Below are 55,941 nucleotides of genomic sequence, written 5' to 3' on the forward strand. Positions count from 1 at the left end.
CGGTCGGCTACCAGGGCGGCTTCACCAAGAACCCGACGTACGAGGAGACCTGCTCGGGCCAGACCGGCCACACCGAGGCCGTGCAGGTCGTCTACGACCCGGCCAAGGTCTCGTACGAGACGCTGCTGAAGGCGTTCTGGGAGAACCACGACCCGACCCAGGGCATGCGCCAGGGCAACGACGTGGGCACCCAGTACCGCTCGGCGATCTACACCACCACCCCGCCCCAGGCGAACGCGGCGGCGGGCTCGCGCGACGCGTTCGCCCCCGTGGTGCGCGCGGCGGGCCGCGGCGAGATCACGACCGAGATCGCGCCGGCCGGGCCGTTCTACTACGCGGAGGACTACCACCAGCAGTACCTCTCGGACGCCAAGAACCCGGGCGGCTACTGCAACCACGGCCCGAACGGCATGACCTGCCCGATCGGCGTCGGCACCCTGCCGGCCTGATCCCCTGTCAACGTTCCGAGCGGGCGCCTTCCGGGGCGCCCGCTCGCATTTGCAGCGTCGCCCGGCGGGCTCGCTCCTCGCCCGGATACTGCTCGCCGAACAGCCCCGGGATGACGCCCAGCCCGAAGCCGACCGCCAGCGGCAGAAGCACGAGGACCACCGGCCCGACGACGAAGCCTCCGCGCCCGGCATCGCGCTCATGGGTGGGGGCGTGGCGCAGCCAGTGCCGCCCCCAGAACACGCCGGGGACAACGAGCGCCGCGTACAGGTAACCGACCACATCCTCGCCGCGCGATGAACTGTGCGCGGCGGCGCCGCTGAGCACCCACACCACGGCCGCCGCGCCACCGATCGTGCCCAGCACGGCCCCGATCGCGACCAGGGCCCGGCGGCGGCGGTACTGGGGGCCGCGCGCCAGCCAGGTGGTACCGATCCACCGGAGCGTCACCGCCGGCCCGTCCGGCGCGTCCCGGACGTGGAAGACCCGCTCGACCGCCATGCGCCGCCCTCCGTTCCCGCCATGACGTTATAGCGTGCGCGCGTGGGTTCCACGTTCGAGGTCGTCGTCGATGTCGAGGCCACGCCCGGTGAGGCGCCTGCGCTCGCCGACGCGGTGCTGCGGTGGCTGGCGGCCGAGGGCGTCGCCGAGGCGGACGGTCTCGAAACCGAGCTCGGCCGGACAGTCTTCTGGCCGCCGCTGGACCCGGGCTTCGTGCGGGAGCTCGGCCACCGCCTCGGCCATCGCGTCGTCGTCACCCGCGGCAAGGTGTAGACCGCGGCCGAGCGCCACAGGGGAAAGCCCGTTCGCATTGCGTAACAGGGAACACGAGCCCGACTCGCGAATTGTGAGTTTTGAGGTTCTTTCGGGTATCTCGCTGCTACTTTGAGTGACGTTCCGGATGCTGAGCGCTACCTCTCCAGGAAACGCGCCCGCCGAGCACTCCCAACCCGTGGATTCAACGGAGGAGACACTCAAGTGCAAGTCAGAAAACGACTTCCCGGCGGCAGGGTCGCCGCGCGTGTGGGCGTCGCCCTGGGCATCGTCGCGGCCGGTCTGGTCGCGACCGCCTCTCCCAGCTTCGCGGCCGTCGAGACCATTGTGGCGAAGCCGTCGCACGGCCCGAGCGGTGGAACCTACGACACGGTCCTCACGAGCACCGGCACGTGGAGCGGCAGCAACTACGTCCAGTGGTCGCAGGCCGCCTGCAACGCCAAGTACCAGGCGCAGGTGCCGATCGCCTCCACGGCCGGTGCGGTCACCGCGGGTATCGTCTCGGCGGCCGCGGCGGGCACGGGAAGCACCGCCGACCTGACCGTCACGGTGCCGAGCACGCTCGCGCTGCCGACTGACGTCACCGCGCCGGCCGGCTTCTATGTCTGCGCCTACGACGGGACCACGGTCGGCACGTCCGATCTGGTCGCCAACACGGCCGCCGCGAGCTTCAAGGTCGACCCGCTGCTCACGCCGAACCCCACCAAGGGGGCCAGCGGCGGCGGGTACTCGGTCGAGCTCAACTCGCCGAACCCGGCCTTCACCGCGTTCTCGCCGAGCACGTACACCGTGCAGTTCCAGGCGATCACCGCGACCACGACCGTATGTGCGGCGACCCCCGCCGGCGCGACCGCGCCGAGTGCCTCGGGTGGCGCGCTGACCGGCGGCGCCGTCATCGTGCCGGCGGCCAACGTGCAGGTGCCGACCTCGCGCCAGATCAAGGTGCAGGTGCCGGCGGCGCTGGCCCAGCCGACCAGCCCGATGCTGTTCACGGCCAACTTCAACGTCTGCGTGTACGCGGGTGGCAACATCCTCGCCGAGACGATGTCGACGGCGCCGTTCAACCTCAACGGCAACGTGGCGCTGAGCGCGCAGAACGGCTCGACGGCGGGTGGCAACGCGCTGACGCTGACCGCGGCCAGCGCGATCTTCACCAGCGGGTCGACCTACGCGCAGCTGCAGGACGCGACCGCCGGTGGCGGCCACCCCAACTGTGACGCGACCTACCAGTCGAGCGGTTCGCCGATCAACCTGACGGCCGCGCAGACGCGGTTCATCTCGACGAGCAAGATCGCGCTGACGCTGCCGGCGCCGCTGGCGGCGAACACGTACAACGTCTGCGTCTACAGCGCGACGACGGGTAGCACGCTGGTCGCCCAGGGCTTCGGCACCTACACCGCGGGTACCGTCCCGGCGGTCGTCTCCGTCAGCCCGGCCACCGGCCCGGCGCAGGGTGGCACCACGATCACCGTGACCGGTGCGAACTTCGACACCACGGGCGCCATGACGGCCACCGTCGGCGGCACGCCGATGACGATCCTGACCGTCGCGTCGGGCACGTTCACCGCGCAGACCCCGCCGCACGCCGCGGCGTCGGGTCTGCCGATCGCCGTCTCCGTCAACGGGCAGACGTTCGAGACCAAGAACCTGTTCACGTACACCAACGGCATCACGGTGACGCCGAACACCGCTCCGAACTCGAAGCCCGCCGGCACCGACCTCGACATCCAGGGCGTCGGCTTCCAGGACCTGACCTTCGCCGCGACGGGCGTGTACGACGCCAACAGCACCAAGGCGCACGTGTACCTGGTCAAGGGCGCGTACAACCCGGTCGGCTCCGGTACGACCAAGACCAACGGCCAGACCGCGGAGTGCGCGGACGTGCTCGTGGTCACGGACACCAACCTGATCTGCACGGTGTACCTCATGGGCAACGGCCCGCTCCCGAGCACGGTGGCGCGCAGCATGACCGGCTGCGCCGGCACCTCCGGGCAGTCGGTGCTCACCATCGGCGCCGCCTGCACCTTCAGCTCGACCGACGTCGGCCTGACCATCTCCGGCACCGGCTTCGCGGCGGCCACCACGATCACCGCGGTGAACGCGAGCACCGGCGTGCCGACGCTCAGCAAGGCACTGACGGCCAACATCACCGGCGCCGGGGTCATCAACGTGTACTCGCTGACGGCGGGCAAGACGCTGACCGACGCGGCCGGCGCGAACAACAGCAAGACGCTGACCACCACCACGGCGATGTTCGCCTCGACGGACGTCGGCAAGGCCGTGTACGGCGCGAACGTTCCGGCCGGCACCGTCATCAGCGCGTTCACCGACACCAAGACCGTGACGCTGTCCAACGCGCTCAGCAGTGCGCAGACCGCGTCCGCCAGCGCCGCCCAGCCGATCTTCGTGTACGGCACCGGTCCGGTCCCGAACGGGACGTACACCGTGACCGTGGTGAGCAGCGGTGCCGTGAACGCGGCCACCGTGTCGACCAGCAACCCGAACGCCGCGAACTACATGCAGTCGATCATCTCGAGCGGCTCGACGTTCACCGTGGCGGACTACAACTGAGCTGTGGCGGACTACAACTGAGCGAATCGCAGTACAACTGAATGCTTTGAAGAAATCACGAACGGCCCGGAGTCGCGGGACTCCGGGCCGTTCGCTGTGCGGGCAAGCCGTGAGCAATGAGGGTTTTGGCAGGCGAGGGCACCAATTCGCGATATATGCGGGGGAACCACAAAGTAGTGCCCTCGCCTGCCGGGTAAGACCCGCCCGATCCCTGGGGAGGACGCCTGGCCGGAGGCGTTCGGAGCCGACGGAGGCATGTCGGCAACCGCGTCCGGGCGGGTCTTTTGTGTCGCGGGACTGCGTTGCACTGGCGGGGCGCGCCGGAGTCTCCGCTTGGTACAACGATCAGCTCAGAGGAAGGTTCCTCGATTTCCGCCGGCGCGATGCCAGCCGCCGCGGGATTCGCGCGGGCGGCCGAGGTCGATGCGCCAGTCGGGCATCGTGCGCAGGCTGTACAGGTCGTGCCGGGCGGTCCAGGCCTCGTTCCACGGGCGCCGGGACGCCTCCGCGGCGTTCTCGGCGAGGCGGCGCGGGGCGCACGGCCACTCGCGCCCGCACCAGAGGCACTGGCCGTCGCCGTCGGACTCGCTGTGCCGACTCAGGATCTGCGTGGCGTCCCGCCACAGCAGTCGATCGACGACGTCTGTTGGCTCGGACTGGTCAACACTGACCAACTTCCCTACCCCCAGTCTCATGAGGTGGCCTGAGCACCTCCGGACGAAACGTTAAACAGTCGAGCCGTCCGGATGAGCGGACAAGCAGTGCGACATTCTCCCGACCACACGAAAGGGGACGGCGTGGCGCCTGCCATGATGGCCGCCATGGAGAACCCCCTCTTGCAGCGGATACGTGCCGGCGTGATCGGCGACGACCAGGTGATGTGGGGGCCCTTCGGGGCGCGCCGGGTGACCTACGCCGACTACACCGCGTCGGGCCGGGCGCTGGACTTCATCGAGCGGTTCATCCGTGACGAGGTCCTTCCGCGGTACGCCAACACGCACACGGAATCGTCCGGCACCGGGCTGCAGACGACCCGGCTGCGGGAGGACGCGCGCCAGATCGTCAACGACGCGGTGGGCGGCGACGCCGACACCGTCGTGATCTTCACCGGGTCCGGGTCGACGGCGGCGATCGACAGGATCGTGCACATCCTCGGGCTGCGGGTGCCGGCCGGGCTGGAGGACCGCTACCAGCTCTCGGAGCGCATCCCGGCCGCGGATCGCCCGGTCGTGTTCATCGGGCCGTTCGAGCATCACTCCAACGAGTTGCCGTGGCGCGAGTCCATCGCGGACGTCGTCGTCATCCCCGAGGATCACAACGGGCACATCGATCTGGACCGGCTGCGCGCGGAACTCGTGCGCCACGCCGATCGGCCGCTGAAGATCGGATCGTTCTCGGCGGCCTCCAACGTGACCGGGATCGTCACCGACACCCACGCGATCTCGGCGCTGCTGCACGAGCACGGGGCGCTGTCGTTCTGGGACTTCGCCGCGGCCGCGCCGTACGTCGACATCGAGATGTACGACAAGGACGCGGTCTTCATCTCGCCGCACAAGTTCGTCGGCGGGCCGGGCACCCCGGGCGTGCTCGTCGTGCGCCGCGCGCTGCTCACCAACCGGGTGCCGACCGTGCCCGGCGGCGGGACGGTGGACTACGTCAACCCGACCGACCACCACTACATCGCCGACCCGGCCCACCGCGAGGAGGGCGGCACCCCGGCCATCGTCGAGTCGATCCGGGCCGGCCTGGTGTTCCAGCTCAAGCAGGCGGTCGGCACGGACGCCATCCGCGGCCTGGAGGAGGGCTTCCTGCGCGAGGCCATCGCCTCGTGGCAGACCAACCCCAACATCGAGATCCTGGGCAACCTGGACGCGCCCCGGCTGTCCATCGTGTCGTTCGTCATCAAACGACCCGGCGGCCGGTACCTCCACCACAACTTCGTCGTCTCGCTCCTCAACGACCTGTTCGGGATCCAGTCGCGGGGCGGCTGCTCGTGCGCGGGCCCCTACGGCCACCGGCTGCTCGGCATCGACATCGAGCGCTCGCACCGCTTCGAGCAGGAGATCATCGCCGGCTGCGAGGGGATCAAGCCGGGCTGGGTGCGGGTCAGCTTCAACTACTTCATCTCGGAGGCGGTGTTCCGCTACATCGTCGACGCCGTGCACCTCGTGGCCACGCACGGGTGGGCGCTGCTGCCCCAGTACCGGTTCGACCCCTACACGGGCCTCTGGAAGCACCGCGACGGGGTCGTGGAGCCGCCGCTGCGCCTGTCGGAGCTGCGCTACGCGGAGGACGGCGAGCTGACCTGGCCCGCGCGGCACGAGCGGGCCCCGGAGTCGGACCTGTCCGGATATCTGCGCCATGCGCGCGAACTGGTGGAGGCGTTGCCCAAGACCCAAGAGCCGGAGGGCGTGGTCTCCGCGAACTTCGAGGCCCTGCGCTGGTTCGACCTCCCGGCGAAATCGCTGTTGGCGTAATTCGGAGCGGCATGCGGTACCGGCGCGGCTTTGTTCTGGTGTCCATGGATGCCTACAGCGAGGTCGTCTCCACCGTGGCGGCCACCCTGCTGCCGAGCGTGGCCAGCCTGACCGTGCGCAGCCGCCGCGGCGAGGGGGCCGGCTCGGCGGTCGTCTACACCCCGGACGGCTTCACCCTGACCTCCGCCCACGTCGTCGAGGGCGCGGACGGGGGCGTCGCCGAGTTCACCAACGGCGTCGAGATCCGCTTCGACGTGGTCGGCGCCGACCCGCTCTCGGACCTGGCGGTGCTGCGCATCCGCGAGGCCGAGGTGCCGCCGGCCACCCTGGGCAACGCCGACGACCTGCGCATCGGCCAGCTCGTGGTGGCCGTCGGCAACCCGCTGGGCCTGGCCGGCTCGGTCACGGCGGGCGTGGTCTCGGCGCTGGGCCGCTCGCTGCCGGTCCGCGACGGGCGGCACACCCGCCTGGTCGACGACGTGATCCAGACCGACGCCGCGCTCAACCCCGGCAACTCGGGCGGCGCGCTGTCCGACTCGGCGTCGCGGGTGGTCGGGATCAACACCGCCGTGGCCGGGATCGGGCTGGGTCTGGCCGTGCCCATCAACGGTACGACCAGGCTGATCCTCGCCGAGCTGATGTCCACCGGCCGCGTGCGTCGCGCGTGGCTCGGGGTCGCGGGCGCCACGGTGCCGCTCCCTCAGCCGGTGGCCGAGCGCCTGGGGCAGTCCAAGGCGCTGCGGCTGGCCGAGGTGGTGCCCGGGAGCCCGGCGGGGCAGGCCGGGCTCTACGTGGGCGATGTGGTGCTCAGCGCGGGCGGGAAGGCCATCACGGGTGTACAGGACGTGCTCCGGCTGATGCTCGGCCCGGCCATCGGCACGCGGCTGTCCATCACCGTCCTGCGCAAGGGAGCGCTGGTCGACGTCGTGGCGGTGCCGGCGCCGCTGGACTGAAAACGATATGTCCGGCGCTGGCGCGCCGGACATATCGGACTTATCAGCATATGGCGGTCAGCTCAAGCGCTCGATCACCATCGCCATGCCCTGGCCGCCGCCGACGCACATGGTCTCGAGGCCGATCGACTTGTCGTGCCAGTTCAGCGAGTTGATCAGCGTGCCGGTGATCCGGGCGCCGGTCATGCCGAACGGGTGCCCGACCGCGATCGCGCCGCCGTTGACGTTGAGCTTCTCGAGCGGGATGCCGAGGTTGCGGTACGACGGGATGACCTGCGCGGCGAAGGCCTCGTTGATCTCGACCAGGTCCACGTCGTCGATGGTCATGCCGGCCCGCTTGAGCGCGCTGCGGGAGGCCTCGACCGGGCCGATGCCCATGATCTCCGGGGACATCGCGGTCACGCCGGTGGAGATGATCCGGGCGAGCGGCGTGATGCCCAGCTCGCGGGCCTTGGTGTCGCTCATGATGACCACCGCGGCGGCGCCGTCGTTGAGCGGGCAGCAGTTGCCGGCGGTGACCGTGCCGTCGGGGCGGAAGACCGGCTTGAGCCCGGCCACGCCCTCCAACGTCACGCCGGCGCGGGGGCCGTCGTCGGTCGCCACGACGGTGCCGTCCGGCGTGGTGACGGGCGTGATCTCGCGGGCCCAGAAGCCGTTCTTGATGGCCGCCTCGGCGAGGTTCTGCGACCGTACGCCGAACTCGTCCATGTCCTGCCGCGTCACGCCCTCGATCTCGGCGAGGTTCTCCGCGGTCTGCCCCATCGCGACGTAGATGTCGGGCAGCTCCCCGTCCTCGCGCGGGTCGTGCCAGGTTTCGGCGCCACCCTCGGCCCGCTTGTTCGTGCGCTGGTAGGCGTTGAGGAAGGCCGGGTTCTGCCACGGGCCGCCGACCGCCGCCTGCGCGTCGGGCGGGAGGGCGTCGGAGTTGCCGCGGGCGTACCGCGAGACGCACTCGACCCCGGCCGAGATGAACACGTCGCCCTCGCCGGCCTTGATGGCGTGGAAGGCCATGCGCGTCGTCTGCAGTGACGAGGCGCAGTAGCGCGTGGTCGTCGCGCCGGGCAGGTGGTCGAAGCCGAGCAGCGTGCTCACCACCCGGGCCATGTTGAAGCCCTGCTCGCCGCCGGGCAGGCCGCACCCCAGGTACAGGTCCTCGATGGCGCGCGGGTCGAGCTGCGGCACCTTGTCGAGCGCGGCGCGGACGATGGTGGCGGCAAGATCGTCGGGGCGGAGGTCGCGCAGCGATCCCTTGACGGCACGGCCGATCGGGGACCGGGCGGTGGCAACGATGACAGCTTCCGGCATAGCTCGATGCTACTTGGAGGTAACCCGGCGGGGATCGCGCTTGGTGAGCGCAAATTGTCACACGAAGTGCGCAATGTGGAAGGCTAGGCGGCCTTGCGCAGGGCTGCCGCCTCCTCCACCGCGGGCAGGAGGGCGTGGGCCCAGATCCGGTAGCCGTCGGCCGAGGGGTGGAAGCCGTCGTGACAGAGGGTGCCCTGGTCGGCCCGGAAGACCGCGCCTGTGCGCGCACCCAGGTCGACCACGACCGCGCCCGCGGCTCCGGCGGCGGCGGACTGGAGGCGGGCCACGCGGCGGCTGCGCAGGCCCAGGAGCTGGCGCAGGGGTGGGGCGAAGGCGCGCAGGGCGCCGAAGTCCGGGCAGGTGCCCACGACGACCGGGATGCCGGCGTCGTGCAGGCGGCGGCAGGCGGCGCCGAGGTGCTCGGCGGCCTCGACCGCGCGGCCGGGGTGGGTGACGTCGTTGCCGCCGACGAGGACCAGGGCCACGTCGGGCATCGGGCCGACCAGGGCGCGGGCGACCTGGGTGGCCAGGTCGAAGGAGCGGGAGCCGGCCACGGCCACGCTGGAGAGCTCGACCCGGCGGCCGGTGGCGCCCTCCGCCAGCAGCGCCGCCAGCTGGCCGCCCACGGTGTCGGCCACCCGTTCGACGCCCACGCCGAGGGCGGTCGCGTCGCCGAGCAGGACGAGGCGCATGGGCGGCTTGCCGAGGCCGCCGATCGAGGATCGCATGGCCAGGCGCATGTCGGGCTTGGCGTAGTTGCGGGTGCGCGCGGCCACCGCTTGTGCGGCCAGCACAGCGGCCCCGCCGACCGTGCCCGCGATCGCCGTCACGGTCGCGAGTTTGGCGAGGCGTTTGACGACAGTCATGCCGCCACCTCCGTTCCGGGCGAGTCCATCGAATCACGCTCCGGGTGACCCGAACAAGGGGCAAATCCGGACGAATCCCGAACCGCGTCCCAACGCCGGGGAAACGGCGGGCGTCCCGAAGTCCGCCGAAAGGGCTTCATGCCGGCTCCGCCGTCCGGTCCGGGGTGCGCTCGGCCTGCTGCGGCAGCCGGTGCCAGACCCGCCGGCGCAGCTGGGCCCAGCGGCCCGCCGGTCCGCGGTCGCGCCCGGCCACCTGGGCCGCGCTGACCTCGGTGCCCGGGGTGTGCACGGCCTCCGCCGCGGCCTGCGCCAGGGACCGGACGCCCTCGCCGGCCGCGAGGGCCGGGGCCGCCGGAGCGCCCGCGGGCTGGACCGGCTCGGTGAGCGCGGCCACGACCGTGGGCAGGACGGCCTGGGCGGCCGCGAGGTACCCGGCGCCGGAGGGGTGGAAGCGGTCGAAGCTGAACATCCGGTCGGGCTCGGCGTAGAAGAGCTCGCCCAGCAGGTCACCCAGGGAGACGGTCCGGCCGCCGGCCTCGACCACCGCGATGGTCTGCGCGGTGGCCATCTGGCGGCTCCAGTGCCGGGCCAGCCAGCGCAGGGGCGGCTGGATCGGGCGGATGGTGCCCAGGTCGGGGCAGGTCCCGACGATGACCTCGACGCCCGCCTCGCGCAGCGTGCGCACCGAGTCCACCAGGTGGCCGATCGCCGTCGGGATCCGCACCCGGTGGGTGACGTCGTTGCCGCCGATGCAGATCACGGCCACGTCCGGGCGCTGCCGCAGGGCCACCTCGACCTGCGGCGGGAGGCCCTTGGACTCGGCGCCGACGACCGCGAAGCAGCGCATGCGCACCGGGCGGTGCAGCTGCTCGGCCAGCCCGGCCGCCACCGCGGCGGCGAACGTCTCGCTGGGGCTCTCCGCGCCGTACCCGGCGGCCGAGGAGTCCCCGAGCACCACCAGGCGCAGCGGCTCGCCCTCGAACTGGGAGCCGTAGACCCCGTCCGCGCGCGGCGGCGGGCTGACCACCTGCGGGATGGTCTTGCGCGCCAGCAGCGCCTGGCCCAGCACCACCCCGTAGAACAACGCGCCCGCCCCGGCCACGCCACCGCCACCGACCACCGCCGCTGTGGCTATCCGCTTCGCCCGCTCCGACTGCAGTTTCACCGCCCCCGCCCTTTCCTCCCCCGGGTCCTCGCAGTCCCCGAGGTTAACCCCCGCCCTCCAAGTAAAACGTCGCTCATCCGGACCGGTCCGGCCCCGCTCGGTCGAGGGTGATCCGAATCAGCACCCGCTGTTCCTCGATCATCGCCGCGCGGTACTCGTCCCAGTTGTCATGTTCCTGTCCGGTTGCCCGCCGGTAGTAGTCGACCAAACCTTCAACGCTCTGCGGCGGCGGAACGATCTCAGCCTCGCCCTCGACCTGAATCCAGCGGCCGAAGAACCCGTTGGGCAGCACGCAGACCGCGGCGCGGGGGTCGCGGCGCAGGTTGCGCACCTTGTACGCCGGCATCCGGCTGCTGACCAGCACCCGGCCCTCGGCGTCGACGGCCACCACGACCGGCGACATCTGCACGCCGCCGTCGGTGCGGCGGGTGGCCAGCACGGCCTGGTGCTGCTCGGCGAGCACGGCACGAGCCTCATCGAGATCCATGTCGCCATTCTTACTCCGGCGCGGAGTGACAGGCACCGTTACATTCGATTCACGGCAGAGAGGGCGATCACCATGGCGGACAGTGGGCTGCGACGGCGAATGGCGTGGACCGCGCTCGCGCGCGTCTTCCGCTCGGACACCCCCGGGATCGGACGGCGGCTGGCCGCGATCCCGCGGATGATCAAGGCGACGATGAAGGGCCAGTACGACGGCGGCTCGCGGCTGGCGATGCTGGCGGTCGCCGGGGTGTACATCGTCTCCCCCATCGACGCCGTCCCCGAGGCGTTCCTGCTGGTCTTCGGGCTGGTCGACGACCTGGCCGTGGCCGGGTACTTCGCCGGCGCCCTGATGGACGAGCTGGAGCGCTTCCTGGAGTGGGAGAAGCGGCGGGAGACCGTGATTCCCGGACACGTCGTCCGGTAGCCCGCGCGGGCCCGATACGCTGGCGGCGTGCGCTACTACGACAACGTCGTCGAGTTGGTGGGCAACACCCCCCTCGTCCGGCTCCGCAACGTCACCGCCGGCATCTCCGCCACCGTGCTGGCCAAGGTCGAGTACCTCAATCCCGGCGGCAGCGTGAAGGACCGCATCGCGCTGCGCATGGTCGAGGAGGCCGAGCAGGCCGGCCTCCTCAAGCCCGGCGGCACGATCGTCGAGCCCACGTCCGGCAACACCGGCGTCGGGCTGGCGCTGGTCGCGCAGCTCAAGGGGTACCGCTGCGTCTTCGTCTGTCCGGACAAGGTCAGCGAGGACAAGCAGAACGTCCTGCGCGCCTATGGGGCCGAGGTCGTGGTCTGCCCGACGGCCGTCGCGCCGGAGGACCCCCGCTCGTACTACAACGTCTCCGACCGCCTCGCCCGCGAGATTCCGGGCGCGTGGAAGCCCGACCAGTACGCGAACCCGGCCAACCCCCGCTCGCACTACGAGACCACGGGTCCCGAGGTGTGGCAGCAGACCGAGGGCCGGGTCACGCACTTCGTGGCGGGCGTCGGCACCGGCGGGACGATCTCGGGCGCGGGCCGCTTCCTCAAGGAGGCCTCCGAGGGCCGCGTGCGCGTGGTCGGGGCCGACCCGGAGGGCTCCGTGTACTCCGGCGGGACCGGCCGCCCCTACCTGGTCGAGGGCGTCGGCGAGGACTTCTGGCCCACGACCTACGACCGGACCATCTGCGACGAGATCGTCGAGGTCTCCGACAAGGACTCGTTCGACCTCACCCGGCGCCTGGCCCGCGAGGAGGGCCTGCTCGTGGGCGGCTCCTGCGGGATGGCCGTGGCGGCGGCGCTCAAGGTGGCCCGCGAGGCCGGCCCGGACGACGTCGTCGTGGTGCTGCTCCCGGACGGCGGCCGCGGCTACCTCTCCAAGATCTTCAATGACGACTGGATGGCCCGGTACGGCTTCCTCCGTACCGCCGACGAGCACCCCACCGTCGCCGACGTCCTGGTCGGCAAGGACGGCCGGGTGCCCGGGATGGTGCACATCCACCCCAACGAGACGGTGCGCGACGCGATCGACTACATGCGCGAGTACGGCGTCTCGCAGCTCCCGGTGCTCAAGGCCGAGCCGCCGGTCGTCACCGGCGAGGTGGCCGGCGCGATCGCCGAGCGCGACCTGCTCGACGCGCTCTTCTCAGGCCAGGCGCACCTGCACGACATGGTCGAACGGCACATGGCCGACCCGCTGCCGATGATCGGCGGCGGCCAGCCGGTCGCCGAGGCCGTGGCGCTGCTGGAGAAGGCGGACGCCGCGGTCGTGCTGATCGACGGCAAGCCGGCCGGCGTGATCACGCGCCAGGACCTGCTGACCCACCTGACCTAGGCGAACGCGCCGCGCAGGCCGTTGACGCGCGCTGCCGCCTCGTCCTGGACGGGCGGCGGCGCGAAGCGGTGCAGGTCGGCCGCGACCACCTGGAGCTGGTCGGGCAGGGCGAGGTCGTTCTCCAGCCGCGGGACGGGCAGCGCCGGGCGGCCCTCGGCCTCGGCGCAGCGGTCGGCCATCCACTGGACCAGGTCGTGCATGAGGTCGGCCCGGCTGGCCCCAGACAGACCGGACGCCGCCCATCGGGGCGGCGTCCAGTGTGAGACCTGGCCGACCAGCTTGCGCACGGCGGCGCTCAGCTGATCGTCGGTGGACATCAGCGGCGCAGGTAGCTCAGCAGGCGCAGGATCTCGTAGTACAGGAAGATCAGGCCGACCAGGATGCCGAAGGCGCAGTACCACGCGTACTTCTCCGGCAGGCCGTAGCGGGTGCCCTGCTCGATGGCGTCGAAGTCGAGGATGAAGGTCAGCGCCCCGACGCCGATGATCACCAGGCTGAACACGATCGGCAGCCAGCCGACCTGGCCGTTCTGGGTGTACTCGCGCAGGCCCAGGTTCACGCCGAACAGGTAGAACAGCCAGTTGGCGAAGGCCAGCACCATGACGCCGATCAGGGCGCCGATGACGAACTTGGTGAAGCGCGGGGTGGCGCGCAGCACCTTGAGCTTGTAGAGCAGCGCCATCACGGCGAAGATGCCGAACGTGCCGACGACGGCCTGCAGGACGATGCCCGAGTACCAGCTCTCGAAGGCGCGGCTGAAGACGCCGAGCGCGACGCCCTGGAGCACCGCGTAGGGGATGATCACGGCGGGGCTGGTGACCCGGCGGAACGAGATGACGAGGCCCAGGACCAGTCCGGCGATGCTGGACATGAAGGCCGCGAAGTAGGTCAGGCCGCTGCTCGGGGGAAGCAGGATCCACGCGCCGGCCCCGACCACACCGGTCACGGCGAGCAGCGCGATGGTCCGGACGACGACGTCGTCCATGGTCATTGAGCGCGCGGGCGCGCCCGGGTAACCGGGCTGGACCCCGGTCTCGTAACGGGAAGCCCGCGCCGCCTCGCCAAGGCGGGTGAGCACCGGGTTGGAACTCTGCACGATCGGCCTCCATGGGCGTCTCATTCACGTGTACGACCAGGGTACCGCGAAAGAGCACAGGAGAAACCGGCACCATACAGCGCGGCTGTATGTTCACAGCAGACTCAGTGTTTCGTCCCGCAAAGCGGCAAAAAAGAAGTGCCCGGGGCGGGGTTCGAACCCGCACGCCTCGCGGCAGCCGCTTTTAAGGCGGCCGTGTCTGCCGTTCCACCACCCGGGCCTTGAACGCGATCTCACCGTAGCCCGTCCGGTGAACTGTCAACACCGACAACGGGTTGGCCGTTACTGTCGACCGGGTGACCAGCGCCCCACAGACCGACGAGGCGGGCACTGCTCCGGTTGACCATGACAAACCGGCCGCGCAGCCATTGCGCATTCGTCGCTCATGGATTAGCGACGCCGCCGCGTGCGCCTTCATGGTGCTCGCCGCCGCCCTCGTCACCAAGGGTTTCTGGGCCGGTCCGGCGGGCCGCGCGCTCGCCCTGAACGCCAATGACCAGGCGCTCGACGAGTGGTTCCTCGCCTATGCCACGCGGGCGTACCGCGGCGACTTCGGCCTCGTGACCGCCGCGCTCAACGCGCCGGAGGGCATCAACGTCCTCGGCAACGCCTCGCTGGTCGGCCTCGGCGTGCTGCTGGCCCCGCTGACCCTCGCGTTCGGCGCGCCGGTGACGTTCGCGGTCGCGATCGCGCTCAATCTGGCCGCGAACGGGGCCGGCTGGTACCTCCTGTTCGCCCGCGGCGCCCGCCTGCACCGCCTCGCCGCGCTCATCGGCGGCGCCTTCTGCGGCTTCGCCCCGGGCATGGTGAGCCAGTCCAACGGCCACCTGCACATGACCGCCGCCTGGCTGGTGCCGCCGATCGCGTGGTGCGTGTTCCACCTCGCCGAAAGGACGCGCAACGGGCTGCTGCTGGGCCTGTTGATCGCGGGGCAGTTCTTCCTCGGCGAGGAGGTGCTGCTGCTGGCCGCCGTCGCGCTGACGCTGTTCTGCCTCGCGTACGCGGCGACCACCCGGCCGGTCCCGCGCCACGCCCTGCCCGGCCTGGCCCGCGGGCTGGCGGTCGCCGGGGCGGTGGCCGGGGCGCTGCTGGCGTACCCGATCTGGACGCAGTTCCGCGGCCCGCAGAGCGCGCACGGGGGCGTGTTCCAGCCGGAGTTCTACTCGGCCGACCTCAGGAGCTTCGCCGCCATCTCGCCGCTGTCCCTGGCCGGCGGCGACGGGGCGGCGCGGCTGGCGAGCGGGCCGGCGGAGTACACCGCCTTCTTCGGCGCCCCGTTGCTCATCGTGGTGCTGGGCGCGACGCTGTGGCTGTGGCGCCGCCCGGCCGTGGTGGCCTGCACGGTGGTGTCGCTCGTGCTGTGCGCGCTGGCCCTCGGCCCGCGGATCGTGGCCGGGCACGAGCGGACGGACCAGTGGGCGCCGTACTCCCTGCTCTCCGGCCTGCCGGTGCTGGAGTGGGCGCTGCCGACCCGGTTCGCGCTGGCCGCCGCCCCGCTGCTCGCGTTCGTGCTGGCGAGCGTGGTGCACACGGCGCTGACCCAGACCGAGACGCTGAAGCTGCTCGTGCCGGTCGCGGTGACCGCGGCGCTCGTGCCGCTGGCCCCGATGCCGCTGCCGACCGTCGAGCGGGCGCCCGTGCCGCGGTTCTTCACCGAGGGCTACTGGCGCGGCTTCGCCCCCAGGGACGGCACGATCGTTCCGGTACCGCTCCCCGACTGGCGCGACCCGCAGGCCATGCGCTGGGCCGCCGCGACCGACGTGGCCTTCGCGACCCCGCAGGGCTGGTTCATCGGCCCGTACGGCGACGGCGGCAACTCGGCGGTCGGCGTGTTCCCGCGGCCGACGTCGCAGCTGCTGCACCGTACCGTCGCCAACGACAGCGCGCCGATCCTGACCGACCGCGACCGCGTCGACCTGCGGCGGGACATCGCCTTCTGGCACGCGTCGTGTTTCGTGCTCGCGGACGGCCAGAAGGGCGCCGGGGCGCTGAAAAGCACCCTCGACGCCCTGCTCGGACCCGGCGAACGCGTCGCCGACGTGTGGGTCTGGCGCGCCCGGAACTAGGCGGCCTTTTTGAAGAGGGGAATCGGTACCGCGACCGCGACCTCGGTGAAGGCCTCGCGCGGCTCGTGCAGGGAGCCCAGCGCCACGACCTCGCGGCGCAGGACGAGCTGCAGGGTCCAGTCGACCAGCACGCGGATCTTGCGGTTCAGCGTGGGGATGCGGCTGAGGTGGTACGTGCGGTGCATGAACCACGCCGGCACGCCGCGGACCTTGACGCCGTACACCCGCGCGGCGCCCTTGTAGAGCCCGAGCCCGGCCACCGAGCCGACGTGCTTGTGCCGGTAGGCGACCGGCTCGCGGCCGCGGACCACCGCGGCGATGTTGTCGGCGAGCTGGGACGCCTGCCGCACCGCGTGCTGGGCGCTGGGCGAGCACAGGGCGTTCGGGTCGGCGGCGGTCAGGTCCGGCACCGCGGCGCAGTCGCCCGCGCTCCAGGCGCCCTCGACCACGTTGCCCTCGGCGTCGACCACCTGCAGCGTCGGCTTGCAGGTGATCGCCCCGCGCTGGGTGCGCGGCAGGTCGGTGTCCTCGAGCATCGGGTGCGGCTTCACGCCGGCCGTCCACACGATGGTGTCGGCCTCGAACGCGTCGCCGTCGGAGAGCTTCACGAGGCCGTCGACGCACGACTCCAGCCGCGTGCCGAGGCGGATGTCGATGCCGCGCCGCGTCAGCTGTACCGCCGTGTAGGCCCCCATCTCCGCACCCACCTCGGGCAGGATCCGGTTGGCCGCCTCCACGAGCATGAAGCGCACCTCGTGCTGCGGGATCTCCGGGTAGTACCGCAGCGCGCCGCGGACCATGTCCTCCATCTCGGCGAGCGCCTCGACGCCCGCGTAGCCGCCGCCGACGAACACGAAGGCGAGCGCGCGCCGGCGGGTGGCCTCGTCGTCGGTCGTCGCGGCCACGTCGAGCCGGTCGAGCACGCTGTTGCGCAGGAACACCGCCTCGCCGATGGTCTTGAAGCCGACCGCCTGCTCGCGCAGGCCCGGGATGGGCAGCGTGCGCGAGACCGAGCCGGGCGCCACGACGATGTGGTCGTAGGCGACCTCGCGGGCCGGGCCGATGATCGGCTGGACGATCGCCACCTTGCGCGCGTGCTCGATGCTGGTCACCGTGCCGGAGAGCACGTGGCAGCGCTTGAGCTCGCGGCGCAGCGGGACGACGCTGTGCCGGGGCGAGATGTTGCCGGCCGCCGACTCGGGCAGGAACGGCTGGTACGTCATGTGGGGCTGGGGGTCGACGACCGTGACCTCAGCCTCGTGCAGGTTGAGCTTCTTGGACAGGCGCAGGGCGGCATAGAGCCCGACGTGCCCGGCGCCGACGATGAGGATTCGCTTCGCAGCCACGTCCTCAACGCTAGGAGCGGGCCGGGCCGATCCTCTGCCCGGTGACCGACAATGTAATGCCCGTTACGGCGGGTGTAACCCCGACCACAGGCGTCAATTGCCGGCCCGGCGGGCGACCAGGTAGGCCAGGGCGCCGGCGGCCAGCACGCCGACCAGCGAGGCCACCAGGTACACCGGGCCGAGGGTGACCTTGACCAGGAACAGCATCGCGACGCTGACGATCGCGCTCACCGCGACCACGGCCCCGGCGCGCAGCAGCCAGCCGCTGATCACGCCGGGCGACACGACGGCGTCGTAGGGCAGCACGGCGGCGAGCGCGGCCAGGGAGTGCATGAGGTACAGCGCCGCGGACAGCGCGATCAGGCGCGGGACGGCGACGTCCTCGCCGTAGAAGAGCGTGCCCAGGACCCATCCGAACGCGCAGGCGAAGACGGCCAGGCCGACGAGCCGGCTGCGCGGGAACGCGGCCGGCAGCAGCGCCACGATCGCGGCCAGCACGATCGCGGCGATGTTGCGCATCACGTCGCCCGGGAACGCCAGCACCAGGCTCAGCGCGGCGAAGACGGCGATCCCGGCCCGGATCAGCAGCGGCCCGGCCGAGGCCCGCGCGGCCATGTCCCGCCAGCGGCCGATCCGCCCGGAGATGTACTCGCTCAGCTCCTGCAGCACTACGCCGTCACCGTCCGCCCGACCGCCACCCGCGCCACGCCCTGCAGGACCTCGTCCAGGCTGCCGGCCCCGCCCCAGGCCACCACCGGCACGCCGTGCTCGCGCAGCTGCCCGATGATCGCCTCGCGCTCCAGCCGCCACATCCGCCAGGCCACGTCGCCCCACTTGCCCGTCGCGCGGACCCGCAGCACCGAGTCGGCCAGGGTGTCGACCGCGACCACGAACCGCCCGGCCCGCGCCAGGTTGGCCAGCATCGCCGCGCTGCGCAGGTCCAGCAGCGGGGTGAGCACCATGACCAGCGCGTTGCCCTGGATCATGTGCGGCCCGAACGACGACGGCGGGGGCTCGTCGGCCTCCTCGCTCGCCGCCACGTCGAGCAGGAACTCCATCGTGGTCATGTAGTGCCGCCGGCCGCTCGCCGCGCGCAGATGGCGGACCGTCCCGCCGTACTGCAGCAGCGCCACCCGGTCGCCCCGGTGCAGGTAGTGCTCGGCGATGCCGGCCGCCGCCCGCACCGTGATGTCGAGCACGGAGTTGCGCCCGTCGATGCCGCCCGAGCGCCCGGCCTCGTGCAGCGCGTCGAGCAGCACGACCACCTCGGCGTCGCGGTCGGACAGGGTGCTCACCACGTGGATCTCGCGGGTGCGCAGCGAGACCCGCCAGTCGATGCGGCGCAGCCGGTCGCCGGGGCCGAAGCGGCGCACGCCCGCGAGCTCGCCGCCCTCGCCGGGGCGGCGGGAGCGGTGCCCGCCGACGTGCCCGGCCGCGCGCGGCATGGCCTCGGCCGCGTCGAAGTGCTCGGTCGCCGGGTACGCCTTGAGCGGCAGCGGCGGGGTCTGCACGGCCCGGCCGACGAGCAGCCCGTCGGAGGCGATCGCGTGCGCGGTCACCGGCCCGAGCGGGTGGCGGCCCCAGCGCAGGACCCGGCCCTCCAGATCGACGCCGGAGATCGTGCCGCCGTCGACGTTCACCGCGTACGGGCGGTCGCTGTGCTTGAGCTTGACCCAGCGCGGCACCACGGAGCGGACCACGACCAGGTCGAAGTTGGCCGGGTTGGGGTTGCCGATGTTGACCGTGACGCCGAGGTCGGCCCCCTCGACCAGGAACGGCTCGGCGGCGACGGCCTCGACCGTGGGGCCCCGGCGCGGCCGGCGGACCAGCGACACCGCGGTGCCGATGGCGAACGGGGTGGCGATGACCACGAGGTCGAACCGGCCGGTGAGCACGGCGACGAGCACGAGCGCCCCGGCGACCAGCACGGCCCTGCCCAGGGCCCGGGTCGGCTCGAACGCCCGCGCGTGCGAGCGCGGTGCCCCGTCAGCCATGTCGCTCAGCCATGCCGCTCAGCCACGCCTTCCGCCGTACGTCGGCAGCGCCCCGCTGGCCGGCGCCGGCGTCTGCCCCAGCACCTCGGTCACCACCGAGCGCGGGTCGATGCGCTTGAGCCACATCTCCGGGCGCAGCGAGATCCGGTGGGCCAGCGCCGGGATGGCGACCGCCTTCACGTCCTCGGGCACCACGTAGTCCCGCCCGCTCAGGGCGGCGGAGGCGCGGGAGAGCAGCAGCAGCGCGAGGGAGCCGCGGGGCGAGGCGCCGACCAGCACGTGCGGGTGGACGCGGGTGGCGGCGGTCAGGCTCACGATGTACCGCCCGATCGAGTCCTCCACCACGACGTCCTCGAGCGCCGCCTGCATGGCCAGCAGCGTCTCCGAGTCGACGACCGGTTCGAGGACGGCCTCCTCCTGCCGGCGCGACATCCGCCGCCGCAGCACGTCCCACTCCTCGTCGGCCTCCGGGTAGCCGAACGACACCCGCAGCAGGAACCGGTCCAGCTGGGCCTCGGGCAGCGGGTAGGTGCCCTCGTACTCGATCGGGTTGGCCGTGGCGAGCACGTGGAAGGGGGCATCGAGGCGGTACGTCGCGCCCTCGACCGACACCTGCCGCTCCTGCATCGCCTCCAGCAGCGCCGACTGGGTCTTCGGGGGCGTCCGGTTGATCTCGTCGGCGAGCAGCAGGTTGGTGAAGACCGGGCCGGCGCGGAACGAGAACTCGTGGTTGCGCTGGTCGTAGAGGAACGAGCCGGTGACGTCGGCGGGCAGCAGGTCGGGGGTGAACTGCAGGCGCCGGAAGCCGATGCCGAGCGCCTGGGCGAACGAGCGCGCGGTCAGCGTCTTGCCCAGGCCGGGCAGGTCCTCCAGCAGCACGTGGCCGCCGGCCAGGATCCCGGCCAGGACCAGTTCCAGCGAGTCGCGCTTGCCGACGACCACCGTGCCGACCTGGTCCAGGACCACTTTGGCGATCCGGCCCACCTCGCCCGGAGCGAGCGTCTTCATAGCGCCTCCACCTTTGCGACGATCGATGCTATGTCCTGCGGGCTGGGCACGCGGGACGGCGTGTAGTGCAGCAGCTGCCAGAGTTCCTCGCCGACCAGCTTCCGGGCCTGCTCGGGCTGGCCGGCCAGGGTGATGCCGTGGCGCTGGCGCAGCCGGGCGTCGACGAGGTCGGTGAACCGGGGCACGACCACGGCGGCGAACCGGTTCGGGTCGCGCTCGCCCCACACGAACCGGTCGTCCCACTTGGCCACGGCCAGCAGGATGCCGTCGCGGGCGGGCATCCCGTCGCGGCGGAACGCGGGCCGGTCGCCGCCCGGGCGATCCTCGGGGCGGGCCGCCGGCTCCAGGCCGCGGCCGGTGACGGTGGCCGGCAGCTCGTCCGCGCGGACCTGCACCAGCATCTCGCGCATCACCTGGACCGCCACGATCGTGAGCAGGACCAGCGGGTAGGAGACCTGGTAGCCGACGAAGTACAGGATGCCGAAGCCGACCGTGGTCAGCGCGACGGCGACGAAGAGCCGGCGGACCCACCAGCGCCAGTCGAACGGGCGGGACGGGCGGCGGGACGGGCGCGGCGGCTGCTCGCGGCGCGGGACGGCCGGGCCGCTGTCGAACAGCTCGTCGAGGCCGACCACCTGCTCCTCACGGGGCACCGCGACCACCTCCCGGTGCGCTCGCGCCGACGCCGGAGAGCTCGGCCCGGATCTGCCGGAGGGCCCCGATCGCGTCCTGGCGGGAGCGCTCGCCGACCGGGTGGGTGGCGTAGCGGGCCTCGCGGTACACGTCGGCGAAGCCCTCGAGCGTGGGCCGGCTGACCTGGTGTGCCGAGAGCAGGCGGGTGACCAGCTCGGTCGGGCTGTCGCCGACCAGGCGCGGGGTGCCGGCCGCGGCGGCCGCGCGCTCCAGGCGCACCCAGCACGCGATCACGGCCCGGCGGGGGTCGGTGTCGGTGTCGCTGAGCTCGACGATGCCCGCCTCGACGGCCGCCATGACCTCCTCGGCGGCGCCCGCGGCCATCGGCCGGGGCGCCTCGGGTTCGACGAAGACCCGCGGTTTGGCCTTCGCGGTGCGGTTGGCGAGCAGGTAGTACACGAGGGTGCCGACGAGCACCAGGACGAGCAGGCCGCACAGGGCGGACGCCGCGGTGAGCACCCAGCCGGGGATCTCGAACTCGTCGTCGCGGGAGGGCTCCGGCGTCGCCTCGGCGGTCGCGATCTCGTCGGTGGGCAGCGCGGTCGCCGTCGGCTCGGGCGCGGCCGGGGTCGGGACGGGCACGTTGGTGATCTCGGGCGAGGACATGGACGCGGCCAGCCCGCCGATGAGCAGGACGGCGATGACGCCCAGCACCGGCAACCATCGGCTGAAGGTGCGGTCCTGTGCCTTCACCAGCATCCCGTCGCTCTAAGGTAGCCCGGCGAGCGCTTTCGCCCGGGCGAGAACGTCGTCCAGCATTCCTGGCGTGAGCCGACCGGTAAAGGTGTTCTGCTGGCTCACGTGGTAACAACCGAGCAACGCGGGAGCACGTTCGGCCTGCCACAGCGTGCCGTGGCCGAACGGTACCTTCCGCGCCGGTGCTACACCGTAGACGGCCCGGGCGGCGGGCCAGAAGGCGGCCCACGCGAATGCGCCGAGTGCAACTACCACGCGCAGATCCGGGGCGATCTCCCGCAGCTCGCGGTGCAGGAACGGGGCGCACGTGTCGCGCTCCTGGGGCGTGGGCTTGTTGTCCGGCGGGGCGCAGCGCACCGCGGAGAAGATCCGCGTGCCGGTCAGCGTGAGGCCGTCGTCGCGGTACGTGCTGGTGGGCTGGTTGGCCAGGCCGGCGCGGTGCAGCGCGGCGAAGAGCACGTCGCCGGAGCGGTCGCCGGTGAACATCCGGCCGGTCCGGTTGCCGCCGTGCGCGGCCGGGGCGAGCCCGAGAATGGCGATGGGCGCCCGGTGCGAGCCGAAGCCCGGCACCGGGCGCCCCCAGTACTCCTCGTCGCGGAACGCCGCGCGCTTGACCGCCGCGACCTCCTCCCGCCAGGCCACCAGCCGCGGGCAGCGGCGGCACTCGGAGATCTCCCGGTCGAGCTCGTCCAGCGCGTCTCCCACCCGCCGAACGTTAGCTCTACCGGGAAGGGCTCACGGAAGGAACCGCACTGGGAGTCGAGCTGGCCGACGGGGCTACCGACGGGGCTGCCGACGGCGCCACCGACGGGGACGGGTCGAAGCGGCCGATCGGGCACAGCGGGTAGGCGGGCACCGTCGCGCGCACGTCGCCGTACTGATCCGTGGCGCACCGGTACGGGTCGCCGATCGTGATGACGTTGCCGTCCTGGTCGTACAGCACGACGTCGTGCAGCGGCCGCCCGTTCTCGTCGACCGGGTACACGTCGCGCACGTTCTCGTACGGGTTGTACGAGGAGTTCGGGGTGTAGTAGGTCGAGCCGCCCAGCCGGTCGAGGTTGGCCCCCATCACCAGGACGCCGAGGATCCCCAGGGCGGTGATCCCGTAGCCGACGAAGCGGTGCATGCGCGGCCGCCCGGTCGCCCCCAGCCGCACCGAGACGATCACGGCCGCGGCGATGAGCACCCAGCCGATCGGGTCGTCGAGGCGGTCGGTGGGGATGATGTCCAGCGCGAAGATCAGCACGACGACGGCGACCCCGCGCGCGACCCACCAGGCCGGGCGGAGCAGGCGCAGGAAGTCGGAGGCGCGCTCGTAGCCGATCACCCGGCCGGAGCGCTCGTCCGCGATGCGCAGCCGCTCCCGCACCTTGTCCAGGTCGATCCCGGCCCGGACCGCGCCGCCGGCGCCCCCGGTGGACTCGATCCCGGCGGCCGCGCGCAGCTCGGCGGCGTACTCGGCCGGCGGCCCGAGCCGCTCGACGAGGGAGCCGCCCTGCTCCTCCAGCACCTCGGCGAAGTGCGCGGGCAGGTCCTCGAGGAGGTCGTCGCGCACCTCCTGGGGCAGGTCGGCCAGCGCGGCGGCCACCCGCTCCAGGTAGAAGTCGATCTCCAGACTGCTGTCGCTCGGCGCGGTCATGCCGCCTTCGCCTCCTCCCGGATGAGCCGGTCCATGGTCTGCGCGAAGCCGTGCCAGACCTTGCCGGACTGGGCCAGCTGGGCACGGCCGGCCGCGTTGAGCGCGTAGTACTTGCGGTGCGGCCCCGACTCGCTCGGGACCACGTAGGTGTTCAGCGCGCCGGCCTGGAAGAGGCGGCGGAGGGTGCCGTACACGGAGGCGTCGCCGACCTCCTCGAGGCCGGCCGCGCGCAACCGGCGCAGGATGTCGTACCCGTAGCCGTCCTCGTCCCGCAGGACGGCGAGGACGGCCAGGTCGAGCACCCCCTTGAGCAGCTGGGTGGTGTCCACGGCATGCAGAGTAGTACGCAATGCACAGTAGTATCAAGCGCGGAACACCGGCACACGCAAAAGGCGGCCCGCCTGCTGCGCGGACCGCCCTGCGAAGCTGTTCTGCTGAGGTCTTACTTGGCGTCGTCGAGGCAGAGGGCGTCGCCGCTCGCCTCGTTGGTGCCCTGCCAGAGCACGTACTTGGCGTCGGAGAACGAGTCGCACACGGTGGCCTCGTCCTTGAGCGCCTCGGTCTGGGACACGCCGTTCTTGATGCCCACGACCTTGTACTTCGCCGTCGCGTCGTCGCACTTGACGATCTTGACGCTGACGTTCTTCGACGTGTTGTCGCCGATCGAGTCGCCGGCCAGGCAGTCGCCGACCGCGGCGTTCGACGGGTCCGAGTTCACGCTGTCGACGATGTCGTTCCACGTGCTGCGGGCGAACAGGAAGATGCCGCCACAGCAGACGAGCGCGAGGACCAGGATGACGCCGAGGATGATCAGAATGATCTTGCCGGCGCTGCTCTTCTTCGGAGGCGGCGGCGGGGCGCCGAACGGGGCACCGGGCGCGGCCGGGGCACCGTAGGCCGGCGGCTGGTCGTACGGCGAGCCGGACGCCGGGGGCTGCCCGTACGCCGGGTCGTAAGGGGCGCCGGACGACGGCTGCTGGCCGTAGGGGGCGCCGGACGCGGGCTGGCCGTAGGGGCCGCCCGAAGACGGCTGCTGGCCGTAGGGGCCGCCCGAGGACGGCTGCTGGCCGTAGGGCGGCTGGTCACCACCGGGCGGCGGGTAACCCCCGCCACCGGGTGGCGGGTAGCTGCCGGGCGGCGGGTACTGATCAGACATGTGTTTCCTTCCGGGGTATGCCGCAAAGATCACCCTAACGGGCAAAAAGACGGTTGAGCTTGGGAAACCGCCCCTTCGACCCACTGGAGACGGCTCACGATAGCGGTAGAGGGCCAACCCGCGCAGCACTGAGCGTGTTCGTATTACGGTGTGCGCCGTGACCGATCTGTTGAAACGGCTTGCGGCCGGTCCCGGTGTGTATCGGGGGCGCGGCGACGGCCTGGAGTCCGGACCTTTCGTCGCCCGGATCAAGGTGACCTCGGTGGTGCGCGGCAACGCCATCACGCTGGACTATGAGGCGGTCAGCGACAGCAAGGGACTGCAGCACGTCGAGCACACGATCCTCACCGCGAGCGAGGCCGGCCGGCTGGAACTGCACGTCACCTGCCTGGAGCTGCCCGGCGTGACCCGGTTCGTGCAGAGCGAGCCCGGGGTGTTCAACGCCTACGAGGGCGCCCTTCCGGCCAAAATCATCATCACCATGCCGAGTGACGGCGTGCTCACGTACGGCTGGTGGTGGTCCCGCGACGACGCCGAGCCCCGCGAGCAGTCCCGGGCCGAGGTACGCCGGACCGGGTGACGCTCCGTGCACGGGTGCTGAGCTGCGGTGACGCAAATCCGACACGTGAACGTTGCGAAAATTACGCCAGCGACAGGGCGATTCCGTCCAGAATGTCGGACTCCGAGGCGATGACGGCATCCATGCCGGCCCGCTCGACGATGATCCGCAGAATCAGGGCCCCCGCGCCGATCACGTCGGCGCGGCCGGGGTGCATCACCGGGTACCGCAGCCGCTGCTCCGCCGTGCGCCCCAGCAGGTCGGCCGTCACCTTGGCGATGTCGGCGGCCGGGACGCGGGCGCGGTGGATGCGCTTCGGGTCGTACTCCGGCAGCTCCAGCGCCAGCGCGGCCACCGTGGTCACCGACCCGGCCAGCCCGACCAGCGTGCGGGCCCGGGTGCCGTCGACCGCGGCCAGGGCCCGGTCCACCGCGGCCGCGATGTCCTCCTCGGCCGCCGCCACCTGCTCGGGGGTGGGCGGGTCGGCGCGCAGGTGCCGCTCGGTCATCCGCACGCACCCGATGTCGACGCTGATCGCCGCTTCTACATCCTTTTCACCGACCACGAACTCGGTAGAGCCCCCGCCGATGTCGACCACCAGGAACGGCGCCTCGGCGGTGAGGCCGCGCACCGCGCCGTTGAACGACAGCCGGGCCTCCTCGTCGCCGGTGATCACCTCCGGCGCGAAGCCGAGCGTGTCGAGCACCATGGCGCGGAAGTCGGCCGCGTTCCCGGCGTCCCGGGACGCGCTCGTGGCCACCATCCGGGCCGCGTCGACCCCGGCCCCGGCGATGTCGGCCGCGTAGTCGACCAGGGCCACCCGGGTGCGCTCGATCGCCGCCGGGGACAGCCGCCCGGTCTGGTCGACGCCCTCCCCCAGCCGGACGATCCGCATCTGCCGGGTCACGTCCGAGATCTCCGACTCCGGGGAGATGTCGGCGATCAGGAGCCGCACCGAGTTGGTTCCGCAGTCGATGGCCGCCACGCGCTTCACGGGGCCCAGCCTACAAATGCAGCAGCATGCGGTGGTTGCCCAGGGTGTTGGGCTTGACCCGCTCCAGGTCCAGGAACTCGGCCACGCCCTCGTCGTAGGAGCGCAGCAGCTCCTCGTACACCTGATGGGTGACCGGGGTGCCGTCGATCGGGACGAACCCGAACGAGGCGAAGAACCGGGTCTCGAAGGTCAGCACGAACACCCGGCGCACCCCGATGTCGCGGGCCGCCTCGAGCAGCTCGGCGACGATCCGATGGCCGATCTTGTGCCCGCGCAGCAGCGGGTCGACCGCCACCGTGCGCACCTCGGCCAGGTCCTCCCACATCACGTGCAGCGCGCCGCAGCCGACGACCGTGCCGTCGGCGGTGCGCTCGGCGACCCAGAACTCCGGCACGGCCTCGTAGAGCGCGACGGTGGGCTTGGAGAGCAGCCGCCGGTCGGCGACGTACATCGCGACCAGCCGCCGAATCCCCCGCACGTCGGCGGTTCGTGCCCGCCGGACGGTTACCTCCATGACCGCAAGGGTAGTGGCGCGCGGATGTGGCTCCTGACACGCGATCGGGTGCTGATGGTCACCACAGCGGTGATGACCGTGGCGGCCGGCACCATGACGGTCCTGTACGTGACCAAGGACGGGCCCGGCCCGCAACCGGTCAAGCCGGTGGCGCGCACGACGGGCCCCCCGCACGCGTCGCCCGGGGCGAGCGTCGCCGGTACCGGCAAACCGGGCACCGTGAAGGCCGCCTATGCGGTGCGCAGCAAGTGGAAGGACGGCTTCAACGCCGAGGTCACCGTGACCAACCTGGGCAGCCAGCCGCTGATGGGCTGGATGGTGAACCTCGAACTGCCCAAGGACGTCGACGTCACCTCCACCTGGGGCGCCACCGCCGAGCAGCAGCCCGGCAAGCTCGTGCTGCGCTCGCAGGCGTACAACACCTACCTGGAGGCGGGCGGCGCCATCCGGATGGGATTCGAGGCCAAGGGGCCGGCCGGCCCACCCACGAGCTGCTCTGTCAATGGCGCGCCCTGTTGAGTCATAAATCTGACTGTTTGCATGTGGCGGGTATCCGGTCCCGCTTTGGCAAGAAGTCTGACGTACCTTCTTTGGGTGCTGACCCCACCGGCCGGGCTTCCCGAGGACGCACTCGGGTCATTGATCGGCCGGGAGTGGGGCATTCCGGTCAAATCGCTCGGCTACCGGCCGGTCGGCTTCGGCTCCCACCACTGGGAGGTCACCGACACGGCGGGCTTCCGCTGGTTCGTGAACGTCGATGAGCCGGCCGATCCGGCGAAGCTCGACGCCTCGCTGCGGACCGCCGCCGACCTGCACGCCACCGGGCACACCTTCGTCGTCGCCCCGATCCCGGCGCTGAGCGGGGCCAGCACGGTCCGCTCGGGGTCGTTCACGATCGCGCTGTACCCGTTCGTCGAGGGCGCGAGCTTCGACTGGAACGCGTTCACCGGCCCCGCCCACCGCCAGGCCACCCTGGACATGATCATCCGGCTGCACACCGCGCCGCCGATCGCCCGGCGGCACGCGCGGGTGGACGACTTCGCGGTGCCGCACCGCGACGAGGTCGAGGCCGCCCTGCGCGCGCCCGGCGAGGAGGCCGGCTGCGGGCCCTACGCGGTGCCGGCGGCCGACCTGCTCGAGGAGCACCGCCGGCCGCTGCAGCGGGTGCTGGCCCGCTACGACGAGCTGGTGCTGCAGAGCCGCGGCGAGCCGGTGCGGGCGGTGCTCACCCACGGGGAGCCGCACTCGGGCAACACCATGCGCACGCCGACCGGCTGGCGGCTCATCGACTGGGACACCGTGCTGGTCTCCCCGCCGGAGCGGGACCTGTGGCTGATCGAGCCGGGCGACGGGTCGATCTTCGCGGCCTACGCCGAGGCGACCGGGGTGCTGGTCCGCCCGTCCACGATCATGCTGTTCCAGCTGCGCTGGGCGCTGTCGGACATCGCGGTCGAGGTGCGCCGCTTCCGCCGGCCGCACACGGGCACGCAGGACGACGCCGAGGGCTACGAGATCCTGCGGTCAGTCGTCACCAGCATCGAGTGACACGCATGGGCCTTGCGCCCACCACTCGCCGGCCAGCTTCGCCGTCTCGTCGCCGAACGGGTTGACCCCGGGGCCGACGGCCAGGGCGTGGCCGACGTGGACGTGCAGGCACTTCACCCGGGTCGGCATGCCGCCCGCGGAGACCCCGTCGATCTCCCGCACGTGCCCGACCGCCTCCCGGCGGGCCAGGTAGTCCTCGTGCGCCCGCTGGTACTGCGCGGCCAGCTCGGGGTCCTCGGCCAGCCGGGCGCCCATCTCGCGCATCAGGCCGGCCGACTCCAACCGGCTGCACTCGTGCACGGCCCGGGGGCAGGTCAGGTAGAACAGCGTCGGGAACGGCGTGCCGTCGGGCAGCCGGGGCGTGGTCTCCACGACGTCGGGCAGGCCGCACGGGCAGCGGTGGGCGACCGCCCGGGTGCCGCGGGGCGTGCGGCCGAGCTGGGCCGCGACCACCGCGAGATCCTCGTCGGTGGCCTTCTGAAAGTCCGTCACTGCTTGTCCGCCGCCTCGACGCTCGACCACAACTTGCCGTACCAGGCCCGGGGCTGCTTCGGCGCGCCCGGCAGCTCGTCGGGGTCGGTCTGCTGGTTGTTGGCCGGGTCCACCACCACGTAGGGCTTCTCCCCCGGCAGCACCATGTGCAGGCGCTGGCGGGCCTGGGAGATCACGTACTCCGGGTCGTCCCACTTCTTGGCCCGCGCCTGCATCTCGGCGACCTTCACGGCCTGCCGCTGCTGGCTCTGCTCGAGGGCCGCGATCTCGGCCTGCTGGGCCAGATACACCCGCACGGGGTAGGCGTAGGCGAGCAGCAGCACGAGCAGGATCAGGCTGAGCACCACGGCCCGGCTGGTGAACCGGCGCGGCTGCGGGGCCCGGGTGCGCATCGCGGCGCCACCGGTGGCCACCGCCCGCCGGGCGACCATGGGCCGCGAGGGGGCCCGGCCCTTGCTGACGTTGCGCGCGCCGATGTTCCGCGTGCCGGCGTTGCGCGCGTTGACGTTGCGAGGGGACGAGCGCCCGCCTGGCCTGCTCCGCGGTTGCATGCCCTCCCCCAAGGTCCGCACGGCCCGCGACCTCCACCTCGTGAAGGCCGCGGGCGGTCAAGAACGGTTAACGGTACCGCGGGAAGGCCCCGCGACCGGCGTAGCGCGCCGCGTCGTCGAGCTCGTCCTCGATGCGCAGCAGCTGGTTGTACTTCGCCACCCGCTCGGAGCGGGCCGGCGCGCCGGTCTTGATCTGGCCGGTGCCCAGGGCCACGGCGAGGTCGGCGATGGTGGTGTCCTCGGTCTCACCCGAGCGGTGGCTCATCATGGTGCGGAAGCCGGCGCGGTGGGCGAGGTCCACGGCGTCGAGCGTCTCGGTGAGCGAGCCGATCTGGTTGACCTTGACCAGGACCGCGTTCGCCGTGTCGGTGGCGATGCCCCGGGCGATGCGCTGCGGGTTGGTGACGAACAGGTCGTCGCCGACGATCTGGATGCGACCGCCGAGCGCCTCGGTCATCGCCTTCCAGCCGTCCCAGTCCTCCTCGTTCAGCGGGTCCTCGATCGACACGATCGGGTACGCGTCGACGAGCGACGTGTAGTACGCGATCATCTCGGCGGACGACTTGGTGCCGCCCTCGAAGCCGTACGACCCGTCCTTGTAGAACTCGGTGGCGGCCACGTCGAGCGCGAGCACGATGTCGCTGCCCAGCGAGTAGCCGGCCTTCTCCACGGCCTCGGCGATCAGGTCGAGCGCGGCCGCGTTGGTCGGCAGGCTGGGGGCGAAGCCGCCCTCGTCGCCCAGGCCGGTGGCCAGGCCCTTCTTCTTCAGCACCGACTTGAGGGTGTGGTACACCTCGGCGCCGGTGCGCAGCGCCTCGCGGAAGGTCGGGGCCCCGACCGGCGCGATCATGAACTCCTGGATGTCGACGTTGGAGTCCGCGTGCGCGCCGCCGTTGAGGATGTTCATCATCGGCACCGGCAGCAGGTGCGCGTTCGGGCCGCCGAGGTACTTGAACAGGCTCAGGCCGGCCGAGTCGGCCGCGGCCTTGGCCACGGCGAGCGAGACGCCGAGGATGGCGTTCGCGCCGAGCTCGGACTTCTCCGGCGTGCCGTCGAGGTCGAGCATGGCCTGGTCGACGAGGCGCTGCTCGGTGGCGTCGAACCCGCGCACGGCCTCGGCGATGCGCTCGTTGACGTTCTCGACGGCCTTCTCGACGCCCTTGCCCAGGTAGCGCTTGCTGTCGCCGTCGCGCAGCTCGTTGGCCTCGAACGCGCCGGTGGAGGCGCCCGAGGGGACCGCCGCCCGGGCCAGGGTGCCGTCGTCGAGGACGACCTCGACCTCGACCGTCGGGTTGCCCCGCGAGTCGAGGATCTCCCGCGCGCCGATTGCTTCGATAGTGGCCACTGTCGTGTCACTCCTTGCAGAAAAAAGTTTGGTCGGCCGCCACGGTGCGGCCCCCCGAGCCTATCCCTCGACGCGATCTTGCTCGCCGCTCGGGTTACAGATCCAGCAGCGTGCGCAGGTGGCGCGGGGGCGGGGAGCCGTGCGCGAGCATCCGGTCGTGCCAGTCGCGGAGGGTGACGTTCGCCGGGCGTTCATCCGCGATCTGCCGGACCTCGGTGTAGCCCACGAAGTACGTCGAGAGCTGGGTCGAGCTGAGCAGGGCCCGCCGCCACTTGCCGGCCGCCTCGCCCTCCTCCTGGAAGCCGCGCTCCATCATCAGCGCCATCGCCTCCTGCTCGGTCATCCCGTCGCAGTGCACCCGCTGGTCGATGATCGCGTTGATGCTCATCCGCAGCTGCATCTTGAGCTGCTGCAGGCGCACCGGCAGGCCGCCGAAGCCGCGCTCGGCCATGAACTCCTCGGCGTAGACGGCCCAGCCCTCCACGAACGGGCCGCTCCAGCCGATCGCCCGGGCCCGGGTGCGGCCGCGGAACCGGCGCGCGTGGGCCAGCTGCAGGAAGTGCCCGGGGGTGGCCTCGTGGACGGTCAGGTCGCGCAGCATGTGGCTGTTGTACTCGCGGTAGAACGACGCCACCCGCTCGTCCGACCAGCCCGACGGGGTGGGCGAGATGCAGAAGAACGTCGGCAGCTCGGCCGGCTCCAGCAGGCCGGGCGGGTCGCAGTAGGCCACCGCCACCCCGCGGGCGAACTCCGGCATCTCCATGATCACCAGCGGGTCGTCGATCAGGGTGATCAGGTCGTGCGACCGGACGAACGCGGTCGCCTCGTCCAGCGACACCTTGGCCAGGTCCACGATCGTGTCGTTGTCCGGCACGTCGGCGGCCGCCTGGGCCAGCGCCGCGCGCACCGTCTCGTCGGTCTCCGGCCCGCCGGTCAGCTCGGCCGCGGCCGTGCGCAGCTCGGCGCCCACCCGCTCCAGGTTGGCCTCGGCCCGCTCCAGCACGGTCCGGGCGCCGAGCTCGGTGTCCAGCGTGTGCCAGAGCCGGGCCTCCCACAGCCGCCGGCCCAGCCGCGGGTCGCGCTCGGCCCCGTCGAGCCGGCCGCGCAGCCACGTGGCGAACGCGTCGAGCTCCTCGGCCGCGCGCTCCTGCACCGGGGCGACCACCTCGGCCATCCCCGGCGCCTCCTTGAACAGCTCGCCGAGCTCCTCGCGGACCAGCCGGGCGGTGCCGGCGAACTGGCCGATCGCGGTCTCGACGTGCACCCGCGGGGCGTCGCCGAGCACCTCGCGGGCGGTGGCGAGGGCGTCCGGCACGGCGGTGAGCCGGGCCGCGATCGACATCAGCCGCTGCTCGGCCGGGGCGAACGGCCGCGAGATGAGCCCGTGCAGCAGCCCGCCCGGGTTGTGCACGAGCGGGTTCCACTCGTGCTCGCGGATCTCGGTCCGCTCGAACAGCATCCGCTCCACGCGGGCCAGCAGCACGGCGTGGTCGACCTGGTCCTGCGGGTCGAGCTCGTCGAGGTCGATCTGGCTCAGCGCGGCCGAGGCGTCGCGCAGCATGTCGACGTCGCCGGCCACGCCCTCGGCGGAGTAGTCGGGCAGCCGGTCGTCGAAACGGTGATCCCCGGCGCCGGCGGCGAGCGCGGGCGCACACTCGAGCAACGCGTCGGCGATGTGCTCGGCCAGTGGAACAAAGTGCTGGGACATGCCCCCGACGGTATCGGGTGCGCCGCCGGGCGGCTGCCTCACACCAGCGTGGCGAGCTTGCGGACCGCCGCGGCCAGCTCGTGCGGGGTGTGCGCGGCGTAGCCGAGGACCAGCCCGCACGGGCCGGCCTTGCGCATCCGCAGGGTCGACAGGGCCAGCGGGCCGAGCCCGGCGTCCGCCGCGCGCGCGGCCAGGGCCAGGTCGTCCACGCCCGGCGGCAGCTCGACCACCAGGTGCAGCCCGGCCGCGATGCCGCCGATGCGGGCCCGGGGCAGGTGCCGGCGCACCGCGGCCACCACGGCGTCGCGGCGCTCGCGGTGCAGCCGGCGGGCCCGGCGCAGGTGCCGGTCGTAGGCGCCGCCGGCCAGGAACTCGGCGAAGGCCAGCTGCTGCAGGGCCGGGCCGCCGTTGTCGGCGTCGTGCTTGGCCGCGCACAGCTCCTCGACCCACTCGGGCGGCGCGGCCAGCCAGCCCAGCCGCAGCCCCGGCGCCAGCACCTTGCTCACCGAGCCGACCAGCGCCACGTGGTCCGGGGCGAGCCCCTGCAGGCAGGCGACGGGCTCGCGGTCGTAGCGGTACTCGGCGTCGTAGTCGTCCTCCACCACCAGCCCGTCCACCCGCCGGGCCCAGGCCACCACCTCGGCCCGCCGGCCGGGCGCGAGCACCACGCCGGTCGGGAACTGGTGGGCCGGGGTGAGCACGACCGCGCGGGCGCGGCTGCGGGCCAGCGCGGCCACGTCGAGCCCCTCGCCGTCGACCGGGACCGGCACCACGTCGAGGCCGAGCCGGCCCAGATGGTCGCGCAGGGCCGCCGGGCCCGGGTCCTCAAGGGCGATCCTTCGGGTACCGCGGGCAAGCAACACCCGCGCCAGCAGCGCGAGCCCCTGGGTGACCCCGGCGGTGACGATGAGGCCGTCGGGCGGGACGAGCGCGGCGCGGACGCGGCCCAGGTAGCCCGCGAGCTCGACCCGCAGCCGCGGCACCCCGGTCGCGTCGCCGTAGTCGAAGTCCGCGTCCAGCGCGCTGGTCAGCGCGGTCTCGTAGGCCCGCCGCCACGCGGTGCGCGGGAACGCCCCCAGGTCCGGCACGCCCGGGCGCAGCGGCGCGATGGCGGCCGGCCGCTCGGCCGCGTCGGCCCGCCGCGGCGGCGCGGGCGCGACCACCTCGGCCACCACGGTGCCGGAGCCGCGCCGGCTGACGAGGCGCCCCTCGGCCGCCAGCTGCTCGTAGGCGCCGACCACCAGCCCCCGGGAGACGCCCAGGTCGGCCGCGAGGTCGCGGGTCGAGGGCAGGCGGGTCCCCGGTGCCAGGCGGCCCCGCGTGATCGCCTCCCTGAGCGCCCCGACGAGCTGCTCCCCCACCCGGGGCCGGGTGCGGTCGAGCTCGACCAACGCCTCCCAAACCGACAAAAATTGGCCCCCTAAAAGCCGGTCTTGGTGGCACTGTAGCGGGTACCACTGGCCGCCGTAAGTTCACCTGCATGACTCGGCGCCACATCGCGTACTGCGTGCTGACCTGCGCGATTCTCGGCAGTTCGTTCGTCGTGAGCCGTTCGATCGTCGGCTATCCGATCCTCTCCGGCCAGGCGATTCGCTACGCCCTGGCCGCGCTGGCCCTCTTCGCGCTGGTGGCCCGGGACCCGCGAAGGATTCACCCGAACGGGCGCGAGCTGGCCCGGCTGGCCCTGGTGGCGGCGACCGGGCTGGTCGCGTTCAACGTCCTGCTGCTCTTCGCCCTGCGCCACGCCGAGCCGGCCGTCATCGCCACCGTCGTCGGCGCCAGCCCGCTGCTGCTGGCCCTGCTCGGACCGCTGCAGGAGCGCCGCCGGCCCGCGCCCCGGCTGCTGGGCGCGGCCGCCGTGGTCGTCGCGGGCGCGGCGATCGTGTCGGGCTTCGGCGCGTCCGACTCCGCGGGCCTCGTCGCGGCGGTCGGGGTGCTGCTCTGCGAGGCGGCGTTCTCGCTGCTCGCGGCGCCCCTGCTGGCCCGCCTCGGCCCGGTGCGCGTGTCGGCTTGGAGCACGGCACTGGCCGTACCGTTGCTGCTGCTGCTGTTGCCCTTCAGCGGGGAGCGGCCGCGCCTTCCCGACGCGTCCGAGGCGGCCGCGCTGGCCTTCCTCGGGCTGGTGCTGACCGTGGTCGCGTTCGTGTGCTGGTATTCGGGCGTGGCCGGGCTCGGCGTGGACCGGGCCGGCCTGTTCGTCGGCCTCGTGCCGGTGTTCGCGCTGATCACGGCGGCCGCGGTGGACCGCGCGCTCCCGGGCCCCGGCAAGGTGGCCGGGGTCTTGCTGGTGGGTGCCGGTCTGGTGATCGCGGCGGCGCGTTCAGGCGGGCGTGTTAAGCAAGATGGATGGAACGCACCGCGCTCGTCCTCGGCGCCGGTGGCATCACCGGCGTCGCCTGGCAACTCGGCATCCTCATCGGCCTGCACGACCGGGGCATCGCCCTCGGGCAGGCCGACCTGATCCTCGGCACCTCCGCCGGCGCCATGACCGGCGCCCTCGTCGCCGCGTTCGGCGACCCGCGCACCGCCGCGGCGATCGAGGCCCCGCTCGGGCCCGGCGACCCGCCGCTCAACGCGGACTGGAATCTCGGCCCGATCGCGTTCGGCCTGCTGCAGGACGAGTCGCTGGAGCCGGCCGACATGCGCCGGCAGCTCGGCCGGATCGCGCTGGAGGCCGAGGTCGGGCCGCCGGAGCCGTGGCTGGCGGCGTTCGGGCGGCGGCTGCCGATCGAGGGGTGGCCCGACCGGCTGACGGTGACCGCGACCAACGCCGAGACCGGGGAGCCGGTGCAGTGGGATGCCGATTCCGGTGTACCGCTGGTGCCCGCCGTCACCGCCAGTTGCGCGGTCCCGTGCATCTTCCCGCCGATCCCGGTGAACGGCGCGAAGTACATGGACGGCGGCGTGCGGTCGCGGACCAACGCGGACCTCGCCGCCGGCTACGACAGGGTGTTCGTGGTGGCGCCGCGCATGCCGCTGCTGCAGCGCGACTCGCTCGACCCGGCGTTCACCGTCATCGAGCCCGACGACGCGTCGATGGAGGCGATCGGCGGCAACGTGTTCGACGCCGGGCGCTGGATCCCGACCCTGGCCGCCGGCGAGCGCCAGGGCCGCGAGCTCGTCATCGGCCGGTAGCGGTCATCGGCCGGTAGTACTCGTCCTGGGCGAGCGAGGTGCGGAAGGCGCCGAGCACGCCGGGGTCGTCGGAGACCATGTACTGGTTCGTCGGGCCCTTGTTGTCGGTCGGGTCGGACTCGAAGTAGAGCACCGCGCGGATCTGCGGGTTCGCCTTGAACGTCGCCGAGGCGTCCCGCAGCCACGCGGAGCGCTGGTCGGTGCCCCAGCTGCGGGCGATGCCGAACTCGCCGATCATCACCGGCTTGCTCGGATGCTTGGCGCAGAACTCCAGGAACGGGCGCATCAGCTGGCCGATGGTGCCGTACTTCGTGCCCGCGTACACGTCGACGCAGGTCCAGTCGACCTGGTCGTCGCCGGGGTAGAAGCTCGGCGCGGAGCCGTTCTGGAAGCCCTCGGCCGTGGGGCACCACACCCACGAGGCGTTGGTCGCGCCCTCCTGGATGAAGATGTTCCGCACGTACTTCCAGGCGGCGATGTAGTCCTTGCCGGACCACATCTGCGCGCGCAGGTTCGGCCGGTCCATCTCCCAGCGGTACCGCAGCAGCACCGGATGCCCGAAGGCCTTGAGCTCCCGGGCCCGCTCGCGGATCAGCTCGTCGTAGCGCCCCATCGTGACGAGCCGGGTGTCGCCGCCGGCCCACGACAGCATCAGCGTGCTGCCGCGGGCCGCGAACTGGCGGTCGGAGTCGTTGATGAAGTTCTCGTCGAAGCGGCGGTAGGTGTTGACGATCGCCATCTTCCGCCCGAGCGTCTGCTCCCAGGTCGCCATCGCGGCCACCCGGCCCGGCTCGGTGAGGTGGTCGGGCCGCACCCAGGCGCCGAGATAGGAGCCGCGCTTGGGCGGTCCGACGGGCCCGGCCTGGAAGGGCCCCTCGGACGTGGCGATGGCGGGCGGGCCAGCGTCCACTGTGGACGAGGGCGCCGCCGCCGGCGGACGGTCCGGCCGGCTCCGGTCGAGCACGGTCAGGGTGACGGCCGCGGCGACCGCGATGACCACGGCGACGACTGCGCCGGTGACGACGATCCGCTTCAACGATGGTCTCCTACTTGGGAATCCGCCTTGCTACATAGAGAACGTCCGTCGCCACCCCGGAGAGACTGCGCGATCGGGTAGCGAGGTCATCGGCCTTTCGGGCCATCGGGCGCAGCCACTCCCGCCGGTACGCCCCGGCCGGGAACACGGCGAAGCCGCGCCGGTCGATGACCTCGAAGCCGTGCCGGGCCAGCAGCTGCTCGACCTCGCCGTGCTGCAGCTCGGCGAACCACGCGTTGCCCCGGTGCGCGCGGTGGCGCAGGTGGCGCAGCGAGCTGCGGTTGCCGTGGTTCTCCACGACCAGCAGCCCCGAGTCGGCCTCCGGCAGGATCCGGGCGGCGAACGCGATCGCCCGGTCCCGCACGTCCTTCGGGGCGTTGAGCAGCAGCCGGAACACGGTCACCAGGGCCGGTCCGTCCACTGTGGCCGGATCCGGCACCGGCCCGTCCTCGGTCACCTGGTGCAGCTTCGCGTAGACGCCCGCCTCCCGGGCCTTGGCGAGCATCTGCTCCGAGGAGTCGTACCCGTGCGCGGCCCGCACCACGCCGTGCAGCAGCTTGATCGCCCGGCCGGTGCCGCACGCGAAGTCGTGCTGGACCGGCCGCCGGGCCGTGAACTCCCGCCGCACCAGCCGGCGCAGGAACGCCCGCTGCCGCACGCTCACCGCCGTCGCGTAGGTCTCCGGCGCATAGACCACCCGCTCGTACTTCTCAACCGCCGCCTCCGATTGGAAGACCTCCGCGTAATCCGTTCTCATCGTCCCCCCTGCATCAGAACTGTTCTCAAGCGCACCGCCGCGTAGCAGTACGCGACGGCACCCGCCCCGGTGGCGGCGAATTTCACGATCAAACCGGGGTGCAGCGCCCACAGCACGAGCTGGGGCACGGCGAAGAACCCGGCCGCCATGGCGCAGGCGAGCAGCGTCGCCCGGCCGAAGGGGTGCAGTCCCAGCCCGCGCACGACCTGCACGAGCGGGACCAGGTTGTTCACGAGCACCGCGGCCGCGAGGCCGACGGCCGCGCCGAATGCGCCGCTGCGGGGGATGAGCAGCGCGTCGACGCCGAGCATCACGATCAGGGCCAGCCCGACGTTGGCCAGGTTCCACCAGGTGCGCCCGGCCATCGCCAGCACCACGTCGACCATGCCGCACGCGGTGGCGACCATCATGGCGGCCGCGAGCACGCGCACCACGCCGACGCCGTTCTCGTAGTGCTCGCCGAACAGGCCCAGGTACAGCGGCGCGTACGTGAACACCAGCACGTACAGCGGCCAGCAGCACAGCACGACCCAGGCGGTCGACTGCCGGTAGAGCAGGTTCGCGCCCGCGGTGTCCCGGACCGCCAGCCGCTCGGCGAGCCGCGGCTGCACCGACTGCGAGACGCCCTGGTTCACGAACTGGCCGAGGATGACGAACCGGCCGGCGACCGCGTACATGGCGGCGGGGGCGAGGCCGGCCAGGGCGGCGACCATGAGCACGTCGACGCGCTGCAGCGCCATCTGGGCGAAGCTGGCGACTGCCCTTGGCGCGGTGAAGGTCCAGAAGCGCTTCGGGGTGAAGTCAGATGTATCCGATTTTTCCGATTTCAGGTTTTTGCGAAGCCGCTGGAGCGCATACCCGGCCAGCAGCGCGGTCGGGATGTACGGCAGCGCCCACATGGCGGCGAACAGCTGCTCGCTCCAGCCCAGCGCCCAGACCAGCACGAGCAGCAGCAGCTGCGCGGCCGGGCGCATGACCCGGTCCAGCAGCACCGTCGGGCGCATCGCCCGCAGCCCGCGCGTGGTGGACAGCAGCGCGTCGGTGAACGCGGCGGCCGGCAGGAACAGCGCCAGCGCCCGGACCAGGTCGGGCCGGCCGGGCAGCAGCGCGGCGCCGAACCACAGGCCGCCCGCGATGCACACCGCGGCGACCGCGATCGGGACCAGGGCGATCCGCAGCAGCTCGCCGAAGCGGGACAGGTCGCCGACCGCGCGCATCCGGGCCGGCCAGTACACCAGCGACGTCTGCACGCCGAGCTTGGCCACGGTCACGCCGAGGCCGAAGGTGGCCGTGGCGGCGAAGAACGCGCCGGCCGCGTGCGGGTCGAGGGCCCGCGCGGCCAGCCAGGTGACGCCGACGCCGGCCAGGCCGGTGCAGACCGTGCCCGCGAGGTTGGCGATGCCGCCGCGGGCCGCGCCGCGCAGCATCCCGCCGGGCGACTCGACCGCGGGCCGCTCCAGCGTGCTCGTCACTTGAGCATCCAGCTCGGCCGGTGCCCGAGGAAGTCGGCCAGGCGCTCGTCGTAGGGCCGGTAGTGCTCGGCCAGCCGCTGGGCGATCGAGTCGTCGAGGCGGTTGCGGGGCCGGGCGTTGTGCCGGTCGAACGCCGGGTACGCGTTCACGTGCGGCAGGCCGAGGAAGTCCACGACGGCGTCGTAGACCGGCTCCGGCCGGGTGAAGAACTCGGTGCTGTCGACCACGTGCACCCGGTCGCGGCCGAGCAGGCGGGCCATCGGCTCGAGGTACTCGATGTACTCGCCGCGGGCCCGGTAGGCGTGGTGCTGGTGGGCGAAGCTGTAGGCGAACGGGTCGGCCAGCAGCCGCTCGCGCTGCCCGTCGAGGCGCTCCTGCTCCAGCTCCAGCGCGCGCTCGAACTCGACCTCGGGCTCGAAGCCGCGGGCCACCTCGTGCGCGTGCTGGGAGTAGGCCCGCTCGACCGGGTCGCGCACGAGCACGACCAGGCGCACCCCGGGCAGGTCGGCGGCGATGCGGGCCAGCGCGTGCGGGTGGTACATGTAGTACGGGCTGGACTCGAACGTCTGCGCGGGCACGCCGAACTCGGCCCGGACCCGCTCGGCCCGGCGCTGCAGCGGGAAGTGGCCGCGGTACCAGCGCAGGCTGTGGTGGTAGCCGACGTCGAAGTAGTGCACGCCCTTGTGCAGCACGGCCTTGATGACGGCGGGGTGCGCGGCCAGGGCGCGGTAGAGCGAGGTGGTGCCGCACCGCTGCCCGCCGCAGATGAGGAACTGCGGCAGCATCCGCCGCCCGGCCGTGAGCTGGCCGTAGTTGCGGGATCCGAAGTGGACGATGCGCTTCATCGTCTCGGGGACCTGCACGGGCATGGTTACAGTGCCTCCACTCGCGCGACGAGGACGGGCAGCAGCCAGCTGCCGAGCACGCCCAGCCGGGCGCCGGCCTCCGCCTGCCGGTCGGTGACGTACCGGGTGGCCAGGTCGATGAGGTACAGCAGGGCGGTCACCTCGACCGCCTGGCGGTGCACGACGCCGAACGGCAGCAGCAGGTCCGGCGCGGCCGCGACGAGCTCGTTGACCGCCTGCCCGGCCGACGGCGAGCGGCCGATGCCGACCTGCAGCGCGTGGTGCAGCCCGTCGAAGCCGATCGGCACGCCGGGGGTGAACCGCTCCCAGTCCCAGACCAGCACGCCGCTCGCGACGCCGGCCATGTTCCACGGCGACCAGTCCCCGTGCCACGAGCCGAAGTGCAGCTGGACGTCGCCGGCCGCGTTCGCGATGCGCTCGGCCGCGGTGCGCAGGGCGGCACCCTCGGCGTGGTCGGCGACGGCGTCCAGGCGGGCGCGCAGCCGGGCCCAGTAGCCGCTGCGGTCGAGGCGTCCCTGGCTGGTACCGCAGCAGCGCGCCACCTCCAGCATCGCGCTCGCGAGGCGGGGCGCGGTCGGCGCCACCCGCGGCTCCCAGACCGGCAGCGCGGACTGCACCAGCACCTCGTGCTCGCCCCACTGCCCGGCGTGCAGCACGCCGGGCACCCGCACCTGGGTGAGCCCGGCGGCGCCGACGGTGGCGAGCGCGGCCGCCTCGGCCCGGACCAGCTCGCGGGTGAGCGGCGCGGTGCCGAGCTTGGCGAAGGCCAGGGTGCGCCCGGCCGGGTCGAGCAGTTGCAGGACCGGCTTGCGGTTGGCCCGCGCCGGTCCGATGTGGACACTGAGCCGCAGGCCGGCGCCGAGGTGGCGGCCGAGGTACGCGTCGATGGTGTCCTCGGCCGGGCTCAGCGTGAGCCGGTCGCGCAGCAGCAGCCCGGACAGCCCGGTGCGCAGCGCGGCCACCACGGCGTCGCGCTTGAGCCGGGCCAGCCGCGACTGGGGCTCGGCGTAGCGGCGCACGGCCGCGGCGGCGACCCGGCGGTCGTCGGCCGGGACCAGCAGGCGGGGCTTGCGCGCGTTCGGAATGACGAGGTACTGGACCGGGCGGTGGCCCTGCCCGGGGTACAGCAGGCTCAGCACTTCCTCGATGTATTGGGCGCGCAGCTGCTCGTCGTCGGCCTTGAGCGCGGCCGGAGCGGTCTTGATCGGACTCATGGCTGGCTGAAACCCCTCTGCTGGTTGCGCCACAGGACGGCATACGCCAGGAACGTCAGGGCCAGCGGGGTGACCAGGCTGTTGTACCAGAGCATGGCCGAGAAGCCGGACACCAGCGCGGCCCCGCCGGCCAGGCCGATCGGGCTGGCGTCGCGCCGGAAGCGCCACAGGCCGACCAGGAAGAAGCCGATGTAGGACAGCGTGCCGAGCAGGCCGTGCGCGTACAGCAGCTGCCAGAGCTGGCCGTTGCCGCCGATGGTGAAGTTGCCGCAGCGCTCGCAGTCGGCGCTCTCGCCCACGGCGATCGAGTTGCGCCCGCCGATGGTGGTGCGCGTCGAGCCGAAGCCGATCAGCGGCGACTCCTGCATGCCGGCGATCGCCTTCTGCGTGGTGTACATCCGCACGCCGTTGGACTTGCCGTTGTCCACCCGGGCGCCGACCACGTCGCCGAGCGGGGTGACGGCCAGCGCCACCGCGATGCCGACCGCGACCACGGCGACCAGTCCCAGGGCGGCCACGCGACCCCGCAGCGCCAGCCGTACCGCCACGTAGACCGCCATCACCGCGAGGCCGATCCACAGGCCGCGGTTGAGCGAGTAGACGATCGGGACGATGGCCACGAGCAGCGTCGCGGCCGCGAAGATCTTGGTGCGCCGCCGGCGGGTCAGGCAGAAGCCGGCGACGGCGAGCCACCCGACGAGCAGGCAGACGTTGTTGCCCCAGGTGTTCGTGTACCCCCAGGGCGCGCCCGGCCGCGGCGTCTCCCCGCCGAGCAGGTTCATGATCTGGGCGGCGGTCGGGTGCATCAGCGACTGCACGAACCCGTCGTGCCGCACGTGCGGCGGCAGCAGCAGCTCGAACGGCGCGGTGAACTCGAAGCGCGGCGCGGCCATGCCCAGGATGCCGCCGGCCACGGTGACCGCGAACAGCCAGGCGAGCAGGCGCACCAGGCGCTCCTGGCTGAGCGCGCGGCGCTCCAGGTTGCCGGCGTAGACCAGCAGCACGGTGAGCGCGCCGTAGCCGCCGAGCCGGAACGCGTAGGACACGAAGCGGCTGTGCCAGGTGCCGGGGACCGTGCCGGCCGGGTCGGCGCCGAGCGTGAACAGCCCGAAGCCGATCGCGGCCAGGAACAGCAGCCACAGCAGGAACGCGGGCGGCAGCTTGACCACGTGCCCGGCCGCGCGGTGGCGGACCAGCGACCACGCCATGGGCACGGCCGCGATGAAGAAGATGAGCACGCCGAGGCCCAGGGCCCACCACAGCGGGTACAGCAGCAGGATCCCGGTGATGGGCCAGGCGTTGAGGCGATGGACCCGGCGGCGGATCGAGGCCGACGGCGCACCGAGCGCGGGCTCGGCGGAGGGGTGGCTCGTCACGGTGGTCATCGGCGCTTGTCGGCACCGTTCTCGCTGGGCGCCTCGGCCGGGACGCGGGTGACCGAGATGGTCCGGGTCGCCCGCGACGGCGGGGGCACCGACTTGGCCGGCTTGACGGTGACGGGCGGGGAGGGCGGGACGGGCGGCGCGGGCGGGACGGGCGAGGAGGGCGCGCCCGCCGGCGCGGTGCGGATGCGCTTGGCCACCACCGGCTCCTCCTTGTCGTCCTTGGCCGGCAGCTTCTCCAGCACGGCGGTCATGTCGTCGGCCATGATCGGGGCGGCGGACGACTGCGTCTCTTTCTCCTCGCCGCCACGCGGGGCGGCCAGGCGGGGCAGCACGACCGCACCCAGCAGCGGGGTGCCGACCCGGCGCAGCTGGTCGGCGGCGTCGGCGATCTCGGTGTTGCGGGTGCGCCGCAGCTCGACCGCGACGATGGCCGCGTCGGCCAGGGCGGCCAGGCTCTGCGCGTCGGCGCTGGTGGCGGTGGACGGCGCCTCGACGACCACGTAGGCGGCCCGCTCGCGCAGGGTGGCCAGGGTGTCCCGCAGCGCCTGGGACTGCAGCAGCCCGCCGGCGCTGGCGGTGCCGCCGGTGGTCACCACGCTGAGGTTCGGGTGGCGCGGGGCGCGCTGCGTGGCGCTGCTGAGCGAGAAGCGGCCCGCGAGCACGTCGGAGAGGCCGGGCACCGCGCGGACGCCGAGCATCCGATTCACGGAGGCGGTGTCGACCATGCTGTCGGGCAGATGCGCGCAGACGAGGACGGTTTCCGCTCCGGTACGGGCGAACGCCGCCGCCAGGTTCGCCGCGACCACGGTCGACACGGCGCCGCGGCTCGCCCCGGCCACGACCACGACCTGCCCGGCCAGGGCCACCCGGGCGTCGCCGCCGGCCGGCGCCGGGATGCTCGCGAGCACCTCGTTGCGCAGCCGGTTGAAGATCCGCCCGCCCGCCCCGAACGGCGCGAACACGTCGTCGAGGCGCGGCTTGACCCGGCCCGGCACGCTCGCGAGCACGCCCACGTCGACCCGGCGGGGCAGGTCGGAGGCGCGCCGGACGCGCTGGTCGAGCCGCTCGCGCAGCATGGCCGCGCCGACGCCGAGCAGCAGCCCGACCATCGCGCCGCTGGCCAGGTTGAGCAGGCGGTTGGGCTTGACCGGGGTGCTCGGCAGGTCGGCGTCGCGGGTGATCTTCCCGGCGCTGACGGTCGTGGTGAGCAGCTGGTTGAGCTGGCCCGCGAGCGTGTTGACCTGCGAGGTGGCGGTGCTGCGCTGGCTCTCCAGGTTCGGCCGGTTGGGGTCGGTCTGCTTGAGCGTGGCGAGCTTGCTGTTGATCTGCGTCAGCCCGGTGTTGAGCTGGTTGATCTTGTCGTTCAGGATCGCGATCCGCCCGGCCACGTCGGCCTTGGCCGACTCCTCCCGGTTGCGCAGGTACGCCTCGGCGAACGCGTGCGAGCCGGCCTGGGCCTGCTCGGCGGTGCTGGCCGAGAACGTGATGACCAGGAACGTGGTGTTCGGCGGCACCTCGACCCGCACGCTCGCGGCGAGCGTGTCCGGCGGCGTGGTGGAGCGCATCAGGGCGGCGGCGTCGGTGGCCACGGTGGTGCTGGCCACGAGCTGGGCCTCGTTGTCGAGGTTGATGTCGCCCTTGGTGCGCCCGCTGGTCGAGTTGGCGTCCTGCCCGTTGCCGATCGGCGAGACGAGCACCGAGGTGGCGGACTCGTAGACCTTGGTCTGCATCGACGTGAACTGCACGGCGCCGGCCAGCCCGACCAGGACGAGCACCAGGACCAGCCACCAGTGGCGCCGGGCCATGCCGAGCAGATCGACACCTGGGGAGTCGGGTTCGGCGGTGTGCAGGCGGTTGGCGTCCATTGAGCGGCGGCCCCTTCGGCGTCAGGTTCTCCAGCCTCTAACGCCGTGGTCGCGCGGTTCGTAATGGGCGATAAGTCCGCTTCACTCCCTGGGAAGCGTTCCGCCGGGACTGGGCCTAGGGGATCGGGCGGGGGTCCAGCCAGCCGTTGCTCCCGAGATAACGAAGCACCGTCGTCACGGCCTCGCCGTGGGACAGCCCGGTCGTGTCGATCGCGAGCTCGGCGTCGAGCGGCTCCTCGTAGGGGTCGTCGATGCCGGTCATGCCCTTGATGATCCCGGCCCGGGCCTTGGCGTAGAGGCCCTTGCGGTCGCGGCGCTCGCACTCCGCGAGGGGGGTCGAGACGTGCACGAGCACGAAGCCGGCCCCCGCGTTGTGGGCGAACTGGCGGGCGGCGGCGCGGGCGTCGCGGTACGGGGCGATCGGGCAGCAGATGGCGACGCCCCCGTGCCGGGCGGCCTCCGCGGCGACCCAGCCGATGCGGCGGATGTTCGTGTCGCGGTCCTCGGCGGAGAAGCCCAGGCCGGCCGAGAGGTGCCGGCGCACGATGTCGCCGTCGAGGAGCGTGATGGTGCGTTCGCCGGTCTCCAGCAGTACATCCGCGAGACCGGTGGCCATCGTGGACTTGCCGCTGCCGGACAGGCCGGTGAAGAACACGACCAGGCCGCGCTGGCGGCGGGGCGGACGGGCCCGGGCCAGCTCGCGGGCGACGGCCGGCGGGGTGTGCCACTCGGGCAGGATCGTGCCCCGGTCCAGGTGGTCGTCGATCTCGGCGAAGGTCAGCGGCAGGCGCCGGTGCCGGGGCGGGATGTCGTCCAGGGAGCGCCACTGCCCGTCGCGGCCGTCGTAGGCGAGCTCGCGGGGCACCAGCACCCGCAGGCCGCCGCCGGAGAGCATGGACTCGCTGGAGGCCAGCAGGTGGGTCACGCCGTAGGCGGCGGCGACCCGGGTGCGCAGCATGGCGTCGCGGATGTCGTCGCCGTCGTGGTGCGGCAGGGGCAGCGCGACGATCGTCGAGGCCGGCATCCGGTCGCGGGCGGCCAGCACGCAGCGGACCAGCGCCTCCGGGGCCAGCCCGTCGGGGCCGGGCCCGTCGACCGGGACGAGCACCACGAGGTGGGCGGCGAGGGTGCGGGCGGCCCGCGCGATCTGGGCCAGCTGCGGGCGGTGCAGCGGCCGGTCGGCGATGACCCCGAGGATGCGCCCGGGCGGCAGCGACTGGCGGACCTCGGCCGGGGTGCGGCGCATCCGGCGGAACGCCCCGTGCCCGCCGTCGCCGAGGCGGCGGACCCGCCCGGCCACGCCGAGCGTGGTCTTGCGGGCCGGGTAGAGCTCGGTGGCGTCCAGGGCCGCGACGGGCGCGCCCTCCAGGTCGGCCAGGATCAGCACCCGCCGGGCCGGATCGGCCACGTCGAGCTGCTCCGCGACGGTGCGGGGCAGCTCCAGCGTGACCGGGACCGGCCAGGCGGTGCCGTCGGCGAGCCGGCCGGTCCGGCGCAGCGCGATGAGGTCGGCCGAGCCCAGGAAGCCGGTCAGGGGCGCGTATGCGCCCGAGACCAGCAGTTCCAGGTCGGCGAGCTCGGATGACTTGGGCGTGTAGGTGGGGGCGTCGCGCAGTACGTCATCGGGCAATGCCCAACCGTTTGGTTCAGACCCATCCACAGACACCCCGCAAGACTGCCACAGGCGTCAGCCCGTGTTGCGCATGCCCGCCGCAATACCATTGATCGTGGTGAGCAGCGCGCGCTCCAGGGCCGGGTCCGGCGACGAGCGGCGGCCGGTGGGCCAGTTGCCGGCGTCGGCGGACTTGCTGTCGCGGTACTGCCCGAGCAGCGTCACCTGCAGGTGGTGCAGGGGCTGCAGGTAGCTGTCGCGGACCCCCAGCGTGCGCTGCAGCACCGGCTGGCGGTCCAGCAGCGCGTCCTCGCCGGTGATCGCCTTGACCTCGGCGACGGTGCGCTCGTACTCCTCGCTGATCACCGCGAAGATCGGGCGCAGCGGCTCGGGGACGAGCGTCTCGACGTACCGTGCGGCGATCTCGAGATCGGTCTTGACCAGCATCATCTCGACGTTGGACAGGAACGTCGCGAAGAAGTGCCACTTCTCGTGCATCTCGCGCAGCACGTCGCCCAGGCCGGCCTCGCGGGCCGCCTTCAGGCCGCTGCCCACGCCGAACCAGCCGGGCACGATCTGGCGGGACTGGGTCCAGCCGAACACCCACGGGATGGCCCGCAGGCCGGACAGGCCCGCGTCGGCGTTGGGCCGCTTGGCCGGCCGCGAGCCGATGTTGAGCGCGCCGAGCAGCTCGGTCGGGGTGGCCGCCCAGAAGTACGCCGGCAGGTCCGGGTTCTCCACCAGCGCCCGGTAGTTGGCGAAGGCCGCGGTGGACACGGTCTCCATCGCCGAGTCCCAGCGGGCCAGGGCCTCGGCGGGCTGGCGGGGCTCGGTGTGCAGCAGCGCGCTCTGCAGGACCGCGGCCAGGGTGAGCTCGAGGTTCTCCCGGGCCAGGGAGGGCAGCGTGTACTTGTCCGAGATGACCTCGCCCTGCTCGGTCACCTTGATCGCGCCGTCCAGCGTGCCCCACGGCTGGGCCAGGATGGCCTCGTGGGTCGGGCCGCCGCCGCGCCCGACCGTGCCGCCGCGGCCGTGGAAGAGCCGCAGGCGGACGCCGTGGCGGGCCGCGACGTCGCGCAGCTGGCGCTGGGCCTTGTGGATCATCCACTGCGAGGTCGTGATGCCGGCGTCCTTGTTGGAGTCGGAGTAGCCGAGCATGACCTCCTGGACGTCGCCGCGGGCGCGGACGATCGCGCGGTACACCGGGATGGACAGCAGCTCGTCGAGCAGCTCGCCGGCCATGTCCAGCTCGCGCGCCTGCTCCAGCAGCGGGGCGAAGCCGACCCGCGACCGCGCGGACTCGATCGCGGCGCCGCCGAAGCCGGCCCCGGCGCTCACCTCGACCAGGCCCCACTCGCGGGCCAGGACCACGGCGGCGAGCACGTCGTCGATGCCGGTGGTCATCGAGATGATGTACGTCTCCACGACCTCCGGCCCGAAGCGCTCCTGCACCTCGCGGATGGCCGAGAACACCTCGAACGTCTTGCGCGCGGTGTCGGTCAGCGCGGTGTCCCGGGTGGCCAGCGGGCGGCGGCCGTTGAGCTCGTCGACGAGCAGCTGCTGGCGGGCGGAGCGGTCCAGCGAGGAGTAGTCGACCTCGCCGACCCGGCGGTACAGCTGGGCCAGCACCTCGTGGTGGGCGTCGGCGTGCTCGCGCACGTCCAGCGTGGCCAGCTGCAGGCCGAACGCGGACAGCGTGCGGATCGCCGAGGCGAGCTTGCCGGTTGCCGCCAGCTGGCCGCCGTTGCGGGCCAGGGACGCGCGCATGAGCTCCAGGTCGGCGATGAGCTCGGCCGTGCCGAGGTAGTCGCGGCCCTGCTTGTGCGGCGTGCCGGTGGCCAGGCGCTGGCGGGTGTGGGCGAGCTTCAGGCGGATGCAGCGCAGCTTCAGGCGGTACGACTCCTCCATGTTGACCCGGCGGTAGCGGGCCGGCAGCTCGGGGAGGTTGTCGAGGTCGGCCGCGAGGCTCGCGGAGAGGTCCAGCGAGACGCCGCGCAGGCGCTTGGAGACCGAGATCTCGTCGATCAGGGCGTCGATCACGCCCTCGGCCATGCGGATGCCGTACTCGTGCTGGATGAGCAGCACGTCGCGGGTCACGGCCGGGGTGACGAACGGGTTGCCGTCGCGGTCGCCGCCGATCCACGAGCCGAACGTCAGCGGGCGGGCGGTGGGCGGCAGCTGGACGCCGAGGTCGCGCAGCGTCTCGTAGAGGTCGTCGAGCACCTGCGGGGCCGCGCCATTGGCCAGGTCGGCCAGGTAGTACACGGCGTTGCGGGCCTCGTCGCTGGGCTCCGGCCGCTCCAGGCGCAGCTCGTCGGTCTGCCACAGCAGGTCGAGCAGCTCGGCCAGGCGCCGGTCGGTGCGGTCGGTGCGGGTCTTGTCCGGCTCCAGCGAGCCGTCCAGCGCGGTGGCCACGGCCTCGGCGTCGAGCTCGTCGCCGACGGCGCGGAGCTTGGTCAGCACCGAGCGGCGGGAGGCCTCGGTCGGGTGCGCGGTGAAGACCGGGCGCACGGCGAGCTTCGAGGCGATCTGGCCGATCTCGCGCACGCCCACGCCGCGGTCGGCGATGAGCTTGGCGGCCCGCTCGAGCCAGCCGCCCTCGCGGACCCGGATCCGGCGCAGCTCCCGCGAGCGGTGCACCTGCTCGGTGATGTTGGCCAGGTGGAAGTATGTGGAGAAGGCCCGGGCGAGCTGGGTGCCGGTGACGACGTCGAGGCCGTGCAGGCGCTCGGCGGCCGCCTCCGGGTCGGTGCGGACCAGGGCGCGGACCTCTTCGACGAGGTCGAGCAGCTGCTGGCCGTCCTGGCGCACGAGGCTCTGACCGAGCAGCGAGCCCAGCCGGCGGATGTCGGCGCGCAGGGCTGCGTCGGCGGCGTCCGCGACGTCCTCAGACATGTGTCCCCTCCAAGTTGCGGTCGGCTCGGCTGGGGACGGCGCTGTCCGATTCAGGGGCATCGTATCGGCTTCGTCGTCCGGCCGTGGCGTCCCGGTGAGCCATGTCTCGGTTTCTGTCATACCCTCCGGATAGTCTTGAATCCGCATCGACCACCCCCGTCCTCTCTGGGCGCCGGGGTTGTTTGCTGTGGATTTTCTGGATATTCCGGACATTGGGTGCATTTGTCATGAAGCTTGCCGGACTTACCGAAGCCGCCCTCGCCGATCCCGCTCTCGCCCGCGCGCGCGACCTCGCCCGGGCCGGGCACAGCGACCAGGTCGACCTGACCGGGCCGCCGGCCCTGCGCGCGTTCGTCGCCGCCACCATCGCCGCCGAGCGGCCGCTGCTGGCCGTGACCGCCACCGGCCGCGAGGCCGAGGACCTGGCGGCCGCGCTGGGCTGCCTGCTCGACCCGGAGTCGGTCGCGGTGTACCCGTCGTGGGAGACGCTGCCGCACGAGCGGCTCTCCCCCCGCTCCGACACGGTCGGCCGGCGGCTGTCGGTGCTGCGCCGGCTGGCCCACCCGACCCCCGAGGCGCCCCGGCCCCGGGTCGTCGTCGCGCCGGTCCGCTCGGTGCTCCAGCCCCAGCTCAAGGGCCTGGGCGACCTGGAGCCGATCGAGCTGCGGCCGGGGCTCGCGGCCGACCTCGACGAGCTCACGGTCCGGCTGGCCGAGCTCGCCTACGCCCGGGTCGACCTGGTCACCAAGCGCGGCGAGTTCGCGGTCCGCGGCGGCATCCTCGACGTCTTCCCGCCGACCGAGGAGCACCCGCTGCGGGTCGAGTTCTGGGGCGACGAGGTGGAGGAGATCCGCTCGTTCGCCGTCGCCGACCAGCGCACGATCGAGAAGGTCGAGCGGCTGTGGGCCCCGCCGTGCCGGGAGCTGCTGCTCACCGACGAGGTGCGGGACCGGGCGCGGGCGCTGTCCACCGACCACCCGCAGCTGGCCGAGATGCTCGACAAGCTGGCCGGCGGCATCCCCGTCGAGGGCATGGAGTCCCTGGCCCCGGCCCTGCTGGGCGGCACCGACTCGCTCGAGCTGGTGCTGCACTGCATGCCGAAGGGCACCCACGTCCTGCTGTGCGACCCGGAGCGGATCCGCACCCGGGCCCACGACCTGGTGCGGACCAGCGACGAGTTCCTGGAGGCGAGCTGGGCCGCGGCCGCCGTCGGGGGCAAGGCGCCGATCGACCTCGGCGCGGCGGCCTTCCGCCACCTGGGTGACGTCCGGGCGGCGGCCTCTTCGCTGGGCCAGCCTTGGTGGTCGCTGAGCCCGTTCGCGGCTTCGCCGGATTCGCCGGAGGTGGTGGTCTCCGACGACGCCGTCTCGATCTCGCTCGCGGCGCAGGCCGTCCCGCTGTACCACGGGGAGACCGCGCGGGTCGTCGACGACCTCAAGCGGCTGACCGGCGACGGCTGGCGGGTCGCGCTGGTCTTCGAGGGCACCGGGCCGGCCCAGCGGGCGGCCGAGGTGCTGCGCGGGGCCGATCTCGGGGTCGTCGTTTCCGATGGGATCGCTGCTGTGCCGGCGCCCGGGCTGGTGACCGTCACGACCGGCTCCCTCGAGCTCGGGTTCCTCGACGAGGACGCGCGGTTCGCGGTCATCACCGGGACCGACATCTCCGGCGGGCGGGGCGCGTCCACCAAGGACATGCGCAAGATGCCGAGCCGGCGGCGCAACCAGATCGACCCGCTCGAGCTGCGGGCCGGCGACTACGTGGTGCACGAGCAGCACGGCATCGGCCGCTACGTGGAGATGGTCCAGCGCACGGTGAACGGGGCCGACCGGGAGTACCTCGTCATCGAGTACGCGGCGTCCAAGCGCGGCCAGCCCGGCGACCGGCTCTTCGTCCCCACCGACCAGCTCGACCAGCTCTCCCGCTACGTCGGCGGGGAGGCGCCCACGCTGCACAAGATGGGCGGCTCGGAGTGGCAGAAGGCCAAGTCGCGGGCGCGCAAGGCGGTGAAGGAGATCGCCGCGCAGCTGATCCAGCTCTACGCCGTGCGGCAGAACTCGCAGGGCCACGCCTTCGGCCCGGACACCCCGTGGCAGCGGGAGCTGGAGGACGCGTTCCCCTACCACGAGACCCCGGACCAGCTCGCCGCCATCGAGGAGGTCAAGGCCGACATGGAGAAGTCGGTGCCGATGGACCGGCTGATCTGCGGCGACGTCGGCTACGGCAAGACCGAGATCGCGGTGCGGGCGGCGTTCAAGGCGGTGCAGGACGGCAAGCAGGTCGCCGTGCTGGTGCCGACCACCCTGCTGGCCCAGCAGCATTTCAACACGTTCTCCGAGCGGGTCTCGCAGTTTCCGGTGGAGGTGCGGCAGCTGTCGCGGTTCCAGACCCCGACCGAGACCAAGCTGACGATGGAGAAGGTCACCGACGGCACCGTCGACATCGTCATCGGCACCCACCGCCTGCTGCAGACCGCGACCCGGTTCAAGCAGCTCGGCCTGGTGATCGTCGACGAGGAGCAGCGCTTCGGCGTGGAGCACAAGGAGTTCCTCAAGCAGCTGCGCGCCTCGGTCGACGTGCTGACCATGTCGGCCACCCCGATCCCGCGCACGCTGGAGATGGCGATCACCGGCATCCGCGAGATGTCCACCATCGCCACCCCGCCGGAGGAGCGCCACCCGGTGCTCACGTTCGTCGGCGCCCAGGACGACAAGCAGGTGTCCGCGGCCATCCACCGCGAGCTGCTGCGCGACGGCCAGGTCTTCTACCTGCACAACCGGGTCGAGTCGATCGAGCGGGCGGCCCGCCGGCTGCGCGAGCTGGTGCCCGAGGCGCGGGTCGCGGTCGCCCACGGCCAGATGACCGAGGAGGCCCTGGAGAAGATCATGGTGGGCTTCTGGGAGAAGGAGTACGACGTCCTCGTCTGCACCACGATCGTGGAGAGCGGCATCGACATCCCCAATGCCAACACCCTGATCGTCGAGCGGGCCGACCTGCTGGGCCTGGCCCAGCTGCACCAGATCCGGGGGCGCGTCGGCCGCGGGCGGGAGCGGGCCTACGCCTACTTCCTGTACCCGCCGGACAAGCCGCTGACCGAGCACGCCCACGAGCGGCTGGCCACCATCGCCCAGCACACCGAGCTCGGCGCGGGCATGTACGTGGCGATGAAGGACCTGGAGATCCGCGGCGCCGGCAACCTGCTCGGCGGCGAGCAGTCCGGCCACATCGAGGGCGTCGGCTTCGACCTCTACGTGCGCATGGTCGGCGAGGCGGTGCAGCAGTTCAAGGGCGAGCGGCCCGAGGAGGAGGAGCCGGACGTCAAGATCGACCTTCCGGTCGACGCGCACCTGCCGCTGGAGTACATCGCGGCCGAGCGGCTCCGCCTGGAGATCTACCGCAAGATCGCCGGGGCCAAGGACGACGGGGCCCTCGACGAGATCGTGGCCGAGATGAAGGACCGCTACGGCGAGCCGCCGGAGCCGGTGGCCAACCTGCTGGCGGTGGCCCGGTTCCGGTTCCTGGCCCGCGCCTACGGGCTGACCGACGTGTCGCTGCAGGGCAAGCACGTGCGCTTCGGGCCGCTGCCGCTGCCGGACTCCAAGCAGATGCGCCTGAAGCGGCTGTACCCGGAGTCGGTCTTCAAGGCCGCCGCCGACACGGTCTCGCTGCCCCGCCCGTCGACCCGGCGGGTGGGCGGCGAGCCGATGCGGGACACCCAGCTGCTGGGCTGGGCGGCCGAACTGCTCAAGACCGTGTTGGGTGACCCGGTCGCGGCGTGACCGGGTTCGCGGATTCCTCTGTGGGAGGGTGGTGCACTATGCGTGTTCGTCGCTTCGCCGGTGTCATCGCCCTCTCCCTGACCGCCGGCCTTGCTCTGACAGCGTGCCGCTCGCAGCCGGACGTCGCCGTCTACGTCGGTGACCGCACGGTTTCCGCGGCCGAGGTCGACGCGATCGTGCGCGGCGTCAACGCCGAGGCCGACCGGCGCATCGCCGCGTTCGCCGCCGCCCGGGCCACCGATCCGGGCACCCTGCCGCCGCCGATCGTGCGCACCACCGGCACCGAGGTGGTGTCCCTGATCGTCCTGGCCGACCTGGGGCGGCGGGTCATCGCCGAGCGCGGCCTCACCACCCACCCGGCGCCGGCCGACACGATCGCCGAGACGTTCGCGATGCCGCCGGCCGACCAGTACGTGCGGCTGTGGACGGACTACCTGACCGGCCTGCAGTCGGTCGCGGCGGCCGAGCAGAACCGCCCGCTGACCGACGACGAGGCGGACCGGCTCTACGAGGCGGGCGCGGCCGACCCCGACGTGGACTACGACGAGGCCGTGCACCGCTTCAAGACCCAGCTCAACCTGGCGACCCTGTTCGGCGCCCAGGAGCGTCTGGCCGGCGCGATGGCCGGCGCGGACGTTTCGGTCAACCCGCGGTACGGTCCGGTGGTGCTGCCCGTGGTGCTGAACGGCCGGCACCTGGACGTGGCGTTCGAGGAGGATTGACGTCGGTGTCTCGTAGCGTGGTCCTGCTGGTGACCTCCCCTCGGCTGCCGGCGGGGGTGCTCACCGCGCAGGCCTGGGACCTGGTGCGCGCCCACCCCGTGCTGACCGCCGCCGACTCCGAGCAGACCGCCGCCCTGCGCGCCGCGGGCGCGACGGTCACGGTGGTGGCCCCCCTGGTCGACACGCTGCTGGCGGCGCTGGCCGAGCACGGCACCCTGGTCTGGCTGGCCGCGCCCGACGGCGACGAGCAGCTGGCCCGCGAGCTGGGCCTGCGCCTGGCCCGCGAGCCGGGACTGGCCGAGCTCGAGCTGGTGTACGGCTCCTGGGACCCGGCCGGCGCCCGCCTGCTCGACGCGGTGACCGTGATGGACCGGCTCATGCACCCGGAGGCCGGCGACCCCTGGAAGCGGGCGCAGACCCACGCCAGCCTGGCCCATTTCCTGCTGGAGGAGGCGTACGAGCTCTTCGACGCCATCGCCGACGACGACCCCGATGCGATCCGCGAGGAGCTCGGCGACGTGCTGCTCCAGGTGATCCTGCACGCCCGGCTGGCCGAGGAGACGTCGGACTTCTCGGTCGACGACGTGGCCGGCGACCTGGTGGCCAAGCTGATCCGGCGCAACCCGCACGTCTTCGCCGACACCGAGGTGGGCGGCATCGACGAGATCATCGCCAACTGGGAGCAGATCAAGAAGGCGGAGAAGTCCCGCGCCTCGACGGTCGACGGGGTGGCGCTGTCGCAACCGGCCCTGGCTCTGGCGGCGAAGCTGCTGCAGCGCGTCGCGCGGGCGGGCCTGGACGTGCCGCTGCCGCCGCCGACCACGCTGGGTGGCCAACTGTTCGGCGTCGTCGCCTCGGCGCGGGCCGCCGACCAGGACGCGGAGGCGGCACTTCGCGCGGCGGCTCTGGAGTACATGGAATCGGTGCGCGCCGTTGAACGCACTCCTGGCGCCTGACTACTGCGCGTGACTTTTCGATGATCAACTCGAAGATCGATTAGGACGCGTCGGCTACGCTTGAGGGGTAAAAAAGGAAGGGCCCGCCCACGAGGACGACCATGCCTCCACGGATGCCTGACACTCGACTTCGGGTCCCACGCCCGCTTGGCACTTCGGGGGATTACGGCCCGCCGTTGGCACTCGACCTCGGGGACCGCGCGCGCCTGGCACTTCGGGGACCACGGCCCGCTTTGGCACTCGACTTCGGGGATCGCGGGGCCGCCTTTTGGCACTCGACTTCGGGGATTGCGCCCGCCTGGCACTTCGCGGACCACGGCCCGCTTTGGCACTCGACTTCGGGGATCACGGCCCGCCTGGCACTCGACTTCGGGGACGACGGCCCGCCTCTGGTACTCGACTTCGGGGATCACGCCCGGTGCGCCGGGCGGCGCGTGAGCCGGTGGTGCAGCGACCGGGCTAGCAGCGCCGCGGCGAACGGGGCGTCCTCGCACCCGACCTTGGGGATCACGCCCGGTGCGCCGGGCGGCGCGTGAGCCGATGGTGCAGCGACCGGGCTAGCAGCGCCGCGGCGAACGGGGCGTCCTCGCGCAGGTAGCGCCGGGCCAGCCGGCGTGGCTCCCGGGCCAGCCGGTCGAGCCACTCCAGGCCGGCCTTCTGCATCGCCGGCCGGGCCCGCTGGACGTCGCCGGCCACGAAGTTCACGGCCGCGCCGCAGCCGAGGAACCAGGTGGCGGGCAGCGCCTCGCGCAGCCGCGCGATGAGGTGCTCCTGGCGGGGGAAGCCGATCCCGACGTACACCATCTGCGGCTCGGCCTTGACGACCCGCGCGCAGAGCGCCCGCAGTGCGCGCGGGTTGCGGTCGAAGCCGAACGGCGGGCAGTGCGCGCCGGCGATGCGCAGGCCCGGGCAGTCCGCGGCGAGCCGGTCGGCGGCCCGGTGTGCCCCGTCGCGCTCGCCCGCGGCGCCGGCCGGCGTGCCGCCGAGGACGAACACGCTGCCGCGCCGGCTCGCCAGGCCGCGGGACAGCGACCAGATCAGGTCCGAGCCCGCCACCCGTTCGGGGAGCGCGCGGCCGGCCAGCCGGGCCGCCCACACCAGCGGCGCGCCGTCGGCGACCACGAGATCGGCCGCGCTGAGGTGGGCGCGCAGGGCCGCGTCGCGCGCCACCTGACGCAGGATGTCGACGTTCGGCGTGACGATCCAGCCGCCGCGGCCCCGGTCGAGGGCCGCGAGCACGCGCGCCACCACCTCGTCCTCGGTCAACGGGTCGATTGCCAGTCCACCCACGGGGACCCGCCGGGTGTGGGAGTAGCTGCGCAGCATCGTTCGTCCGCAATTCCTCGTTAGACCTCACAGATGCCAGCGAAACTGGCATATCTACCAAAACGACCAAGGAGGACGCTTTGGTACGCGTTCTGTTCCTCGGGGGGCTGGGTCGAAGCGGCACCACGCTGCTCGAACGCCTGCTGGGAGAACTGCCCGGCGTGTGTCCGCTCGGGGAGGTGGTGCACCTCTGGGAGCGCGACATCGCCGGCGACGAGCGCTGCGCCTGCGGCGACCACTTCTCCGACTGCGGCTTCTGGCAGGCCGTCGGCGAGAAGGCGTTCGGCGGCTGGCAGCACGTCGACGTGTGGCGGGTCCTCGCGCTGCGGCACGCCGTCGAGCGCACGCGGCACATCCCGCGGCTGGCCAGCCTGCGGATGAGCCCGGCCCATCGGCTGCTGGTCGAGGAGTACGCCGACTGGTACGCCCGGCTGTACGAGGCGGCCGCGATCGTCTCCGGCGCCGACGTGCTCGTGGACTCCTCCAAGCACGCCGCGCTCGCCTACTGCCTGCGGTTCGCGCCGAGCATCGACCTGCGCGTCGTGCACATGGTCCGGGACAGCCGCGGCGTGGCGTACTCGTGGACGAAGAAGGTCTCGCGGCCGGAGACGGACAACGCCGAGGAGATGACCCGGTACTCCCCCGGCCGCTCGGCGCTGCTG

Annotated in this window: 52 protein-coding genes and 1 tRNA gene (2 of these 53 cut by a window edge); 17 read left to right on the forward strand and 36 right to left on the reverse strand. The window is 72.7% G+C overall.

The genetic code is table 11. The features are described from left to right. Positions 1-449, forward strand: partial view of a peptide-methionine (S)-S-oxide reductase MsrA gene (gene msrA, locus ACQPZ4_RS47215; RefSeq protein ID WP_433052085.1) — the 3' portion only. 217 nt of this gene lie to the left of the window's left edge; 449 of the gene's 666 nt are visible here — the last part of the coding sequence; the start codon falls outside the window, past its left edge; its stop codon occupies positions 447-449. Between the two features lie 7 nt (positions 450-456). Here the strand turns inward: msrA and ACQPZ4_RS47220 are convergent, their stop codons facing one another. Further along, entirely contained in the window at positions 457-948 is a 492-nt protein-coding gene (locus tag ACQPZ4_RS47220) for a hypothetical protein (protein WP_433052088.1), read from the reverse strand. A gap of 42 nt (positions 949-990) precedes the next feature. Between ACQPZ4_RS47220 and ACQPZ4_RS47225 the strand changes: the two genes are divergently transcribed. After that, positions 991-1,221 carry a hypothetical protein gene (locus ACQPZ4_RS47225; RefSeq protein ID WP_433052091.1) on the forward strand — a complete coding sequence of 77 codons (231 nt, stop codon included), beginning with the start codon at positions 991-993 and terminating at the stop codon, positions 1,219-1,221. A gap of 249 nt (positions 1,222-1,470) precedes the next feature. Next, complete coding sequence (locus ACQPZ4_RS47230) at positions 1,471-3,792, forward strand: IPT/TIG domain-containing protein (RefSeq protein WP_433052094.1); 2,322 nt, start codon at positions 1,471-1,473, stop codon at positions 3,790-3,792. A gap of 350 nt (positions 3,793-4,142) precedes the next feature. On the opposite strand, the gene ACQPZ4_RS47235 is transcribed toward ACQPZ4_RS47230, so the two are convergent. Beyond that, on the reverse strand, positions 4,143-4,466 hold the full coding sequence (locus tag ACQPZ4_RS47235) for a hypothetical protein (RefSeq protein WP_433052097.1): 324 nt from the start codon (positions 4,464-4,466) through the stop codon (positions 4,143-4,145). 147 nt (positions 4,467-4,613) lie between these two features. Between ACQPZ4_RS47235 and ACQPZ4_RS47240 the strand changes: the two genes are divergently transcribed. Next, complete coding sequence (locus tag ACQPZ4_RS47240) at positions 4,614-6,269, forward strand: aminotransferase class V-fold PLP-dependent enzyme (protein ID WP_433052100.1); 1,656 nt, start codon at positions 4,614-4,616, stop codon at positions 6,267-6,269. 44 nt (positions 6,270-6,313) lie between these two features. Further along, entirely contained in the window at positions 6,314-7,222 is a 909-nt protein-coding gene (locus tag ACQPZ4_RS47245; protein ID WP_433052103.1) for a S1C family serine protease, read from the forward strand. Positions 7,223-7,279: 57 nt separating this feature from the next. Here the strand turns inward: ACQPZ4_RS47245 and ACQPZ4_RS47250 are convergent, their stop codons facing one another. From ACQPZ4_RS47250 to ACQPZ4_RS47265, 4 genes are all read right to left on the reverse strand, one after another. Beyond that, the gene (locus ACQPZ4_RS47250; RefSeq protein ID WP_433052106.1) at positions 7,280-8,527 is read right to left on the reverse strand and encodes an acetyl-CoA C-acetyltransferase; all 1,248 of its coding nucleotides are present in this window, start codon (positions 8,525-8,527) and stop codon (positions 7,280-7,282) included. Positions 8,528-8,610: 83 nt separating this feature from the next. Then, positions 8,611-9,393, reverse strand: a complete 783-nt coding sequence (locus tag ACQPZ4_RS47255) for an SGNH/GDSL hydrolase family protein (RefSeq protein WP_433052109.1) — start codon at positions 9,391-9,393, stop codon at positions 8,611-8,613. Between the two features lie 136 nt (positions 9,394-9,529). Then, positions 9,530-10,558, reverse strand: a complete 1,029-nt coding sequence (locus tag ACQPZ4_RS47260; protein ID WP_433052112.1) for an SGNH/GDSL hydrolase family protein — start codon at positions 10,556-10,558, stop codon at positions 9,530-9,532. Positions 10,559-10,631: 73 nt separating this feature from the next. Further along, on the reverse strand, positions 10,632-11,045 hold the full coding sequence (locus ACQPZ4_RS47265) for a PPOX class F420-dependent oxidoreductase (protein ID WP_433052115.1): 414 nt from the start codon (positions 11,043-11,045) through the stop codon (positions 10,632-10,634). A 99-nt stretch (positions 11,046-11,144) separates the two neighbouring features. Between ACQPZ4_RS47265 and ACQPZ4_RS47270 the strand changes: the two genes are divergently transcribed. Beyond that, positions 11,145-11,468: a YkvA family protein gene (locus tag ACQPZ4_RS47270; protein WP_433052117.1), complete on the forward strand. Its 324-nt coding sequence runs from the start codon at positions 11,145-11,147 to the stop codon at positions 11,466-11,468. Between the two features lie 27 nt (positions 11,469-11,495). Then, the gene (locus tag ACQPZ4_RS47275; protein WP_433052120.1) at positions 11,496-12,860 is read left to right on the forward strand and encodes a cystathionine beta-synthase; all 1,365 of its coding nucleotides are present in this window, start codon (positions 11,496-11,498) and stop codon (positions 12,858-12,860) included. Here ACQPZ4_RS47275 and ACQPZ4_RS47280 read toward each other — a convergent pair. The 3 genes from ACQPZ4_RS47280 to ACQPZ4_RS47290 form a co-directional block, all read right to left on the reverse strand. After that, on the reverse strand, positions 12,857-13,177 hold the full coding sequence (locus ACQPZ4_RS47280) for a hypothetical protein (protein WP_433052123.1): 321 nt from the start codon (positions 13,175-13,177) through the stop codon (positions 12,857-12,859). The genes ACQPZ4_RS47275 and ACQPZ4_RS47280 overlap by 4 nt on opposite strands. After that, positions 13,177-13,956: a Bax inhibitor-1/YccA family protein gene (locus ACQPZ4_RS47285; protein ID WP_433052126.1), complete on the reverse strand. Its 780-nt coding sequence runs from the start codon at positions 13,954-13,956 to the stop codon at positions 13,177-13,179. The genes ACQPZ4_RS47280 and ACQPZ4_RS47285 overlap by 1 nt, the downstream gene beginning before the upstream one ends. Before the next feature lie 139 nt (positions 13,957-14,095). Next, positions 14,096-14,176: transfer RNA gene (locus ACQPZ4_RS47290), tRNA-Leu, on the reverse strand. A 196-nt stretch (positions 14,177-14,372) separates the two neighbouring features. On the opposite strand from ACQPZ4_RS47290, the gene ACQPZ4_RS47295 reads away from it, so the two are divergent. Next, positions 14,373-16,022 (forward strand): hypothetical protein, encoded by a 1,650-nt coding sequence (locus ACQPZ4_RS47295; protein WP_433052129.1) that lies wholly within the window; start codon positions 14,373-14,375, stop codon positions 16,020-16,022. Here the strand turns inward: ACQPZ4_RS47295 and ACQPZ4_RS47300 are convergent. The 10 genes from ACQPZ4_RS47300 to ACQPZ4_RS47345 form a co-directional block, all read right to left on the reverse strand. After that, positions 16,019-17,368 (reverse strand): NAD(P)/FAD-dependent oxidoreductase, encoded by a 1,350-nt coding sequence (locus tag ACQPZ4_RS47300; RefSeq protein ID WP_433052132.1) that lies wholly within the window; start codon positions 17,366-17,368, stop codon positions 16,019-16,021. The genes ACQPZ4_RS47295 and ACQPZ4_RS47300 overlap by 4 nt on opposite strands. A 93-nt stretch (positions 17,369-17,461) precedes the next feature. Then, positions 17,462-18,037: a hypothetical protein gene (locus ACQPZ4_RS47305; RefSeq protein ID WP_433052135.1), complete on the reverse strand. Its 576-nt coding sequence runs from the start codon at positions 18,035-18,037 to the stop codon at positions 17,462-17,464. Then, on the reverse strand, positions 18,037-19,371 hold the full coding sequence (locus ACQPZ4_RS47310; RefSeq protein ID WP_433067038.1) for a DUF58 domain-containing protein: 1,335 nt from the start codon (positions 19,369-19,371) through the stop codon (positions 18,037-18,039). The genes ACQPZ4_RS47305 and ACQPZ4_RS47310 overlap by 1 nt, the downstream gene beginning before the upstream one ends. Before the next feature lie 9 nt (positions 19,372-19,380). After that, positions 19,381-20,370, reverse strand: coding sequence for an AAA family ATPase (locus tag ACQPZ4_RS47315; RefSeq protein WP_433052138.1), 990 nt, complete (start codon positions 20,368-20,370; stop codon positions 19,381-19,383). Beyond that, positions 20,367-21,023, reverse strand: a complete 657-nt coding sequence (locus tag ACQPZ4_RS47320) for a hypothetical protein (protein ID WP_433052141.1) — start codon at positions 21,021-21,023, stop codon at positions 20,367-20,369. Before ACQPZ4_RS47320 ends, ACQPZ4_RS47315 begins: the two co-directional genes overlap by 4 nt. After that, positions 21,013-21,762, reverse strand: a complete 750-nt coding sequence (locus ACQPZ4_RS47325; RefSeq protein ID WP_433052143.1) for a DUF4129 domain-containing protein — start codon at positions 21,760-21,762, stop codon at positions 21,013-21,015. The genes ACQPZ4_RS47320 and ACQPZ4_RS47325 overlap by 11 nt, the downstream gene beginning before the upstream one ends. A 9-nt stretch (positions 21,763-21,771) precedes the next feature. Then, complete coding sequence (locus ACQPZ4_RS47330) at positions 21,772-22,464, reverse strand: uracil-DNA glycosylase (RefSeq protein WP_433052146.1); 693 nt, start codon at positions 22,462-22,464, stop codon at positions 21,772-21,774. A gap of 16 nt (positions 22,465-22,480) precedes the next feature. Then, positions 22,481-23,398 carry an HAAS signaling domain-containing protein gene (locus tag ACQPZ4_RS47335; protein ID WP_433052149.1) on the reverse strand — a complete coding sequence of 306 codons (918 nt, stop codon included), beginning with the start codon at positions 23,396-23,398 and terminating at the stop codon, positions 22,481-22,483. Continuing rightward, positions 23,395-23,727, reverse strand: coding sequence for a PadR family transcriptional regulator (locus tag ACQPZ4_RS47340; protein ID WP_433052152.1), 333 nt, complete (start codon positions 23,725-23,727; stop codon positions 23,395-23,397). The genes ACQPZ4_RS47335 and ACQPZ4_RS47340 overlap by 4 nt, the downstream gene beginning before the upstream one ends. A 113-nt stretch (positions 23,728-23,840) precedes the next feature. Further along, positions 23,841-24,554: an LppU/SCO3897 family protein gene (locus ACQPZ4_RS47345; RefSeq protein WP_433052155.1), complete on the reverse strand. Its 714-nt coding sequence runs from the start codon at positions 24,552-24,554 to the stop codon at positions 23,841-23,843. A gap of 157 nt (positions 24,555-24,711) precedes the next feature. Between ACQPZ4_RS47345 and ACQPZ4_RS47350 the strand changes: the two genes are divergently transcribed. Next, positions 24,712-25,134 carry a hypothetical protein gene (locus tag ACQPZ4_RS47350; RefSeq protein ID WP_344620144.1) on the forward strand — a complete coding sequence of 141 codons (423 nt, stop codon included), beginning with the start codon at positions 24,712-24,714 and terminating at the stop codon, positions 25,132-25,134. 61 nt (positions 25,135-25,195) lie between these two features. On the opposite strand, the gene ACQPZ4_RS47355 is transcribed toward ACQPZ4_RS47350, so the two are convergent. After that, positions 25,196-26,098, reverse strand: coding sequence for an exopolyphosphatase (locus ACQPZ4_RS47355; protein WP_433067040.1), 903 nt, complete (start codon positions 26,096-26,098; stop codon positions 25,196-25,198). A 19-nt stretch (positions 26,099-26,117) separates the two neighbouring features. Beyond that, the gene (locus ACQPZ4_RS47360; RefSeq protein ID WP_433052158.1) at positions 26,118-26,621 is read right to left on the reverse strand and encodes an amino-acid N-acetyltransferase; all 504 of its coding nucleotides are present in this window, start codon (positions 26,619-26,621) and stop codon (positions 26,118-26,120) included. A gap of 24 nt (positions 26,622-26,645) precedes the next feature. Between ACQPZ4_RS47360 and ACQPZ4_RS47365 the strand changes: the two genes are divergently transcribed. Together ACQPZ4_RS47365 and ACQPZ4_RS47370 are read left to right on the forward strand one after the other, a co-directional pair. Then, complete coding sequence (locus ACQPZ4_RS47365) at positions 26,646-27,140, forward strand: cellulose binding domain-containing protein (protein WP_433052161.1); 495 nt, start codon at positions 26,646-26,648, stop codon at positions 27,138-27,140. Positions 27,141-27,215: 75 nt separating this feature from the next. Next, positions 27,216-28,166: a phosphotransferase gene (locus ACQPZ4_RS47370; RefSeq protein WP_433052164.1), complete on the forward strand. Its 951-nt coding sequence runs from the start codon at positions 27,216-27,218 to the stop codon at positions 28,164-28,166. Here ACQPZ4_RS47370 and ACQPZ4_RS47375 read toward each other — a convergent pair. From ACQPZ4_RS47375 to ACQPZ4_RS47395, 5 genes are all read right to left on the reverse strand, one after another. After that, entirely contained in the window at positions 28,143-28,658 is a 516-nt protein-coding gene (locus tag ACQPZ4_RS47375) for a DUF501 domain-containing protein (RefSeq protein WP_433052166.1), read from the reverse strand. The two genes, ACQPZ4_RS47370 and ACQPZ4_RS47375, sit on opposite strands and share 24 nt — an antisense overlap. Then, positions 28,655-29,209, reverse strand: coding sequence for an FtsB family cell division protein (locus ACQPZ4_RS47380; RefSeq protein ID WP_433052169.1), 555 nt, complete (start codon positions 29,207-29,209; stop codon positions 28,655-28,657). Before ACQPZ4_RS47380 ends, ACQPZ4_RS47375 begins: the two co-directional genes overlap by 4 nt. A 67-nt stretch (positions 29,210-29,276) precedes the next feature. Beyond that, on the reverse strand, positions 29,277-30,554 hold the full coding sequence (eno, locus tag ACQPZ4_RS47385) for a phosphopyruvate hydratase (RefSeq protein ID WP_433052172.1): 1,278 nt from the start codon (positions 30,552-30,554) through the stop codon (positions 29,277-29,279). A 94-nt stretch (positions 30,555-30,648) separates the two neighbouring features. Further along, positions 30,649-32,262 carry a DUF885 domain-containing protein gene (locus tag ACQPZ4_RS47390; RefSeq protein ID WP_433052175.1) on the reverse strand — a complete coding sequence of 538 codons (1,614 nt, stop codon included), beginning with the start codon at positions 32,260-32,262 and terminating at the stop codon, positions 30,649-30,651. Positions 32,263-32,300: 38 nt separating this feature from the next. Beyond that, positions 32,301-33,671: a PLP-dependent aminotransferase family protein gene (locus ACQPZ4_RS47395; protein ID WP_433052178.1), complete on the reverse strand. Its 1,371-nt coding sequence runs from the start codon at positions 33,669-33,671 to the stop codon at positions 32,301-32,303. Between the two features lie 71 nt (positions 33,672-33,742). Between ACQPZ4_RS47395 and ACQPZ4_RS47400 the strand changes: the two genes are divergently transcribed. Together ACQPZ4_RS47400 and ACQPZ4_RS47405 are read left to right on the forward strand one after the other, a co-directional pair. Continuing rightward, positions 33,743-34,723, forward strand: a complete 981-nt coding sequence (locus tag ACQPZ4_RS47400; RefSeq protein ID WP_433052181.1) for a DMT family transporter — start codon at positions 33,743-33,745, stop codon at positions 34,721-34,723. Beyond that, positions 34,609-35,397 (forward strand): patatin-like phospholipase family protein, encoded by a 789-nt coding sequence (locus ACQPZ4_RS47405; protein ID WP_433052184.1) that lies wholly within the window; start codon positions 34,609-34,611, stop codon positions 35,395-35,397. Before ACQPZ4_RS47400 ends, ACQPZ4_RS47405 begins: the two co-directional genes overlap by 115 nt. Here the strand turns inward: ACQPZ4_RS47405 and ACQPZ4_RS47410 are convergent. The 9 genes from ACQPZ4_RS47410 to ppc form a co-directional block, all read right to left on the reverse strand. After that, a complete protein-coding gene (locus tag ACQPZ4_RS47410; RefSeq protein ID WP_433052187.1) occupies positions 35,384-36,433 on the reverse strand; it encodes an endoglucanase in 1,050 nt (349 codons plus the stop codon). The genes ACQPZ4_RS47405 and ACQPZ4_RS47410 overlap by 14 nt on opposite strands. A 10-nt stretch (positions 36,434-36,443) precedes the next feature. Continuing rightward, positions 36,444-37,190, reverse strand: coding sequence for a methyltransferase domain-containing protein (locus ACQPZ4_RS47415; protein ID WP_433052190.1), 747 nt, complete (start codon positions 37,188-37,190; stop codon positions 36,444-36,446). Next, the gene (locus ACQPZ4_RS47420) at positions 37,187-38,662 is read right to left on the reverse strand and encodes a polysaccharide biosynthesis C-terminal domain-containing protein (RefSeq protein WP_433052193.1); all 1,476 of its coding nucleotides are present in this window, start codon (positions 38,660-38,662) and stop codon (positions 37,187-37,189) included. The genes ACQPZ4_RS47415 and ACQPZ4_RS47420 overlap by 4 nt, the downstream gene beginning before the upstream one ends. Continuing rightward, positions 38,659-39,531, reverse strand: a complete 873-nt coding sequence (locus ACQPZ4_RS47425) for a sulfotransferase domain-containing protein (RefSeq protein ID WP_433052196.1) — start codon at positions 39,529-39,531, stop codon at positions 38,659-38,661. Before ACQPZ4_RS47425 ends, ACQPZ4_RS47420 begins: the two co-directional genes overlap by 4 nt. Positions 39,532-39,533: 2 nt before the next feature. Then, entirely contained in the window at positions 39,534-40,742 is a 1,209-nt protein-coding gene (locus tag ACQPZ4_RS47430; RefSeq protein ID WP_433052199.1) for a hypothetical protein, read from the reverse strand. Then, complete coding sequence (locus ACQPZ4_RS47435) at positions 40,739-42,127, reverse strand: O-antigen ligase family protein (RefSeq protein ID WP_433052202.1); 1,389 nt, start codon at positions 42,125-42,127, stop codon at positions 40,739-40,741. The genes ACQPZ4_RS47430 and ACQPZ4_RS47435 overlap by 4 nt, the downstream gene beginning before the upstream one ends. Further along, positions 42,124-43,992, reverse strand: coding sequence for a Wzz/FepE/Etk N-terminal domain-containing protein (locus tag ACQPZ4_RS47440; protein ID WP_433052205.1), 1,869 nt, complete (start codon positions 43,990-43,992; stop codon positions 42,124-42,126). The genes ACQPZ4_RS47435 and ACQPZ4_RS47440 overlap by 4 nt, the downstream gene beginning before the upstream one ends. Positions 43,993-44,107: 115 nt before the next feature. Beyond that, complete coding sequence (gene cysC, locus ACQPZ4_RS47445) at positions 44,108-45,652, reverse strand: adenylyl-sulfate kinase (protein WP_433067043.1); 1,545 nt, start codon at positions 45,650-45,652, stop codon at positions 44,108-44,110. A gap of 27 nt (positions 45,653-45,679) precedes the next feature. After that, the gene (ppc, locus tag ACQPZ4_RS47450) at positions 45,680-48,499 is read right to left on the reverse strand and encodes a phosphoenolpyruvate carboxylase (RefSeq protein WP_433052208.1); all 2,820 of its coding nucleotides are present in this window, start codon (positions 48,497-48,499) and stop codon (positions 45,680-45,682) included. Positions 48,500-48,726: 227 nt separating this feature from the next. Here ppc and mfd point away from each other — a divergent pair, with 227 nt between their 5' ends. Genes mfd through ACQPZ4_RS47465 form a run of 3 tightly spaced genes read left to right on the forward strand, consistent with a single transcriptional unit; the run spans position 48,727 to position 53,953 of the window. Next, positions 48,727-52,275, forward strand: a complete 3,549-nt coding sequence (gene mfd / locus ACQPZ4_RS47455; protein ID WP_433052211.1) for a transcription-repair coupling factor — start codon at positions 48,727-48,729, stop codon at positions 52,273-52,275. A gap of 38 nt (positions 52,276-52,313) precedes the next feature. Beyond that, positions 52,314-52,997 carry a hypothetical protein gene (locus ACQPZ4_RS47460; RefSeq protein WP_433052213.1) on the forward strand — a complete coding sequence of 228 codons (684 nt, stop codon included), beginning with the start codon at positions 52,314-52,316 and terminating at the stop codon, positions 52,995-52,997. Positions 52,998-53,002: 5 nt separating this feature from the next. Further along, positions 53,003-53,953, forward strand: a complete 951-nt coding sequence (locus tag ACQPZ4_RS47465; protein ID WP_433052216.1) for a MazG family protein — start codon at positions 53,003-53,005, stop codon at positions 53,951-53,953. A 507-nt stretch (positions 53,954-54,460) separates the two neighbouring features. On the opposite strand, the gene ACQPZ4_RS47470 is transcribed toward ACQPZ4_RS47465, so the two are convergent. Then, positions 54,461-55,279 carry a WecB/TagA/CpsF family glycosyltransferase gene (locus tag ACQPZ4_RS47470; protein WP_433052219.1) on the reverse strand — a complete coding sequence of 273 codons (819 nt, stop codon included), beginning with the start codon at positions 55,277-55,279 and terminating at the stop codon, positions 54,461-54,463. Positions 55,280-55,359: 80 nt separating this feature from the next. On the opposite strand from ACQPZ4_RS47470, the gene ACQPZ4_RS47475 reads away from it, so the two are divergent. Then, positions 55,360-55,941: the 5' portion of a sulfotransferase gene (locus ACQPZ4_RS47475; RefSeq protein ID WP_433052222.1), read on the forward strand. The gene runs 345 nt beyond the window's last position; only the first 582 of its 927 coding nucleotides appear in the window; it begins with the start codon at positions 55,360-55,362; its stop codon lies beyond the right edge, outside the window.

The sequence above is a fragment of the Dactylosporangium sp. CS-033363 genome (assembly GCF_050942475.1).
Lineage (GTDB): Bacteria > Actinomycetota > Actinomycetes > Mycobacteriales > Micromonosporaceae > Dactylosporangium.

What these genes read in the sequence shown, in the direction of transcription:
- ACQPZ4_RS47405 (WP_433052184.1), top strand. Translation starts at nt 34,609, where the DNA reads ATGGAACGCACCGCGCTCGTCCTCGGCGCCGGTGGCATCACCGGCGTC.
- ACQPZ4_RS47325 (WP_433052143.1), bottom strand. Translation starts at nt 21,762, where the DNA reads ATGCTGGTGAAGGCACAGGACCGCACCTTCAGCCGATGGTTGCCGGTG.
- ACQPZ4_RS47345 (WP_433052155.1), bottom strand. Translation starts at nt 24,554, where the DNA reads ATGTCTGATCAGTACCCGCCGCCCGGCAGCTACCCGCCACCCGGTGGC.
- ACQPZ4_RS47270 (WP_433052117.1), top strand. Translation starts at nt 11,145, where the DNA reads ATGGCGTGGACCGCGCTCGCGCGCGTCTTCCGCTCGGACACCCCCGGG.
- ACQPZ4_RS47265 (WP_433052115.1), bottom strand. Translation starts at nt 11,045, where the DNA reads ATGGATCTCGATGAGGCTCGTGCCGTGCTCGCCGAGCAGCACCAGGCC.
- ACQPZ4_RS47315 (WP_433052138.1), bottom strand. Translation starts at nt 20,370, where the DNA reads ATGAAGACGCTCGCTCCGGGCGAGGTGGGCCGGATCGCCAAAGTGGTC.
- ACQPZ4_RS47295 (WP_433052129.1), top strand. Translation starts at nt 14,373, where the DNA reads ATGGTGCTCGCCGCCGCCCTCGTCACCAAGGGTTTCTGGGCCGGTCCG.
- ACQPZ4_RS47280 (WP_433052123.1), bottom strand. Translation starts at nt 13,177, where the DNA reads ATGTCCACCGACGATCAGCTGAGCGCCGCCGTGCGCAAGCTGGTCGGC.
- ACQPZ4_RS47360 (WP_433052158.1), bottom strand. Translation starts at nt 26,621, where the DNA reads ATGGAGGTAACCGTCCGGCGGGCACGAACCGCCGACGTGCGGGGGATT.
- ACQPZ4_RS47460 (WP_433052213.1), top strand. Translation starts at nt 52,314, where the DNA reads ATGCGTGTTCGTCGCTTCGCCGGTGTCATCGCCCTCTCCCTGACCGCC.
- ACQPZ4_RS47425 (WP_433052196.1), bottom strand. Translation starts at nt 39,531, where the DNA reads ATGCCCGTGCAGGTCCCCGAGACGATGAAGCGCATCGTCCACTTCGGA.
- ACQPZ4_RS47380 (WP_433052169.1), bottom strand. Translation starts at nt 29,209, where the DNA reads ATGCAACCGCGGAGCAGGCCAGGCGGGCGCTCGTCCCCTCGCAACGTC.
- ACQPZ4_RS47245 (WP_433052103.1), top strand. Translation starts at nt 6,314, where the DNA reads ATGGATGCCTACAGCGAGGTCGTCTCCACCGTGGCGGCCACCCTGCTG.
- ACQPZ4_RS47390 (WP_433052175.1), bottom strand. Translation starts at nt 32,262, where the DNA reads ATGTCCCAGCACTTTGTTCCACTGGCCGAGCACATCGCCGACGCGTTG.
- ACQPZ4_RS47255 (WP_433052109.1), bottom strand. Translation starts at nt 9,393, where the DNA reads ATGACTGTCGTCAAACGCCTCGCCAAACTCGCGACCGTGACGGCGATC.
- ACQPZ4_RS47440 (WP_433052205.1), bottom strand. Translation starts at nt 43,992, where the DNA reads ATGGACGCCAACCGCCTGCACACCGCCGAACCCGACTCCCCAGGTGTC.
- ACQPZ4_RS47220 (WP_433052088.1), bottom strand. Translation starts at nt 948, where the DNA reads ATGGCGGTCGAGCGGGTCTTCCACGTCCGGGACGCGCCGGACGGGCCG.
- ACQPZ4_RS47365 (WP_433052161.1), top strand. Translation starts at nt 26,646, where the DNA reads ATGTGGCTCCTGACACGCGATCGGGTGCTGATGGTCACCACAGCGGTG.
- ACQPZ4_RS47470 (WP_433052219.1), bottom strand. Translation starts at nt 55,279, where the DNA reads ATGCTGCGCAGCTACTCCCACACCCGGCGGGTCCCCGTGGGTGGACTG.
- ACQPZ4_RS47335 (WP_433052149.1), bottom strand. Translation starts at nt 23,398, where the DNA reads ATGACCGCGCCGAGCGACAGCAGTCTGGAGATCGACTTCTACCTGGAG.
- ACQPZ4_RS47430 (WP_433052199.1), bottom strand. Translation starts at nt 40,742, where the DNA reads ATGAGTCCGATCAAGACCGCTCCGGCCGCGCTCAAGGCCGACGACGAG.
- ACQPZ4_RS47240 (WP_433052100.1), top strand. Translation starts at nt 4,614, where the DNA reads ATGGAGAACCCCCTCTTGCAGCGGATACGTGCCGGCGTGATCGGCGAC.
- ACQPZ4_RS47250 (WP_433052106.1), bottom strand. Translation starts at nt 8,527, where the DNA reads ATGCCGGAAGCTGTCATCGTTGCCACCGCCCGGTCCCCGATCGGCCGT.
- ACQPZ4_RS47400 (WP_433052181.1), top strand. Translation starts at nt 33,743, where the DNA reads ATGACTCGGCGCCACATCGCGTACTGCGTGCTGACCTGCGCGATTCTC.
- mfd (WP_433052211.1), top strand. Translation starts at nt 48,727, where the DNA reads ATGAAGCTTGCCGGACTTACCGAAGCCGCCCTCGCCGATCCCGCTCTC.
- ppc (WP_433052208.1), bottom strand. Translation starts at nt 48,499, where the DNA reads ATGTCTGAGGACGTCGCGGACGCCGCCGACGCAGCCCTGCGCGCCGAC.
- ACQPZ4_RS47415 (WP_433052190.1), bottom strand. Translation starts at nt 37,190, where the DNA reads ATGAGAACGGATTACGCGGAGGTCTTCCAATCGGAGGCGGCGGTTGAG.
- ACQPZ4_RS47435 (WP_433052202.1), bottom strand. Translation starts at nt 42,127, where the DNA reads ATGACCACCGTGACGAGCCACCCCTCCGCCGAGCCCGCGCTCGGTGCG.